Consider the following 55,543-nt stretch of genomic DNA (forward strand, 5'->3'; position numbering starts at 1 on the left):
CTGATCAACACTCAAGTGCAGGAAAAATGGTTCTGGGCCTGGGTACTGAACGGTTACACCACCAAGATTTCGGGTGATGTGATCAAGCTGAAAACCGCGCAGTAAATATAAAGTTGTCAGGGCGCTGCCCCTGGCAAGCGACGTATCATGGGTCAACCTTTCGAGGATGGCCCATGAACCTCAGCATCGTTTACGCACTCGCCGCCGCCGCCCTGTTCGGCGCCAGCACCCCGCTCGCCAAAAGCCTCGGCCTGAACCTTTCGCCCGTACTGCTCGCCGGCCTGCTCTACCTCGGCAGCGGTCTCGGCCTGGCCTGCGTGCGCCTTATCCGTGATCGCGGCTGGAAACCCAGCGGGCTGACCCGTGCTGAATGGCCCTGGCTGCTCGGCGCCATCGCCTTCGGTGGCATCCTCGGCCCGGTTGCCTTGATGTTCGGCCTCACGCGCACCGCCGGCGCGACCGCCTCCCTGATGCTCAACCTTGAATCGGTGCTGACTGCCGTGATCGCCTGGCTGGTGTTCAGAGAAAACGCCGACCGCCGCATCGTCCTCGGCATGCTCGCGATCGTGCTGGGCGGCGTGGTGTTGTCATGGTCCGACGGCGGCGGCGCCAGCCACGACTGGACCGGGCCGCTCGCCGTGGCGGTAGCTTGTTTGTGCTGGGGGATTGATAACAACCTGACGCGCAAGGTCTCGGCCTCGGACGCGCTGTTTATCGCCGGAGCCAAAGGGTTGATTGCCGGGCTGGTGAATAGCAGCCTGGCGCTTTACCTCGGCGCGCAGATACCGGGTGTGGCACAGCTGGCGCCGATCTTGTTGGTTGGGTTTTTGGGGTATGGCATCAGCCTCGTCATGTTTGTGCTGGCGTTACGCGGGTTGGGCAGTGCACGCACGGGCGCTTACTTCTCGACGGCGCCGTTCCTCGGCGCGGCTGTTGCCCTGCTGATGTTTGGGGAATCGGTAACGGTGGCGTTCTGGATTGCATCCGCGCTGATGGCCGTGGGCGTGTGGCTGCACCTGACGGAGCGGCATGCCCATGAGCATCTGCATGAAGCGACGGAACATGGGCATCGGCATGTGCATGATGAACATCATCAGCATGAGCACGGGTTTGAGTGGGACCCGGCGCAGCCGCATAGCCATGTGCACGTTCATAGTGTGATGCGGCATAGCCATGCGCATTTTCCGGATGTGCATCATCGGCATCGGCATTGAGGGCCGGCAGTTCACAAAATGTATTAGGGCGGCTCGATTGGCCGCCCTTTTAGCGAAATACGGTTACGTTCAGGCGTAGCGCCCCTTGTAACCTTTATGCTCGTACTCCCAGCCCTTGCACGCCAGCCCCACATGCTTGGGAATCAAAGCAGCGCCGCTGCTATAGGCGGTGATGGTCCTGCGAGAGAACCCCAACTCCACAGCCGCTGCGGAAAGGGACAGGTTGTTACTGAGCATCCACTGCCGGAAATCCTGTGTCAGCATCACCTCACCGGATTGCTCCAATGCTAGACGGTGCAGCGTAACAGCTGACAATTCGAGGTCGTTACCCCACGTCACATCAAACCCCCACTCACCGACTTGTACTTGGCCGAATCGAGCCAAATCCAGAAGAGGTTTGAGGATCGGAAAGGCATTTATATGATCGAGAAGATCAACGGTATGCCGCTTGCCGTTATTCCATTCGATCTGTAAGGCATGCTTGCCGGCAACTGGTTGCACAGCAGAGATGCGAAGCTTGCTGGTCATAAGTCAGTTCCTCCGGTTTTGTTCATCCCATACGCGCTTGAGATCCGCGATATGAGCTTTTGCCCAAAGCAGGGCGGCTTTCAAGGCCTTTGTTTCTGCCCCTGTACCGAGCACAACAAGCCCTTCTATCTGAGCCAGCGACTCGCCATCCGGCGTCTGCACGTGAAAATGCGGCGGCGCGTGGTCGTCGGGATAGATTTTTATTTCCAGCTTCGTTCACTGCGAAGGGTCGCCATGGAGACGGACGCTAGAGAAAAAATTTCCCTAGCACAATTGTAATTTCAAACGTTTACTCGATTTGCCACTCCCGAGGTTGCAGGGTTCGTAGGTAGGACTGCCCATGCCCAGCAATCCAGGCAACGTCCTACAAACCGTTCAGAAGCGTCGGCCTCGCACTTCAAAATCGTCGAGCCTATAGTCACTCGGTCGCCCACAGGGCGAACGGGTTTGGCGACTCGACTATTAAGACGGCAGAAGTCTCCCGGCAGATTTGCGGGATGCGCCTGCACGCAATAAGCTGCTCAACGGCTGCTGTGCGTGGGAGACCTTCGGGTCTGCCGGTCTTTGTCCGTTCTTATACCGGTTCGCCAACCTGCGTACAGCGGCCACCTTTTGTTTGGCGACAAATGCGTGGCTCATATTCCTCTAAGTGAACGGACTTAACGCATGAACCAATACATAGCCCTCACCAGCAACGACAGCGCCACCCCTGCCCTTTTTGTCGATACCACCGTCCCCCTGGAAATTCTCCTCGACGCCGCGAGTTTTCGGCTGCGTGCCGTCACCCAAGTCCTTGAGAACCTTGCACTGCGCAGCGAGATCAGTAGTGATGCCGTTGTTCTCAGTGATTTTGCCCTGCTGTGCTCAATCCCGTTACGCGACGGCTGCGATTTGCTGGACGTGATAGGCCGGCGCATGGATATGCCCGGCGCGTGATCTAGAAACGGCAGTTTTCAAACTCCAGAGATCACAAAACCCCTGGTTTCTCCCGAAATCAGGGGTTCGATTGCCTCGCACGGAGTGCGTGACGAGACTCAAATAAATCTGTCCTTTTCCTTTCTCAGACAGCGGCTTTAGCATCCACCTGGTAAAAATCCGCCATGTAATCCACAAACGCCCTGACCTTGGGCGCCAAGTGCCGGGATTGCGGGTACAGCGCGTAATAACGCCACTCGCCCATCGAGTAGTTGGGCAGGATGGGCACCAGTTGCCCTTGCGCCAGGTTGTTGCGCACCGTCGCATGCGTAAAGCAGCCGATGCCGGCGCCGGCCAGTGTGGCGGCGTGCAAGGCAGTGATGGTGCTGGTCTTGAATTGGCCTTTGGGCGTGACGCTCATGGTTGCACCACGGGCCGAGGTGAGTTGCCAGTCTGATGCCTCCCCGACAAACCTCAACAAGCGGTGCTCGTCGAGTTCCTGGGCGGTGCGCGGTAAACCGTGGGTGTGGATGTAGGCAGGCGACGCCACCAGCACGCGTTTTGAAACGGTGAGAGTGCGAGCGATCAGGGTGGTATCGCCCAGGGCGCTGGCGATGCGGATGGCGACATCAAAGCCCTCAGCCACCAGGTCAACGAATTTGTCGTCGCAGCACAGCTCAAGTTCGATATCGGGAAAACGCTTCTGAAACCCCGGCAGCCAGTGCGGCAAATCCAGCGTGCCCACCACCAGCGGCACACTGACCCGCAACAGGCCTTCGGGGCGCTGATGCCCCTGTGCCATGGCCTGGGTAGCTGCATCGAGGCGGTCAAGAATATCGACACAGGCTGCGAAGTACTGCTCCCCAGGGCCGGTCAGGCTGAAACGTCGGGTATTGCGGTTGATCAACTGAACGCCCAGTTCAAGTTCCAACTGCTGCAACTGCCGAGATATCGTCGAGTGGGTGGTGTCCAGCCGCTCTGCCGCAGCAGAGAAGCCCTTGGCCTCGACAATGCACCGAAAGGCGCGCATGGCAGATAGCTGGTTCATGAAGCGGGCGTTACTCCAATGAGTGATCAGGCTGATCAGTGAACCGGCAGGGCAACGATTTGTGCGGTGGTCAGCACTGAACCGAAAGTGTCTTCGATCTCGGCCAGCGCCGAATCATGCAGCTCGTCCTTGGTCACCGAACGCCCATTAGCGCGAGTGATGGCGCGGGTTGCCGTAGCGTCGGATGCTACCACAACGTCGTAGCCCAACGGCGTGGCGTCGCGGGCTGCAGCGGCGACACAGGCGTGAGTCATGAGGCCGGAAATGATCAGCGTCTTGATCCCGGCGTTCTTCAACTGGGCATCAATATCGGTGCTGGCAAACACGCTGACGGTGGTTTTCTGAATCACCTTATCTTGTGGGCGCTGCTTCATCAGCGGATGGAAATCCACGGTCTTCCCATCTTTGGCAAATACTGCGGCGCCATTTGGAACGATGTGCTGCACGTGGATCACCTGGATGTGTTCCTTGTCTGCGAATGCAATCAGGCGCTGGGTGTTTTCGAGGGCTTTCATGCCATCCGGGATCGGCATGCGGCCGGTGTAGTACTCATTCTGGAAGTCGATCACCAACAGTGCGGTGGTCTTGGCGTCCAGTTTGTCAGTTGGCTTGGCACCGAACATGGCGCGAATGGTTGGGTGTGGGTTAGCCGGTGCCTCGGCGGCGGCAGCAAACTGGCCGAGGCCCATCATCAAGCCCAGGCCGATGACGGCAGATTTGAACAGCTTGGGCAGAAGGCGGCTCGATGGAGTGGCGAATGTGCGAGTCATGATGCAGTCCTGTTTGACGAGTTGAATTAGGGTGCTGAAAGGCCGACCGTTAGCGCACAGACAAGCCGATGACTTGGGACGTGGTCAGCACGTCACCAAAGGTGTCTTCAATTTCAGCGAGTGCCGAGGCATGCAGTTGGTCCTGGGTCACCGACTCACCGTTGGCACGGGTGATTGCCCTGGTTGCCGAGGCATCGCTAGCAACCACAATGGCGTAGCCCAATGCCGCACCATCACGGGCCGCACCCGCGACACAGGCGTGAGTCATCAGGCCGCAGATGATCAGGGTACGGATGCCCTGGTGCTGAAGTTGGTTGTGCAGGTCAGTGCTGGCGAACACGCTGACGCTGGTCTTCTGCACCAGTGTGTCTTGAGCGCGCGGCTGCATCAGTGGGTGGAAATCGACGGTGTTGCCGTCCTGGGCAAACACTGCAGAACCGGCTGGCGCGAGGTGCTGGATGTGAATGACCGGGATCTTCTGCTGGTCGGCGAATTCGATCAGGCACTGGGCGTTATGTAACGCGGTGGCGCCGTCGGGGATCGGCATCTTGCCGTTGAAATATTCGTTCTGGAAATCGATGACCAACAGTGCGGTGGTGGCTGGATCAAGCTGGGTGACGGGTGTTGCGCCAGACATTGCGCGGATGGTCGGTTGAGAGGGGTTGGTCATTTGTGCGTTTCCTTAAACCGTGACGGGGTGAGTGGCGTCGAGTTTAAGGGGGGCTTTCATGTTTGAAATACACACAGGAATGAACAATATCTGTGCAAAAACTGCACATTTATTGCGAAATAAACCGGTCGTGTCCAGCTAATATCAGGCAGTTAAGAGGTCACTTTATTGTGGCGAGCAGGCCACCCCTGTGTTGATCCACGAAGCGGTGTAAGCACTTTCTTACTGGCCCACCAAGAGAAGTGAGCGATTGAATAAATCCGTCCCGTTTTTCAGTGTTAGCCAGTTGAGGTGGGATTGGTATACCAGCCATACCGGATCTGGTATCCACGCTCACAAAAAAGCCCCCCACACTTGGCTTCGATGTGGGGGGCCTGTTTTATATAAGTGGCGTTATTCGAATTTCGCTTTCAATCTAACTTTCGTGAACCGTCGCAATCGGCCAATCGAAACCGACCGATCGCTTCTAGAAACCCGGGCTATTTACCTATATCTGGGTGTGGGTGTGAGCCTGTAACGAATCCGGCACACCAGTGCGAATTAACCCACCTTCCTCAATCCACGTTTGGGTCGACTGGTAAGCGCGCTTTAGGAGCTGATCTGTTTGGCTGAAATCGAATACCGAAGCATTTAATGGGCACAAGGGCGCAACAACGTGAATAGACGCCCGCGGAGCGTACAACTCAATATCACGTACCAGTTGACGCATGCTCATTAAATTGAGTGTGTGCAAGGCTAATGCAACGAGCCCGATCGGCGGATTAGGGCAGGCACAACCGAAACCAGTTGGTACCACAACAACACGAGTGGCCCCTAGTGAGATTGCACTGGCAATAGGTGTGTTGCTAGCCACGCCACCGTCAATTAAGAGTTTGTTACTTATTCGGACGGGTGGAAACACCAGCGGGATTGCTGCACTGGCGAGTAAGGCCTGTTCAGCACTGCCACTGGAAAGTAACTCTTCAGCACCGCTGAGCAGATTGGTGGTGACGATATACAAAGGCAACTCAGTATCTTCGATCAATTTCACCGGCAGCGACCGGCGCACCAGGTGTTGTAACGCTGAAGCGCGTAGAAGATATCCACGACGTCGCAATATTGCCGTCAGGGTGTCGATTACAGAAAATGGAAACACATCCGCCTTTCGCAAACCCCGCCAGAAGTCAGCGAGCTCAGCGATCCCCTGCGCATTCGGCCTGGCTGCGAAATACGCACCATTGATGGCCCCGACAGATGCGCCGACCACCAGATCGAATCTAATGCCGTCTTCCACAAGAGCTTGCAACATTCCAACCTGAACCGCACCGAGGCTACCGCCACCTGCGAGAACGAGTGCAGTTTTTACAGTCGCCATGGCAGACCTCCAGTGGAAATCTCAGTACCATTTTTCGAGTGCCAACATCCAGGCAGTTGGGAAATCACCATGATGCTCACATATCAAAAACAGACTGGTACTCCGCAATTGCCGAAAAAACCTTTAAACGCGCTCGGTGCAAAAGCACTCTTACGTTAGTCAGCGATATTCCGAGGAGCGTAGAAATTTCATCCAGCTCCAATCCAGAGCGCTCTCTCAGTATCAACACGCTTCTTTGCAGATCCGGTAGCGCCTCAAGAGCAACGTTAATTCGAGTATATAGCTCGGATTCGCTCAGAAGTGCTTCGGGGCTATCTTCATGCAACGCCCCAGGCGAAGTGTAGGAAAGATCATCTACAAATAAAACGCTTCTTCCTTCAACCCAAGAGGTACATGGGATACAGTTCGATTCACTGCGCCGAGCTTTGTATCTACATTTCGCCGTATTCGACGTGATCCTTAGCATCCAGGTTTTTAAGCTGGATCGTCTCTGAAATTTCCCCATGCCTCTCACAATCGCAAGCCATGCATCTTGCACTACATCGTCCGCATGGCGCGGCCCCACGATTCCATAAGCTATGGCCCTCATTGCGCCCTGATGCGTGCACACCAAATCACGATATGCGTCTTGTTCTCCGCGCAATAGGCGGTCCAAAAAATGAGCGTCATCCGTGGCGTTCATGGCAGTACCTGACTGTGGTCCTATCATGATCGTAGCTGTCCTTGGCAGGAATGATGGTTCGGATCAAGAAATGCCTGAACCGCTCATCGCACTGCATCGCTTGATGATCTCGGATACTCATCGCACTCGAGCCCTCAAGAGGACATACGGATCAATCCCTCCGCTGGATGCACAGCACAGAGAATCAAATAAGGGAGGAGATTAGGTATGGCAATGAATCGCCTTTGCTTTGATTGACACCATTGAGTTGCAGCTACCTGCCAAAGTTAGCCAACCGCATACCCAATCAACGGCGCAGAGATGCAATGCATCTCGCGAACAAAAAACACACCAAAAATGCGCACTAGTCCCATGACGGCCCCATGGGGCTATTTTTTGGACGCCAAAAACCACAAACCCCCGACTTTCACTAGGAAAATCAGGGGTTTGTGTTTGTAGAATGTGGCGGTGAAGGAGAGATTCGAACTCTCGATACAATTTCTTGTATACACACTTTCCAGGCGTGCTCCTTAAGCCACTCGGACACTTCACCGTATCTCGTCAAACCAGTTCAGTCTGTCGAGGCGCGCTAATGTAGTCGAAAGCCTTTCTGATGGCAAAGGTTTTTTTCAGAATTTTCATGCGCTTAGACGGTTATGCCGTGACTCGCCCGGCGAGGGGTGGTGAATCTGCCATTCTTGGGCATCGGTTGCGGGCGTCTGGCGCGGCGGCTGTGCCCTGCTGCGGGCCGTCTACCCTTGGGAATGCGGGAAAAGTCTGACTGTGTAGTCAGTCACGGCGCTTTACCGGGGCGGGCGTGGTGGGTAACGTCTGCGCATGCGCTTCTATTAACAGCCTATCTATAACAATTCCTACAAGGAACCGCGTCATGAGTGACCTGATTGCCTACCACCTCGAAGACGGTATCGCGACCCTGACCTTGAGCAACGGCAAGGTAAACGCCATTTCTCCAGCAGTGGTTGCTGAGTTCAACGCTGCGCTGGATCAGGCCGAGAAGGATCGGGCGGTGGTGATCATCACCGGCACGCCGGGGATTCTGTCGGGTGGTTATGATTTGAAGGTGATGACGGCCGGGCCTAAAGAAGCCATTGGCCTGGTGACATCGGGTTCGACATTGGCGCGGCGCCTGTTGTCGCACCCGTTCCCGGTGATTGTGGCGTGCCCTGGGCATGCGGTGGCCAAGGGGGCGTTCCTGCTGTTGTCGGCGGACTACCGGATTGGTGTGGAAGGCCCGTTCAGCATTGGCCTGAACGAAGTGGCGATCGGCATGACCATGCACCACGCCGGTATCGAGTTGGCGCGGGATCGTCTGCGTAAATCGGCGTTTCATCGTTCGGTGATCAATGCCGAGATGTTTGATCCGCAGGGCGCGTTGGGCGCTGGCTTCCTGGATAAGGTGGTGGCGCCGGAGGAGTTGCACGCAGCGGCCCTGGAGGCTGCGCGGCAGTTGAAGAAGATCAATATGAACGCCCACAAACACACCAAGTTGAAGGTGCGTAAGGCACTGTTGGAAGCCTTGGATGATGCAATCATTCAGGATCAGGGCCACAACCTGGGCTAATGCCCTATAGCTGAGTAGCTAAAGGCAACATCTGTTCTGAGCGGGCTGTTGTGGCGAGCGGGCTTGCCCCGCGTTGGGCTGCGCAGCGGCCCCAGTAAAGGCACTGAGGTTTCGCCTGAAAGAACGCGGGGCCTGGTTTTGGGGCTGCTTCGCAGCCCAACGCGGGGCAAGCCCGCTCGCCACAGAATAGGTGGCCACCGTTAATAATTGTGAAGATACCTAAAGCTGATGTGCCAAAGCCCGACCTTGAGTCGGGCTTTTTCTTACAAATAAATCCGAAACGTCTTTAGCCGCTCTAGTCGGGCTATGTCGGCGTACGTTGAAACATGTGCTTAAACATCGCCCATCTCCTACGTCTGTAGGGGCAATTGCCGAATACAGTGCACATCCGTACACTGCGCCACCTTTTGTCCCGATGGGCTGTGTCGATGCTTTTTCTGTTACGTATGTTGTTGATGGGCCTGCACTTTATGGTCGCCGGGGTATTGGGCGTGCTGTTGGGTGTGTGCCGGCCGTTCAACCCGGACAACAGCCGCCTGTGTGCTCGTCTCTATGCGTTGCCTGCCATGCGTATCCTGGGCTTGCGCCTTAAGGCTGATGTCGACTCGCTGCGTAACAAGCCCGGCACCTGTGTGGTCATCGCCAACCATCAGTCCAACTATGACCTGTTTATATTCGGCAATGTGGTGCCCCATCGCACCGTGTGTATCGCCAAAAAGAGTCTGAAGTGGGTGCCGTTGTTCGGCCAGTTGTTCTGGCTGGCGGGCAATGTGTTGATTGACCGTGGCAATGCACACAAGGCGCGCCGGGCGATGCTTACGACCACACAGACCTTGCAGAATGAGGACACCTCGATTTGGGTGTTCGCCGAAGGCACACGCAACTTGGGTAACGGCTTGCTGCCGTTCAAGAAGGGCGCGTTCCATATGGCGATTGCGGCTGGCGTACCGATTGTGCAGGTGTGCGCCAGCACTTACGTCAAGCATATGCAGCTCAATCGCTGGAACAGCGGTGAGGTGCTCATACGCTCGTTGCCGCCGATTCCTACCGTCGGGCTGACTTCGGATGACATCCCGGCGTTGATGCAGACGTGTCAGGCGCAGATGGAGGCATGCATTGCCGAGATGGACCATGAGCTGCAAACCGCTTGGGCACCTGCGCCTTTGTGATTGCTGGGGGGCTTCGCCCCCAGCGCAAGCGAGCTTGCTCGCCACAAAAAGCTGACCTCTGCACCGCAACAAGGGAACGCCATTCAGGCTAAGCTGCCCAACACCTGTCCTCCTAATAAGAAGCGATCAGCACCATGGGTAGAGTTGTTGCGGCAGCCGTTTACAGCGCCGGTAAGAAAGTCACGGATATCACCCTCGACGAAGGCGCCGCCTGGGCCGCCAAACCCGACCATTTTGTGTGGATCGGCCTGGAAGAGCCCAGCGCCCAGGAGCTGGCCAACCTGCAACGCCAGTTCAACCTGCATGAACTGGCCATCGAAGACGCCCTGGAAAAACACAGCCGCCCCAAGCTTGAAACCTTCGGCGATGCGCTGTTTATCGTCACCTACTCACCGGTGCGCGAAAACGGCAAGCTGGAGTTTATCGAGACCCATATCTTCGCCGGCAACGGCTACATCATCACCGCCCGCAACGGCCACTCGGCGTCCTACGGTTTTGTGCGCCAGCGCTGTGAGGCGCGGCCATTGTTGCTGGAGCATGGGGAAGATTTCGTACTCTATGCGCTGCTGGATTTCGTCACCGAAAACTACCAGCCGGTGAGCGAAGCGATCCACGCCGAGATTGATGAGTTGGAGCGCAACGTGCTGTGCAGTTCCCTGAGCGAGCACGATATTCAAAACCTGCACGGCCTGCGCCGCGATGTGCTGCGGCTTAAACGTTATGTGGCGCCGATGGTGGAGATCAGCCAGGAGCTGCAGAAGCTCAGCTTCCCATTTATCGACAAGAATATGCGCCCGTATTTTCGCGATGTGCAGATCCACGTGACGCGGCAGATGGAGGACCTCACTACCCTGCGCGATATCGCCAGCCAGACCATCGAAATCGGTGTGTTACTGGAGGCTTCGCGGCAAAGCGTGGTGCAGCGCAAGTTCGCCGCCTGGGCGGCGATTCTGGCATTCCCCACGGCGGTGGCGGGGATATATGGGATGAACTTCCAGAACATGCCCGAGCTGCAATGGCACTACGGCTATTTTGCGGTGCTCGGGTTTATTGCGGTGGGCTGCACGAGTTTGTGGGCTAGCTTTAAACGCTCGGGCTGGCTTTAAGCCGCAGCCTCTGGCTTGTGGGCGACAAAGCGCATCATCCATTCAGCCACGGTGGCACCGTGGTGGTCACGCGCAAGGCTGGCCACGCCGTGGGTGTAGACCTTTTCGCCCAGGGTTGTCTGAAGAATCTCCAGTAACTCACGGGAATAGTCGTGGATAAACTCCGGGTGGCCCTGGAAGCACAGCACCTGGTCTTCGATGTGGTACGCGGCATACGGGCAAAAATCGCTGGAGGCGATCACCGTGGCGTTGTCCGGCAGCGCGGTGACCTGGTCCTGGTGGCTGATCAGCAAGGTCAATTCTTCCACCACCGGGCTCATCCACGGCGCCTTGGCGTTGAGCTTGTAGTCGTGGATGCCCATGCCCCAGCCTTGGCTGGCGCGTTCGGTCTTGCCGCCCAGCAGCAGCGCGAGTAACTGGTGACCGAAACACACGCCCAGCAACTTGTCGCCACGCTCGTAGCGCTCAAGCACGTAGGTTTTGAGGGTTTGGATCCACGGGTCGGTGCCGAAGGAATCGGCCTTGCTGCCGGTGATCAGGTAGGCGTCAAACACCTCGTCAGCAGGCGGGTATTCGCCCTGCACCACGTTGTAGATGACGAATTCGGCGGCAATCGGTTGCTTGGAGAACAGGCGCTTGAACATCTGCCCGTACCCTTGGTATTGATCGATCAAGCCTGGACGCAGGATATCGGTTTCCAGGATACAGACGCGTAGCGACATAAAAAATACCTGACACGGTGATGGGAATAATGCACAGCCCAGAGCCTGCCTTGAAACACCCCAGCAAAGCAAGTCCCGCCGCGTGACGACCTGTGGGAGCGGGCTTGCCCGCGATAGTGGTGTGTCAGCCACTGCAAATATCGGCTGATATGACGCTATCGCGGGCAAGCCCGCTCCCACAGGGGTTCTCCATCATTCAAAACAGGGCGGTTTGATCAGGCAAATAGTTCACCCCGTGCAGCCTTCTCAAGCAACAACGCTGGCGGTGAGAACCGCTCGCCATATTGCTCGGCCAGGTAACGCGCCCGGGCAATGAAGTCGTTCAGGCCATACTGGTTGATAAACTGCAGCGCACCGCCACTCCACGCGGCAAAGCCAATGCCGAAGATAGAGCCCACATTGGCATCCGCCGTGGACATCAACACGCCCTCCTCCACGCACCGCACGGTTTCAATCGCCTGAATAAACAGTAAACGGTCGCGCACATCCTGCGCTGAGATCTGTTTGCCGGGTTGTTCAAAGCGGGTTTTCAGCTCGGGCCACAGATGCTTGTGCCCGCCTGCGGGGTAGTCGTAAAAACCGCCGCCTGCCGCCTTGCCCGTGCGTTTGTATTCATTCACCAACAGATCGATCACAGCCGTCGCCGGGTGAGCCGGCACTTGCTTGCCTTCGGCTTGCAGATCCTTCGCCGTCTGCTGTCGGATATGGCTCATCAAGCTGAGGGACACTTCATCCGACACCGCCAACGGCCCCACCGGCATACCGGCCTTGCGCGCTTCGGTTTCGATCATCGGCGCTGCCACGCCTTCGCCGAGCATGGCGATGCCTTCGTTGGTGAAGGTGCCGAACACCCGCGAGGTGAAGAAGCCGCGGCTGTCGTTGACCACTATCGGGGTTTTCTTGATTTGCAGTACGAAATCAAAACCTCGGGCCAGGGTTTCGTCGCGGGTGTGTGCGCCCTTGATGATTTCTACCAGCGGCATCTTGTCGACGGGGCTGAAGAAATGCAGGCCAATGAATTGGCCTTGATCGGGCACCGCTGTTGCCAGGCCAGTGATGGGCAAGGTGGAGGTGTTGGAAGCGATCACGGCATCGCTGCCGACCACGCTTTGCGCCGCCGCCGTGACTTTGGCTTTGAGTTCACGGTCCTCATACACCGCTTCGATGATCAGGTCGCAGCCGGCCAGGTCGGCATCGGAGGCCGTAGGATGAATCCGCGCCAAGGTGCTTTCCCGCTGTTCGGCGGTCGATTGCCCACGACTGACTTTCTTGTCCAGCAGCGCGGCAGAATGCGCCTTGCCCTTCTCGGCCGCCGCCAGGTTGATGTCCTTGAGCACCACCTCAACGCCCGCACAGGCACTCACATACGCAATGCCCGCGCCCATCATCCCGGCGCCCAGCACGCCCACCTTACGCGTGACATAAGGGGCAAAACCTTTCGGCCGTGAGCTGCCGGCGTTGATCTCATTGAGCTGAAACCAGAAGGTGCCAATCATGTTTTTCGCCACTTGCCCGGTGACCAACTCGGTGAAGTAGCGGGTTTCGATCAGGTGCGCAGTGTCGAAATCCACTTGGGCGCCTTCTACAGCCGCACAGAGAATTTTCTCCGGCGCGGGGAAGCAGCCATTGGTTTTACTGCGCAAAATCGACGGCGCGATGGCCAGCATCTGCGCAACTTTTGGATTTGACGGCGTGCCGCCGGGGATCTGGTAGCCCTTGTTGTCCCACGGTTGTTTGGCCTCGGGATTGGCCAAAATCCAGGCGCGGGACTTGGCCAGCAGCTCATCGCGATCCGCCGCCAGCTCATTGATCAAACCCGCCTGCAACGCCTGCTGCGGCCGCACTTTTTTACCTTCCAGCAAATACGGCAAGGCCTTTTCCAGCCCCAGCATGCGCACCATGCGCACTACCCCGCCGCCGCCCGGTAATAGGCCCAGGGTGACTTCCGGCAGGCCAAGCTGGGTAGATTTGTCATCCAGCGCAACGCGGTAATGACACGCCAGGCAAATCTCCCAACCGCCGCCCAGCGCTGCGCCATTGATCGCGGCCACCACCGGTTTACCGAGAGTTTCCAGGCGCCGCAGTTGCGCCTTCAACACCAGCACGCTGTCGTAGAAAGCCTTGGCGTGGGCTTTGTCGACTTTGATCAGTTCATTGAGGTCGCCACCGGCGAAAAAAGTCTTCTTCGCCGAGGTGATAACCACGCCGGCGATGTTGGCCTTTTCCGCCTCAAGGCGTGTGACGATGGCCGCCATGGCCTCCCGGTACACGCCGTTCATGGTGTTGGCGCTCTGGCCGGGCATGTCGAGGGTCAGCACCACAATCTGGTCCTGGCCTTTTTCGTAACGAATGGCTTCGGTCATGACAAATTCCTTGGGCTCAGAGGCGTTCGATGATGGTGGCGATGCCCATGCCACCGCCGACACACAGGGTGGCCAGGCCGTAGCGCTGCTGACGCACCTCCAGCTCGTCGAGCAGGGTGCCGAGGATCGCGCAGCCGGTGGCGCCCAGCGGGTGGCCCATGGCGATGGAGCCGCCGTTGACGTTGACTCGGGCGGCGTCGATGCCCATGTCTTTGATGAACTTGAGAACCACAGAAGCAAACGCTTCGTTGACTTCGAACAGGTCGATGTCTTCAACGCGCAGACCGGCTTTGGCCAACGCCTTGCGCGTCGCCGGTGCGGGGCCGGTGAGCATGATGGTCGGGTCGGTGCTGGTCACCGCCGTAGCGACGATGCGCGCCCGTGGTTGCAGGCCCAATTCACGGCCCTTGGCCTCGGAGCCGATCAGCATCAACGCAGCGCCGTCGACAATGCCGGAGCTGTTGCCGGGCGTGTGTACATGGTGGATACGCTCCACATGGCTGTAGACCCGCAGCGCGGTGGCGTCGAACCCCATCTGCCCCATCATTTCGAAGCTTGGCTTGAGCTTGCCGAGGCCTTCGAGGGTGGAGTCACCACGGATAAATTCATCATGGTCCAACAGCACGATGCCGTTCTGATCCTGCACCGCAATCAGCGACTTGTTGAAGGAACCGTCTGCACGAGCCCTGGCCGCTTTCTGCTGGGACTGTAGGGCGAAGGTGTCGACGTCCTGGCGGGTGAAGCCTTCGAGTGTAGCGATCAGGTCCGCACCAATGCCTTGTGGCGTGAAGTGGCTGTGCAGATTGGTCTGCGGGTCGAGCACCCAGGCGCCGCCGTCGCTGCCCATAGGCACGCGGGACATGCACTCGACACCGCCGACCACCACCAGGTCTTCGAAGCCCGAGCGCACTTTCATTGCGCCAAGGTTCACCGCTTCGAGGCCCGAGGCGCAGAAGCGGTTGATCTGCACGCCAGCAACGCTGACGTCCCAGTCGGCCACCAGTGCAGCGGTCTTGGCAATGTCGGCGCCCTGGTCACCCACCGGGGTGACGCAGCCAAGGACGATGTCATCTACCTGGCGCGTGTCGAGGTCGCTGCGTTGCGCCAGCGCCGTCAGCAGGCCCGCCACCAGGTTGACCGGTTTGACGCTGTGCAGGGCACCATCGGCCTTGCCTTTGCCACGGGGCGTACGTATCGCATCAAAGATCAAAGCTTGGGTCATGACATCCTCGAGCAGCCAGTGCGTGTGTGCCTACCTTCAGGCCCGATTGACACGGTTTCAATGACCGATGCGCTCATTGCTTTTGACCCCCTCGCTCGGACGAACGGTAGGCAGCTATGGGAAACCGCTGATTAATCGTTTTAGCTGTCTAGCCCTAGGGCTGGCGCCAAGATGGCACTAAGCCTCATGCCGTTTTTAGCGCAAATACTGATTAGCTGATATGAAATGGATCTAAGCCGCGAAGAACGAGGGCTCTAAGGTTGAATCAGTAGGAAGCTGCTGCCGGGTTTTGCTGGGGCAGTTGTAAGAAAAGTGCAACGTCACATCGCGATACTGAAATTTATCGGCACGCATTTGACGCTCAGGAATAACAACAAAAGGCAGTCAGCCATGTTTAAACATTCGAAAGTACGTCAGGCGGGACTTATTCTGTTCGCCACCACACTGATTCTGATCCTGCCCAATTTAACCAAGGTTATCGGGTGACGATTCAGCCTCCAGATTCCGTGCACACACAGCACCAGGACTGCAGCTTTTGGCAGCACCTGCCAGGACATTGCGCATAGCGGTCCTGTTGCAGGGGCTGTCTTTTTGCGCGCAGCTTTCCGGTATTGTGGGCGCCACCGCCACCTAGAACCGGGCTCTCCCTTGAAACCGATCCTTGCCTTCCTCGCTTTGCTGTTGGCCCTGCCGGCAACGGCCGCGCAATTGACCATCGAACTCGACCACACCCGCAAGACCTGGCAGACCGCTGAGCTGCTCAAGCACCCGGATGCGCAGACGGTGCAGATCGTCGATGACGTTTCCTACAAGCGCACTATGACCTATCGCGCCGTGCCGCTGGCCTCTCTGCTACCGGGTCTCACGCCTGCGAACCATCTGCAAGCCGTGGCCCTGGATGGGTTCGCCGCAGAACTGACAGCCGCGCCGCTTCTGGAGAAACACGGTGCCCGCGCCTGGCTGGCAGTGGAAGACCCGGCCCAGCCGTGGCCTGCACTGGCAGACGGTAAACCGAGTGCCGGGCCGTTTTATCTGGTATGGACCGACCCGCAAGCCGGGCATATCAGCCCTGAACAGTGGCCGTTCCAGGTGTCCGAGATCAAGCAATTGAAGACGGTGGCTGAGCGTTTTCCGGCCTTGTTGCCTGACCCGAAGTTGGCGGCGAATGACCCGGTCAACCAGGGCTTTGCGCTGTTTCAGAAGAATTGCCTGGCGTGTCATCGGCTCAATGGCGCCGGCGATGCGCAGGTGGGGCCGGACTTGAATATTCCCTACAACCCCACCGAGTATTTCAGCGGGGATTTCCTCAAGCGTTACATCCGCGACCCGCAGAGCTTGCGGCATTGGCCACAGGCGAAGATGCCGGCGTTTAACGCCAGTGTGCTGCCCGATGGCGAGTTGGATTTGCTGGTGGGGTACTTGAAGCATATGGCGGGGCGTAAGCAACAACCCTAAGCCCATCACAAATCCAATGTGGGAGCTGGCTTGCCTGCGATAGCGGCCTGCCAGCCCGCACAGGTGTAGCTGACCCACTGCTATCGCAGGCAAGCCAGCTCCCACACTTAAAGTGCTGTGCCTATTGCTGCTGCACCGAAATCACCGGCGTCGGCGCCACGAACACCTTGGCATGCATTTGCTCATGCCCACCGCCTCTGCGCATACCGCGCACCGGGCAGGCGTCGAGGTAATCCAAACCTACGGCCAGCTTCAAATGCCGCTCCGGTCGGGCCAGTTGGTTGGTCACATCAAAGCTGTACCAGGCGTCATCCAGCCAGGCTTCGGCCCAGGCGTGGCTCGCCAGGTGCGTGCTGTCTTCGGTGTACAAATACCCCGACACATACCGCGCAGGTATCCCCAGGCTGCGCGCGCAGGCCAGGAACGCGTGGGTGTGGTCCTGACACACGCCTGCACGCCCGGCAAAGGCCTGGGCCGCGCAGGTGTCGACTTCGGTGGCGCCAGGCGTGTAGACCATTGATTGGTTGAGCGCGTGCATCAGGTCGATCAACGCGTTGCGATCGCGACGTTGCTGGCAGTGCTGTTGCGCAAAACCCAGCAATGCTTCATCGGGTTCTGTCAGGCGCGTGCTGCGCAGGAACGGAAACGCTGACTGGCTCTCGTGTTCCGCCTCGCGCAACTCGTCGATATCCACCTGGCCTCGGGCGCCAATGATGATCGCATCGTGGGGCTCATCCAGGGTCAACACGTGCAGGATATTGCCGAACGGGTCGACCTGCGCGCGCACCGGGCGCGGCAAATCCAGCTGCCAGCTGATCACATGCTGGCGCTCGCTGTCGTGGGGCGTAAGGCGCAGGTACTGAATGCTGGCGCGCACCTGGTCTTCGTAGTGGTAGGTGGTTTCGTGGCTGATGGAGAGTCTCATGCGGCCTCCAGGTAGGAACTGTAAATGGCGTCGCCCAACTGGCGCACCAAGGGGATGAAGTCGGTCAGCCAGGCGTGCAGGCCTTCCTCGATGATTTCGTCAATAGCGGTAAAGCGCAGGCGCGCGTCCATCTCGGCGGCCAGGCGCTGGGCCGGACGGCCGTTGATGCCGGGCAGGCTGGCGAGGATCTGGTCGATCTCTTCGCTGCACGCCCTTAATGAGCGCGGGACGTCGGCGCGTAGCAACAGTAATTCAGCCACTTGCCGGGCGCCGGGCGCGTCGCGGTAGATCTCGGTGTAGGCCTCGAACGACGACAAGGCGCGCAGCAGGGCGCTCCACTGATAGTAGGCGTGGGCCGTGCCGTCGGTGACGACGGCTGCTTGGTCACCGGCCATTTCGTAGCGAGCGTCAAGCAGCCGCAGGGTGTTGTCGGCGCGTTCGATAAAGGTGCCCAGGCGAATAAAGCGAAACGCATCGTTACGCATGATGGTGCCGTAGGTGGCGCCCCGGAACAGGTGCGAGCGCTCCTTGACCCATTCACAAAAACGGCTCATGCCATAACGGCTAAGCCCTTGCCGGGCGATATCGCGAATATCCAGCCAGGTGGTGTTGATGTTTTCCCACATGTCAGCGGTAATTCGCCCGCGCACCGCATGGGCGCTGGCCCGCGCGGCGCCGAGGCAGCTGTAGATGCTCGCCGGGTTGGCCGCGTCCAGTGCGAAAAAGTGCAGCAGGCGCTCGGCATGCAACTCACCGTGACGCGCGTGGTAATCATCGAGGGTGCCGGTGATCAGCAGCGGCATGGCCAGTTCGTGCAGGCCATCGCCGCGTCCATCCTGGGGCATCAGCGACAGCGAATAGCTGACATCAAGCATGCGCGCGAGGTTTTCCGCGCGCTCCAGGTAGCGAGACATCCAGTACAAATCCGAGGCAGTTCTACTCAACATGGTTCAATCCTCGACCACCCAGGTGTCTTTGGTGCCGCCGCCCTGGGACGAGTTGACCACCAGCGAACCTTCACGCAGCGCTACGCGGGTCAGGCCGCCGGGGACCACGCGGGTTTCCTTGCCGGACAAGACGAACGGGCGCAGGTCGATATGCCGTGGCGCGATGCCGTTTTCAACAAAGGTCGGGCAGGTGGATAAACACAGGGTCGGCTGGGCGATATAGGCGTGGGGTTTGGCCTTGATACGGGCGCGGAAGGCTTCGATTTCCGCCGCAGTGGAGGCTGGGCCGACCAGCATGCCGTAGCCGCCGGAGCCTTGGGTTTCCTTGACCACCAGCTCCGGCAAGTTGGCCAGCACGTGGGACAATTCATCAGGCTTGCGGCATTGAAAGGTCGGCACGTTCTGCAGAATAGGCTCTTCATCCAGGTAAAAACGGATCATCTCGGTGACAAACGGGTACACCGATTTGTCATCCGCCACCCCGGTGCCGATCGCATTGGCCAGCACTACATTGCCCGAGCGGTATGCGGCCAGCAGGCCGGGCACGCCGAGCATGGAGTCGGGGTTGAAGGCCAGCGGGTCGAGGAACGCATCGTCGAGGCGACGGTAGATCACGTCCACCGCCTTGGGACCGTCGGTGGTGCGCATGAACACACGGTCATCACGCACAAACAGGTCGGCGCCCTCCACCAGTTCCACGCCCATCTCACGAGCCAAAAAGGCATGCTCGAAAAACGCACTGTTGAAACGCCCCGGTGTCAGCACCACCACGCTTGGGTTATCCAGTGGGCTTGAGCTTTTCAGGGTGTCGAGCAGCAGGTTGGGATAGTGGTCGATGGGCGCAATGCGCTGGGCCGCAAACAGTTCCGGGAACAGGCGCATCATCATCTTGCGGTCTTCGAGCATGTAGCTCACACCGCTTGGCGTGCGCAAATTGTCTTCCAGCACGTAGTACGTGCCGTCACCGTCGCGCACGAGGTCGACGCCGGAGATGTGGGAATACAGATCACGGTGCAGGTTCAAGCCCTGCATGGCCAGTTGGTATTGGTCATTGGCCAGCACTTGTTCGGCGGGGATGATGCCGGCCTTGATGATGCGTTGCCCGTGGTACAGGTCGGCCAGGAACAGGTTCAGCGCCTTGACCCGTTGAATGCAGCCACGCTCGACCATCCGCCATTCACTGGCGGGAATGCTGCGTGGGATGGTGTCAAACGGGATCAGGCGCTCGGTGCCCTGCTCGTCCCCGTAAAGGGTGAAGGTGATGCCGGCACGGTGGAACAGCAAATCGGCTTCACGCCGACGTTGCGCGAGCAGTTCGGCGGGCGTATCAGCCAACCAGCGGGCGAACTCGCGGTAATGGGGCCGGACCTGCCCTGCCCCGTCGTACATTTCATCGTAATAAGTGCGGGTCATGCCGTACTCCTTGTCACTCGGACGCAAGCCGTGTTGCAAGGCCCGCGCCATCGGCATAAACACTTAAAAATCAGTGAGTTGAATAAATAACGGAATCCACTCGCACCTTCCTGGTGCGCAGAATGCCCGCCGTCACGCCCCGCGCTTCATCGTAATGCGGGTTTTGACTATCAACAGCATAGCCAGAGTTGATTTCACTGCCCGCCCACGCTTGCGGATAATCACCCCCATCGGCTGAACAGGACACGTCCTACAGTTTCAGCGAACCGCTCTTCCCTTTGGGCCACCCTGTTTGGGTGGCTTTTTTTTGGTGCAAGAAAAGTGAGGTGGCGGTTAGGAGATTTCATACAGCACACACAAAAACGGCCGACCCTAAGGTCAGCCGATACGCTGCTTTACTCATACAAATCGCACTACATGGGTAACCCACGCACCTCCTGCTTGACGCCCCATCCCTCGATGATGCCGCCCAGCGGTTCCACCACCGCCTCAAAGTCTTGCTCGAAGTCTCCTATGCCGTCGTAGGTTGCGAACATGATTTTGCTCAGTTCCAGGTACCAGGCGCCATCGTCGCGCGCGCTGACCTGGGCATTCAGGGATTCCCCGCGAAAGCGACCCGCAGCCCTGCGCGCACGTTCCTCATCCGGGAAAATGGCGTAGAACTCGATGGGGTGAAAACGCGAGAAGTCGAACCCGCCTTCTTTCATCCGGCGCAGTACGTTGGTGCTGATGTCTTCTTGATAGGCTGTGCTCATGAAACGTCCTCCTCAAACCGATGGATAGACTTTCCGTGCTTCCCGAAGCCCGCGCCCTACTGGCGCGGGAGCTACGACAAATACAACACCGTTGGAAAACAAGCCTGTAGCTGACAAGACCAGACCTTAGCGATTCATTCGCTGATCTCAATTGCAGAGTAGCGCGAAGCTATCACCTCCACCAGAGGGGTTTCGTGGTCCTACAGGAAATGTTCAGGCGGCGGGTGAGATGTCGAGGATTTGAATGCTGTTCTGATCTTTGAGGATCTTGACCGTCGGCTCGGGCTTGCGGCCCTCCAGGTCATTGAGATCAAGTTCGGCGGCCACGGGCACGAGCTTGTTGCGGATCATGTGTGCCGCATCTTCGAGGCTGGGCTTTTGCGCGCAGGCGAACTGCTCCACGGTCTTTACACCGTGATCATCTACGAAGGTAATCTGCCACGTTTGCATCGGTGCCTCCTCGATAAAGCCCATGTGTGGGCTCACATCTATCTGGACCTTGAGCGGTCGGCAAACGTTCCACTCAAGGCCTGAGGCACCGGATCAACTGCGCTTATTTTTCAGCGTGTTCTTTCAAGGCTTTCAAGGTGTTAAACGGTGCGTCCACCACGAACTTGTTGGCCAGCCACGATGGCACGCTGCCGCCTGGCTCGGTGTGCACCTGGTAAGTGACTTCGGTCTGGTTATCGCCCTTTGGCACCAGTTTCCAGTAACCGTCCACTTGGGCTACGCGCACGTAACCTTTGACTTCGGGCTGATAAGTCGGCACTTCCAGCAGTTTGCGGGTCACGGTGCCGTCGGCGGCCTTGGAAGTGGTGATCTCCAGGATCGAGTCGCGGTCGGTCACCGGAAACGGCGCCTTGAACTGGGTGTAGGTCCAGCTCTTGTCACCTTCGGTCTTGAGCAGTTTTTGCGATTTGCATTCGTGGATCCAGGCGCAGGCACCGGCCACGTCTTCCTGCAGGGCCTGGATCTTGGCGACGGGGGCTTTGATCAGGGTGACACCGCGATAAGCCTTGTACTTGGAGCCGGCAATTTCGCTCAAGGACACTTTGATACCGTCTTCGTCCTTGGCGACTTGCCAATCTTCAGCCTGGGCAGTGGCAGCAAACAACACCGTAAAACCGCACAACACAGCCAATCGTTTCAACGAACCCATTGTTGTATTCCTTATTTTTGAAGTTCCGATAGTAAAGCCCATCAAGCCGCCGTCATCTGCTCCCACCAGCCGATCAAACGGATCGCATCGGCCTGATCATTGCCGCACACCTCAAGGTCTGCCTTGAAATCACTGCACACCGCCGGCCGCTCCGGTTGCCCGAACAGCTGGCATAGCTGTTCGACCGACAGGTGCAGGCAACGTTCTCCCGCAGGTTTGCCATTGGGCATTCCCGGTAACGGTGAACTGATGGAGGGGGCAATGCAGCATGCGCCACAGCCTTCACGGCATTTCATGACCGGCAGGTCCTCGACGACTCAATATGGATGGCCGGGCTAGAGTACGCCCTTAAACAGCCGTTTTAAAATGGTCTAACAGGGGTTTTTCGCACAAAACAAAAGTGACCGACCAGTCTGCGACAGATGGTCGAGGGCGTGCGTCACCTAAGCGCGCAATTTTATTGCTTGAATTCGAAATCCAGCGCAGCGCCTTCAATGTCGCGGCGCTCTTCGTTACGCAGCTGCAACTGCATCTGGTTGCTCAGTAGGCGGCCATTGATCTGGAACGCGCTGTTGTCGGTGGGTTTTTCCGCAAACATCGGCGGCAACAGCGGCACACTCTTGGGCTTAGGCATAGTGCCGAGGGGCTGCAAGTGCCTGACCATTTCGGTTGGCAAGGACAGGTCCAACTGTGCCGGTGGCAGTTTGGTCTGGGCTACTTCGTGGGCAGATTTGGATTTACTCGCCACCGGTGCACGTTTTTTCACGACGCCGGTTTTTTTCTTGGCCGCCGGGGCTTTTTTAACCGGCGCCGGTTTCTTCGCCGAAGTCTTCTGCTGGGTATTGGCTGCGGGCTTGCTTTCAGTCACGGGGGCTGCCGCCAGGACGGTGCCGACGTTACACAGACTCAACAGGCCAATTACCACAACAGCACGAAAAATAGAGGTCATATTGCCTACAGCATTAACGGCAGAGGGCCATATGCTCGCTTGTTGAACGCGGCATGACAAGCCTGCTGATCAGTCGGTCAACATGAGTGTCCCCTTTACGCGCCTCAGCCCTGGTTCAAAACCCGGCCGCAGTTTCCTGGCACAACTGGCTGGCCAACATCCCCAGCGTCATCAGCGCCCGCTCTGCCTCACGGTTCCACGGCGTGCCGCAGTTAAGGCGAATACAGTGGTTAAACTGTTCCGTATTACTGAAGATGACTCCCGGTGCAATGCTGATGCCCTGCTGCAGCGCACGCACGTGCAGTTCCTGGGTATTGACCCTGCCGGGCAAACTGACCCACAGGATAAAGCCGCCGGTCGGCCGAGTCATCTGCGTGCCTTCGGGGAAATACTGCTGCACCGCCAGCTGGAATGCGCTGAGGTTCTTGCGGTATTCCTGGCGGATGTAGCGCAGGTGCCGGTCGTAGCCACCGTTCTCCAGGTACGCCGCCACACCCATCTGGGTGACGCTGCACGCCGAGTGGGTGCTGAACATTTGCAGCCGCTGGATTTCCTGCTGGTACTTGCCGGCAATCATCCAGCCGATGCGCACGCCGGGGGACAGGGTTTTGGAGAAACTCGAGCAATAGATCACCCGATCCAGGCGGTCATAGGCTTTGAGCGCCTTGGTGCGGCCCAGTTCGAACATCAGCTCGCCGTAGATATCGTCCTCGACGATCTGGATATCGAAATCCGAGGCCAGGCGCAGCAACTGTTTCTGCCGTTCCTCGGGCATGGTCGCGCCCAGCGGATTGCTCAGGCGCGTGGTCAGCACCAAGGCCTTGATCGACCATTGGTTGGCCGCCAGTTGCAGCGCCTCAAGGCTCATGCCCGTAGCCGGGTCGCTGGGGATCTCGATGACTTTGAGGCCCAGCAGGTCGGCCAGTTGCAGCAAGCCGTAATAGGTCGGTGATTCAGCCGCGATGAGGTCGCCCGGACGGGTCAGTACGCGCAACGACATCTGCAACGCATCAACGCACCCGTGGGTGATCACCACTTCGGAGGGGTCCACTACCACGCCAGCATCGCGCATGCGAATCGCCACCTGGCGGCGCAATGGTTCAAAACCCGGGCTGAACATGTAGCTGAAGGCCCGCGGGCTTTGGAAGCGCGTGACCTTGGCCAGTTGCTGGTGCAACGCGCGCACCGGCAAATAATCGACACTCGGCACGGCCGCACCCAGCGGAAATACGCCTTCGCGGCGCGACTCGACCAACACCTGCTGGATAATGCTGCTGCGGGTGACCAACCCCGGACGCTCAACCCGGGCGATATCCGGCGTCGGCGCCGTGAGCGCAGGCGTCTGGTGCACGTAATAACCCGACTGCGGCCGCGCGCGGATCAGCCCCTGGTCTTCCAGGTTCGCATACGCCTGCAACACCGTGGCGTGGCTGACGTTGAGCTGTGAGCTCATCTTGCGCACCGAAGGCACGCGCTCGCCGGGTTGATAGACACCGCGCCGGATGTCCTCAGCCAGTTGCTGGGCGATACGTTGGTAAAGCAACAGATTGGTCATGACGCAGCACTCGATTTCACGGGTATTTTATTTTTGTGTGAAACATACCGGCACAGTTTAGAAGTGTACGGGGACAGTTGCCACAATAGTCGAGCGCGGGCGGCAGTGATAGAGAAAACTGTAGAGGCAAGGTGCATAAAAAAACCGATCAATGATCGGTTCTGTGTGTACGCGGCAACCTGTGGGGAGCTGGCTTGCCTGCGATAGTATCGCCTCGGTTTGCCTGACATACCGAGGCGCCTGCATCGCAGGCAAGCCAGCTCCCACACTGATCGATGCAGGTTTTTAGCGAGCGGCGCCCAGCTGGCCTTTTTCGTCGGAGAACACAATTTCCACCCGGCGGTTCTGCGCGCGGCCGCGCTCTGAGGCGTTGGCCTCTACCGGGTACTGGTCACCGTAGCCCTCGACCTGGATACGTTTTTCATCAATCCCCAGGTCCATCAGCACATCAGCCACCGATTGCGCACGGTCGCGCGACAGCTTGAGGTTTTCCTGCTCGCCACCGGTGTTGTCGGTATAACCCTCGATGCGCACCACGCGCTTGGGGTTCAACTGCAAGAACTGCACAATTTTCAGCACGGTGCGGTTGGCCGAGTTTTGCAGCTCGGCGTCACCGGTGTCGAACAACACATCGCCCAACGTCATGACCAGGCCGCGATTGGTCTGGGTGGTGGTCAGGCTGGCGATTTGCTCTTCGAGCCACTTGCCTTGCTGCTGCACGCTCGCCAACTTGCTCTCACGCAGGGCCAATTGCAGGCGCTGGCGTTCCAGCTCCAGCTTGGTGCCGCGCTCGGCGTTGAGCCCCTGCTCGGTGTGTTCGCGGGCGATCTCACTGTAGCGCTGGCTCAGGTAGGCGTAATGCACCACGTCGGGGCCGCTGCCCCAGTAGCTGGACAAGCGATCGGCGCGGGCCAGGGATTCGCCGGCACGAATCACATCCTTGGGCGCAAAACGCAGCACATTCGCGTCTTCCTTGACCTTCTGGAAGTCGCTGCCAGCCTGCTGCAACGCCTGCTCGCTGTTGGGCTGGCTGGCGCAACCGCCCAACGCCGCGCTGCCCAGCAGCAACACACAACTCAAACCACGGATCAGCGGGCTCATTGGGCTTCTCCCAGCTGCAATTGTTTGCGCAGTCGGGCGATGCGAGTGTTGAGCACGTTCAGTTGTTCCTGGCTTTTACGCGTCAATACCCGCGCTTCAGCGAGGCGCGCATCCAGCTCGGCCTGTTCGGCCTGCATGCGCGCATCTTTGTAGGATTGGTCGGCCATGTCGGCCCGGGCCTTGGCGAACTTGTCTTCAGCCAGTTTCAGTTCAGGCGATTCATCGGTGCTGGCGCCCACGGCGTTGGCCTGTTCCAAGGCCTGCTGGGTGAGGCGTATTTGTTCGTTCGGCGCAGGATCAGCTGCACATCCCGCCAGAGCGACAACGGCGAGGGCCGCGAGAAGAGGTCGAAGAGTCACTGAAAATCCTTACTTTGCTGGGGTGCCGACGGGTTGCTGCAATTGCGCTTTCCAGCGTTCGAGGTTGCGCTGCAAAGCGGCTTGCGCGACACCAGACGCGGGTAATTCTGTCATCTTTTTCGCCAGCTGTCCGCGCAGCCACGGATCGTTGCAGGCGGAGTTGTGGGAAATCGCCAGGTACAGGCCGGGCTGGTCGACGGGTATTTCACGGGCGACAAGGTCGTTGCTCATGCCCAGCGTCTGGGCCATGGCCATGCCCGAGTAGCGCCCGGCCAGCACGTAGTCGACTTCACCCAGCAGCAGTTTCTGGAACGCCGGGGTCAAGTTGGGCAGGCGTTGCAAGCTGAGCTGCTGGCCGGCGAAGGTGTCGAAACCAGCGCTCAAGCGCGCACGCTCGGAGACCGCGCCTTTATGCCCGTGCAAGTCTTCAGCGCTGGTGTAGACCAGCGGCGAATCCTTGCGCGTCCACACCAGGTAGTCGATCTGCACCAGCGCCGGGTGGATGTAGTCGAGGGTTTCCAGCTCGCCGAGGTTCAGCGGCGCATCGGCGAGAATGTCCATGCGCCCGCTGCGCACTTCATCCAGGGCCAGGGAGCGTTTGCCGCCGTAAAGCAGGTCGATTTTAACGCCGAGGTCCTTGCCGACTTGTTGCAGTACATCGGCAGTGGCGCCGATCAGGTGCGTTGGGTCTTGAGGGTCGCGCCAGAGCAAAGGCGGCGCATCCGGGCTGCCGGTGATCACCAGGCGCTCACACTTGCCGGCAGCCAGCGCGAGGCCAGGCAGTAGCGCCAATCCAAGTGTCAGTGCCAGCAATACGGGACGCAGATCCATGGCGGTTTCTCCGATGTTCAAAAAAGCCGGGCAAAAAAAAGCCCGGTCACAAGACCGGGCTCTTTATAAGTGAAGCAACTGGATTAGACCAGCTTCGAAAGCTCTGGTACGGCTTCGAACAAGTCCGCAACCAGGCCGTAATCAGCCACTTGGAAGATTGGCGCTTCTTCGTCCTTGTTGATCGCAACGATCACCTTGGAGTCTTTCATACCGGCCAAGTGCTGGATCGCGCCGGAGATACCGACGGCGATGTACAGCTGTGGCGCAACGATTTTGCCGGTCTGGCCGACCTGCATGTCGTTGGGTACGAAACCTGCGTCGACGGCCGCGCGGGAAGCGCCGACCGCAGCGCCCAGCTTGTCGGCCAGGGCGTACAGGTGTTTGAAGTTGTCACCGTTCTGCATGCCGCGGCCGCCGGAAACAACGATTTTGGCAGCGGTCAGCTCAGGGCGATCCGACTTGGCCAGCTCTTCGCCAACAAAGCTGGAAGTGCCAGCGTCGTGGGCAGCAGCCACAGCTTCAATGGCAGCCGAACCACCTTCAGCGGCAACCGGGTCGAAACCGGTGGCACGCACGGTGATGACTTTGACCGAAGCGTTGGACTGTACGGTGGCGATAGCATTACCGGCGTAGATCGGGCGCTTGAAGGTGTCAGCGCTTTCTACCGAGATGATCTCGGAGATCTGGTCAACGTCCAGCTGCGCAGCAACGCGTGGCAGGATGTTTTTGCCGTTGGAGGTAGCAGCAGCCAGGATGTGGCTGTAGCCAGCGCCCAGCTCAGCTACCAGCGGAGCAACGTTTTCTGGCAACTGATGCGCGTAGGCGGCGTTATCAGCGTTCAGGACTTTGCTCACGCCCGCGATTTTCGCAGCGGCTTCAGCCACGGCGCCAGCGCCCTGACCTGCTACCAGCACGTGAATGTCGCCGCCGATTTTAGCGGCAGCGGCCACGGTGTTCAGCGTGGCCGGGGCCAGCACCTTGTTGTCGTGTTCGGCGATTACGAGGATAGCCATGATCAGATCACCTTCGCTTCGTTTTTCAGTTTCTCGACCAATTCAGCCACCGACTTGACCTTGATGCCCGCGCTGCGTGCAGCCGGTGCTTCAACCTTGACGGTCTTGTTGGTAGAGGCGGTGGAAACGCCCAAAGCTTCTGGAGTCACCGACTCAAGCGGCTTCTTCTTGGCTTTCATGATGTTTGGCAGGGACGCATAGCGCGGCTCGTTCAAACGCAGGTCGGTGGTGACGATGGCCGGCAGTTTCAACGAAACGGTCTGTGCGCCGCCGTCGATTTCACGGGTCACAGCGACGCTGTCGCCGCTCACTTCGACTTTGGAAGCGAAGGTGCCCTGGCCGTAACCGGTCAGCGCAGCCAGCATCTGGCCAGTCTGGTTGTTGTCGCTGTCGATGGCTTGTTTGCCGAGGATCACCAGCTGAGGCTGTTCCTTGTCGACAACGGCCTTGAGCAACTTGGCCACGGCCAGGGAGGTCAGGTCTTCAGCCGACTCAACCAGAATGGCGCGGTCGGCGCCCAGGGCCAGGGCGGTACGCAGCTGCTCTTGAGCAGTGGTAGGGCCGATGGAAACCACCACGATTTCAGTCGCCACGCCTTTCTCTTTCAGGCGTACAGCTTCTTCCACAGCGATTTCGCAGAAAGGGTTCATCGACATTTTGACGTTAGCAAGGTCGACGCCGGAATTGTCCGCCTTGACGCGAACTTTCACGTTGTAATCGACAACGCGTTTGACAGCTACAAGAACCTTCATGGATTCCTCGTTACTCTCCGGTGAAAAGAAAGTCGCCTAGGCGAACCTGGCGGTTGATGCTCATCGGCACACAAGGGCACCTCCAAAAACTTCGGCGGATGACTTAGCGATGGGGAAATGATGACCGTTCGTCAGGGGTGACTGAGAGGTCATTCTTTATCGCAGTGTGTAAACTGCGCACCATTGTTTAGGCACGCGTCACCTGTCTTGCTTTTGGACGTGCTCTTGAAACCTGCTGTCTGCCTACGGTAAGCGCAAAACCGACCGTATATTGACCGGAACGCCTATTCTGGTCAATACGCCAAAATAGCCAGTCATAAGCCGCGTTGCTTTGATTTACCTAGCCTGCGAGCAATTCAAACAAACGTTTGTATTGGACGCTGCCAGTGGTGTAGATATAATGCGCCACCTAGAGAGAAAGGTGGGTCTTGCCGTTGTTGCAAGACGACACCGAACCTCCATCCATTAGAAAAAAAAGCCTGTTGAGCCTTGAGTAGGAGATAGCCTGTGGAACGCGAATACATGGAATTCGACGTGGTCATCGTCGGCGCTGGCCCGGCAGGCCTGTCTGCCGCCTGCCGACTGAAGCAGAAGGCCGCCGAAGCCGGTAAAGAAATCAGCGTCTGCGTGGTCGAGAAAGGCTCCGAAGTCGGCGCTCACATCCTCTCCGGTGCCGTGTTCGAACCACGCGCCCTGAACGAACTGTTCCCGGACTGGAAGGAACTCGGCGCTCCGCTCAATACCCCGGTTGTGCGCGACGACATCTATGTACTGCGCAGCCCTGAAGCCTCCACCAAGGTGCCTGACTTCTTCGTGCCCAAGACCATGCACAACGAAGGCAACTACATTATCTCCCTGGGCAACCTGTGCCGCTGGCTGGCCCAGCAGGCCGAGAGCCTGGGCGTAGAAGTCTACCCAGGCTTCGCCGCCCAGGAAGCGCTGTTCGACGAGAACGGCGTGGTGCGCGGGATCATCACCGGCGACCTCGGCGTCGACCGCGAAGGCCATCCAAAAGAAGGCGTGTACACCCCAGGCATGGAGCTGCGTGGCAAGTACACGCTGTTCGCCGAAGGTTGCCGTGGCCACATCGGCAAGCAACTGATCCAGCGTTTTAACCTGGACAGCGACGCCGACGCCCAGCACTACGGCATCGGCCTCAAGGAAATCTGGGAAATCGACCCGGCCAAGCATCAGCCTGGCCTGGTGGTTCATACCGCCGGCTGGCCGCTGGACATCATGAGCAACGAGAACACCGGCGGCTCGTTCCTTTATCACCTGGAAAACAACCAGGTGGTTGTCGGCCTGATCGTCGACCTGTCTTACAGCAACACCTTCCTGTCGCCGTTCGATGAGTTCCAGCGCCTCAAGCACCACCCGGTGCTGGCGCAATACCTGGAAGGCGGCAAACGCGTCAGCTACGGCGCGCGTGCCCTGGCCAAAGGCGGCATCAACTCGTTGCCGAAGATGGTCTTCAAAGGCGGCGCCTTGATCGGCTGCGACCTCGGCACCATGAACGTGGCCAAGATCAAAGGCAGCCACACCGCGATGAAGTCCGGCATGCTCGCTGCCGACGCCGTGGCCGAGCGCCTGTTCGCGGACTCCGAAGGCGGTGACGAACTGACCAACTACGTCGACGGTTTCAAGGCCAGCTGGCTCTACGAAGAGCTGTTCGCCAGCCGCAACTTCGGCCCGGCGATGCACAAGTTCGGCCCGATCATCGGCGCCGGCTTCAACTGGTTTGACCAGAACATCCTCGGCGGCAAAATGCCGTTTACCTTGCACGACACCAAGCCGGATTACGCCTGCCTGAAGCTCGCCAAGGACAGCAAGAAGATCGACTACCCAAAACCCGACGGCAAACTGAGCTTCGACAAGCTGAGCTCGGTGTTCATCTCCGGTACCAACCACGAAGAAGAGCAGCCGTGCCACTTGAAGCTCAAAGACCCAAGCATCCCGATCGGCACCAACCTGCCGCTCTACGATGAACCGGCGCAGCGCTACTGCCCGGCTGGCGTGTATGAAGTGATCACCAAGGAAGACGGTGAGAAGCGCTTCCAGATCAACGCCCAGAACTGCGTGCACTGCAAGACCTGTGACATCAAGGACCCTTCGCAGAACATCACGTGGGTGACGCCGGAAGGCGCGGGTGGGCCAACTTACCCGAATATGTAAGGCAGTTGCTTGAACAAAAAAGGCTCCCAAACGGGAGCCTTTTTTATGCCCGGCACAGATCCAATGTGGGAGCTGGCTTGCCAGCTCCCACATTTAGAGAGTGTGTTGCCTGACCTACGCCGCCCGTTCTTCACCCGGGTTACGCAAGAAGTAACGCTTATATTCGCGACTGAACTGCGACGTACTCTGATACCCCACGTTATGCGCCGCCTGCGCCACGCCCAAGCCTTCCACCAGCAGCAACTGCTGAGCCTTCAACAACCGCAAGCGCTTCAAATACTGCACCGGCGACAACAGCGTGCAACGCTTGAAGTGCTCATGAAAGGTCGACGCACTCATATGCGCATACCCGGCCAACGTCTCAATGTTCAGCGGCTCGGCGTAATGGGCATGCAGGTGATTCAACGAGGTGGCAATACGTGAGAATTGCCCTTGTTGTTCCACCAAGGCACGCAGCACATCCGCCTGTGGCCCGCGCAATGCGGTAAACAACACTTCCCGGACCCGCGCCGGGCCCATGATCCGGCTTTCCAGCGGATCGTGCAGGCACTGCAATAGCCGTTCGACGCTGCCGCGCATTGCATCATCGAGCATCACCGAGCTCATGGATTCCAATGTCTGCGCCGTCGGCGGCGGCCCGGCCTGCATGCCCATGGCCATGACCAGTTCGCCGAGCACCACGCGATCAATCCCCACGGTAACCCCGTACAGCGGCGCGTCGGGCGCCATGGCAAAGGTTTCGCATTCGAACGGCACCGGCATCGCCTGGATCAGGTAGTGCCCGGCGCCATACTCCAGTGTGCGTGGGCCTAAATAGGCGACCTTGCTGCCTTGGGCCACAAACATCAGGCTCGGTTCGTAGATCTGCGGGCCGCGTGCCACGTCGCAACTGGCGCGCAATACCTTCACACCGGGCAGGTACGTCGGGGAGAAACCGTCGCAGGGCGTGAGGTCCTCAATCAAGGCAACCAGCGTGGCATTGGCATCGAGATGGCGGGTCAACAACATGGCAAAAAACTTCGTTAAAAAGGGATAAGAGCATCATCGCAGGTCTGAGCGCACATGAATCCAAACACAGGGCACTCCCGGACGAATAGGCATGAGGTTCGGAGCAATCGCCATGGCCGCATCCCGGCCCTGCGCGGAAAATACGCCGCCTCCCTAGTCAATCCTTTTGCGAGGTTTCTGTATGTACACCGCCATCGGTTATGCCGCCCAGTCGGCCACCACTCCCCTCGCCCCCATGTCCTTCGAACGCCGCAGCCCGCGCGCCGACGATGTAGCCATCGAGATTCTGTACTGCGGCGTATGCCACTCCGACATCCACCAGGCACGCAACGAGTGGGGCATCGCCGTGTACCCGCTGATGCCTGGCCATGAGATCGTCGGCAAAGTCACCGCCGTCGGCACCAGCGTGACCGCGCACAAAGTCGGCGATCTGGTCGGCGTGGGCTGCATGGTTGATTCGTGCCGCCACTGCGACGCTTGCCATGCGGACCTTGAGCAGTACTGCCTCGAAGGCCCGACCATGACCTACGCCACCCCGGACCGGGTGGATGGCAGCAACACCATGGGCGGCTACTCCGACAGCATCGTGGTCAGTGAGCACTTCGTGGTGAAGATCCCGGCCAAGCTCGACTTGGCCAGCGCCGCGCCGATTCTGTGCGCAGGCATCACCACCTACTCGCCACTCAAGCACTACGGCGTGAAGGCTGGCGACAAAGTCGGCGTGCTGGGCATGGGTGGCCTGGGCCACATGGGCATCAAGTTCGCCAAGGCGATGGGCGCAGAAGTGACGCTGTTCACCCGCTCCGCGAGCAAGGCTGAAGAAGGCCGTCGTCAGGGCGCCGACCACGTGATCGTGTCCACCGATGCCGAGCAGATGAAAGCCGCCGCTGGCAGCTTTGATTTCCTGCTGGACACCATTCCGGTGCAACACGACCTGAACCCCTACCTCGACGTGCTGCGCTTTGACGGCGTGCATATCCTGGTTGGCTTGATCGAACCGGTCGACCCACCGGTGAACGCTGCCAAGCTGGTGCTGGGCCGTAAAGTGCTGGCCGGTTCGTTGATCGGCGGCATTGCCGAAACCCAGGAAGTGCTGGATTTCTGCGCCGAGCACAACATCACCTGCGATATCGAAATGCTCGATATCCGCCAGATCAACGAGGCTTACACCCGCATGATCGCCGGCGATGTGAAGTACCGCTTTGTCATCGACATGGCGACCTTGAAGGCCTGATCAGGCCTTAGCGCCCAACTCCGCTGACAGCCGCGCTGCGACCTGTTTGATCACAGGGATCAGCTCGGCCATCTTTTCCAGCGGCATGTAGGGCACGGTACTGGCGATGCTGATGCCGGCGACGATTCGCCGGCTGGCATCGCGCACCGGTGCCGCCACACAACGGATCGACGGTTCGTTGTCTTCCAGGTCGAACGCATACCCACCCTCCACGTATTCGCGCATGCGCTGCTCGAACTGCGCCCAGGATTGCTCCGGGTGCGCTGGCCATTGCTGGCTCTTGCCCTCGGCGGGCAGGCTGGCTTCATACAGGCGCTGCCACTCCTGCACAGAGTCATCCAGCAACATTGCCTTGCCCACACCGGTGCGCGCCAGCGGCATGCGATGGCCGACTCGCGAGCGCATTTCCGGGCCGTAGCGGCCGGGGTTCTTGTGCAGGTAGAGCACGTCGTCGTACTCACGAATCGCCAAGTGGATGGTGTCGCCAGTCAACGCCGACAGTTCATCCAGGTACGGCACCGCCAGGGTCACCAGCGGCAGTTCGTCACGGGCCTGAAAACCCAGTTCGATCAGTTTCGGCCCGAGCAAATAACCTACTTGCGGCACCACACGCAGGTAACGCTCCTCAACCAGGCAACTGGCCAGCCGGTGAGTGGTACTGCGGGTGGTGCCGATGCGCCTGGCGATCTCTTTCAAGTCGCGCGCACCCGCCGCCACCGCTTGCACCACGCCCAGGCCACGCAGCAGGGTCTGGGTGCCGGTGGGGGCGGCGTCTTTGACGGGGATGTGGGCGTTTTCCTGCATATCGGGCCTATTGGGAAGTACGAAAACGGCGCCATTATGGCAAATGCAGCCCTGCTGAACAGAGGAGATCCATTGTGGGAGCTGGCTTGCCTGCGATGGCGGTGCATCAGCCTACAAATAATTAGCTGACCCACCGCTATCGCAGGCAAGCCAGCTCCCACATTTTGATCCTCATAAGGCCGGATTTCAGCGTTGCTTCATGCGGTCGATGATGACCGCCAAGAGCAGGATCGAGCCCCGGATCACATACTGGTAAAACGTGTCGATGTTCTTCAGGTTCATCGCGTTCTCGATGATCGCCAGAATCAACACCCCGGCAATCACATGGCGGATCATGCCGATACCGCCGCTCAACGACACACCGCCCAACACACACGCCGAGATTACCGTCAGCTCGAAGCCCTGGCCGATCATCGGCTGGCCCGAGGTCATGCGCGAGGCGAGGATCACCCCGGCCAATGCGCCGATCAAGCCGTGCACGGCAAAGATGATGATCTTGGTGCGGTCGACATTCACCCCGGCCAGCAACGCCGCTTCCTGGTTGCCGCCGATGGCCATGGTGTTGCGCCCGTAGGTGGTGTAGTTGAGCAGCCAGCCGAAGAACACAAAGCACAACACGGTGATGATGATCGGCACCGGCACGCCCATCAGTTGGCCGTTGCCGAACACAAAGAAGCGTTCGTCCATCACGCCGACCGCCTTGCCGTTGGAAAAGATATAGGCCAGGCCGCGCACGATCTGCATGGTCGCCAAGGTTGCGATCAACGCGTTGATGCGCAGCTTGGCGATCACGATGCCGTTGATCAGCCCCACTACCAGGCCCATGGCCAACGCAGCGGACACGCCGAGTACCACGCTGTCGGTGTCACGAATCACAATCCCCGCGACCACACCGGCACAGGCGATCACCGAGCCGACTGACAAGTCGAAATGCCCCGACGCCAGGCAGAACAGCATGGTGCACGCAGCGATGCCCACCGTCGAAATCGCCAGGCCCAGCCCGCGCATATTCAGCGGCGAGAGGAAGTTGTCGATAAACAGCGCGCTGAGCACAAAGATGCTCAATGCCGCGAGCAGCATCACCCAATCATCGAGAAATTTACGTTGGTTGAAACCCGGCCAAAAGCCCTTTGCAGTTTTTACCTGTGACATACCTATACCCTCGAATTCTTCAAGCCCGCGAACGCGGGAGAGCCAGTTGCAACAGCTTCGCTTCATCCGCCTGGTCGCGGGTCAACTCGCCAGTCAGCGCGCCTTCACTCATCACCAGGATGCGATCAGAGATGCCCATCACTTCCATCAGGTCGCTGGACACCACAATCACCGCAATGCCGCTGGCCGCAAGGTTATGAATGATCTGGTAGATCTCCGACTTGGCGCCGATATCGATGCCGCGTGTGGGCTCATCCAGCAGCAACACTTTCATCGGCATCGACAGCCAGCGGCCAAGAATGGCCTTTTGTTGATTGCCGCCGGACAGGTACATGATTTTCTGCTCGGCGTTCGGCGTTTTGACTTTCATCGCCTTGATCTGCTTGTCGGCGTTAACCTTCTCCCAGCCTTCACGCAACAGCCAGCCAAAGGTCGAATGCGCGCCACGCGCACTGATGTTGATGTTCTCGGCCACGCTGGACAGCGGGATGATGCCTTCCTTTTTGCGGTCCTCCGGGCACAGCAGCACACCGGCGGCGATGGCATCGCGTGGTGAATGTAATGGCAGGGCTTGCCCAAACAACTCCAACTGCCCGGCCGTTGCGCGTTCCAGGCCACTGAGCAAACGAAACAGCTCGGTACGCCCGGCGCCCACCAGCCCGAAAAGGCCGAGAATCTCGCCCTTGTGCACCTGCAGGCTGACCGCTTCGCGCAGGCCAGGCCCAAGCAAACCGTTAACCTTGAGCGCCACCTCACCGCGTTCGCGCGGGCGGTAATCGTAGATATCCTGGATATCGCGCCCGACCATGCAGGTCACCAACTGGTCGTGAGTCAGTGTGGCCATGTCGTCAAAAGTGCGCACATAACGGCCGTCCTTGAACACCGTCACCGCATCACAAATACGGAACACTTCTTCCATGCGATGCGACACATACAGCACCACTTTGCCCTCATCGCGCAGGCGCGTGATGATCGCCATCAAGCGGTCGATTTCCCGCGCCGACAGGCTGCTGGTGGGTTCGTCAAAAGCAATCACATGGGCACCACGGGACAACGCCTTGGCGATTTCCACCAGTTGGCGCTGGCCGAGGGACAAACGCCCAAGCTTCTCTTGCGGATCGATTTCATCGGCCAGGCCTTTAAGGCACGCCAACGCCTGCTTGCGCAGCTGGCCGCCATTGACCACGCCGAAACGCGACGGCAAATGCCCGAGAAACAGGTTCTCGGCCACGGTCATTTCCGGCACCAGATGCAGCTCCTGGTGAATCACCGCCACGCCGTTGGCGATGCTGTCGGCGGCGTTCTTGAACGCCATGACCTGCTCGCCGATCTGCACCGTGCCGCTGCTGGGCGTGTAGGCACCGCCGAGGATCTTGAGCAGCGTGGACTTGCCCGCGCCGTTCTCGCCCATCAGCGCATGCACCGAGTGCGGCCGCGCTTCAAAGCTGATCTGCGCCAGCGCCTTGACCCCGGGAAACTCCTTGCCGATGCCGTTGAAACGCAAGGCCGCGCCGGTCATTTCCACAGACCGATTTTGCTCAACTCTTCCTTGAAGTTGGCGCGGGTGATGAGGGTTACGTTATCCAGGGCGGTGAACTTGGCAGGCTCGGTGCCTTTAGTGACCCACTCGAACATCGCCGTGGCGGTTTTGTAGCCGGATGCATCGGGGCTGAGCAGCATTGAGCCGTAGAAGCCGGTGTCGGTTTTCTTCAACTCTTCAATCGCATCAGTGCCATTGATGCCCACGCCAATCACATTGGCCGCCTTGAAACCGGCGCTTTCGGTGGCGCGCACGCCGCCCAGCACGGTGCTGTCGTTCATGCCGCCGATGATCAGGTTTTTCGCGGTGCCCGGCAGCTTTACCAGCGCCGAGTTGGTGGAATCCATGCTGCCTGGCACGTCGAGGGTTTTCTGCGCGCTGAACAGGATGTGGTCAGCGGGCAAGCCGGCGGCCTTGAGGCCTTCGACCGAACCGTCGGTGCGTTTTTTGCCGGTTTCCAGCTCGTCAAAGGTGTTGATGACGGCGTAGGTGTCCTTCCAGTCCCAGTTACGATGCTTGGCTTCGGCGGCCATGGCCTCGCCTTGCTTCTGGCCGATCTTGTAGGCATCCAGGCCCACATAAGGCACGTCTTCCATGGGCTTGCCCTTGGCATCGACGAAGCGGTCATCCACCGCCAGCACTTTCAAGCCGTTGAGCTTGGCCTTGGCCATGATCGCAGGGCCGAGGGACACGTCTGGCGGGCAGATCACAAACCCCTTGGCGCCGTTGGCGGCGAGGGTGTCGATGGCGGACAAGGTTTTCTCGCCGTCGGGCACGGCGATCTTGATCACGGTGAAGCCCTGGTCCTTACCGGCCTTTTCGGCAAAGGCCCATTCGGTCTGGAACCAAGGCTCTTCGGCCTGCTTGACCAGGAAGCCGATCTTCACTTCTTCGGCCGCTGCAAAACCGCTGAAGGCCATCGCCAGCGCCACGGCGCCTAACGTCTTCTTGAACATGAACCACCTCTCTTGATTGTTGTTAGTCGTGGTACATCACGGAACGCCCGCCATCGATCATCAGGCAGGTTGCGTTGATAAAGGGCGCCTCGTCGGTGGCCAGAAACAGCGCCGTCATCGCCACCTCGACCGGTTGGCCGATGCGCTTGGGCGGGTGCAAATCGAAGGCGCGCTGGCGCTCGGCATGCGGGTCAGGGAAGCCGTTCCAGTAATCGACGTTGAGCTGGGTTTCGATGTAGCCCGGTGCGATGGCATTCACGCGGATGCCTTTGGGTGCGTATTCGATGCCGAGGGCGCGGGTGAGACCGAGCAGGCCATGCTTGGCTACCGGATAGGGAAAACAGCCGGGAATGATGTGGCTGGAATGGGTGGAAGCGATGTTGATGATGTTGCCGATGCCCTGCTCGATCATGTGCGGCAACACGGTGCGGCAGCCGAACCAGGCACCGTCGAGGTCGATGGCGAAGCAGCGGCGCCAATCGTCGTCGGTCATCTCCAGCGGGTCACGGAACACGTTGACGCCCGCGCAGTTGATCAACACATCCACACGGCCAAAGCGCTCGATGGCCACATTGACTAGCGCCTGCCATTGCTCTTTGGAGGTTATATCGACGGCCTGCGCGACAATCTCAGCGCCGCGTTCGCGCCAGTGGGCGGCGACTTGCTCAACCTTTTCGGCCTGGATATCCGCAATCACCAGCCGTGCCTGCTGGGCCTGGAAGCAGGCGACGATCGCCTCGCCTATCCCTTGAGCGGCACCGGTGATGATCACCACTTTGTTTTTCAGCCGCTCGCCATAGGTGGGTTCGGGCACGGCGGGTAATGACAACGGTTGGGGCTGCATCGCTTCACCTGTTTTATTTTTGGTAGTGAGTGCTGATGCCGCCGACTATAAACCCATCTTTTGAAATATCTCAATATATAAATTTGCATCCCATATAGTGAGACGTGACGCAAAAAAATGGGGGTGCCGATCTCTGTGGGAGCTGGCTTGCCTGCGATACGGACACCTCGGTATTTCAGTTACACCGAAGTGATGCTTTCGCAGGCAAGCCAGCTCCCACACAAGCCCGCCCCCACAGTGGGCCTTCAGTGTTTTTGAAAGAGGGTTTCAGCCCTGGGCAAAGTCGCGCAGTGCATTACCCTCCATGCGATAGCGCACCCACTCCTCCTGCGGCTGGGCGCCGATGGACTTGTAGAAGGCAATCGCCGGCTCGTTCCAGTCCAGCACGCTCCACTCGAAACGCCCGCAACCGTTGTCGCAGGCGATCTTGGCCAGGTGCCGCAAGAGCTTCTTGCCCGCCCCGCCGCCACGTTGCTCGGGGTTGATGTAGAGGTCTTCGAGGTACAGGCAGTTGCTGCCCAGCCAGGTGGAGTAACTGAAGAAGAACACCGCAAAGCCAATCGGCAGGCCATCCCGCGAACAGATCAGGCCATGGGCGGTGGCGCCCTCGCTGAACAGGCTGCGCTCGATATCCACCACACTGGCGATCACTTCGTGCCGGGCCTTTTCGTACTCGGCAAGTTCAGTGATGAAAGTCAGGATCTGCGCAGCATCGCTGGGCACGGCAGGGCGAATCTCGATGGTCATGGGCGGGCCTTGGGCAATGTCAAAGGCCACATACTAAGGCGCTTTGATGACTGATTGCAGTGCAATTTGTTTACTCCGGCCACGCGTAAAGCAAGTACCACCAACCACGCAACATTCGCCTTGCACAGGCATGGTAAACAGTCGGGCATAACGCTAATAACTGCATGCTGATAACTGCAAGGTCGCCCGATGCCTTCCACACCCGCCGTGAATACCAAACTGTTCGCCTTTTTCTGCCTCGCCAGCTTCCTGTTGTCACTGTCCTATGGCTCGACGTTTTTGCTGTCGCTGCTGATCCACTCGCGCGGCGGCAATGAACACGACGCCGGCAGCGTGATCTCCATGGCGATGCTCAGTACGTTCGTGGCAGTGCTGTTCTGCGGGCACTTGGCCGATGCGGTCGGTGCGGCGCGCGCGATTGCGGGCATGGGCGTATTGCTGGTGGTGGCGTGCCTGGGGTTTGCCCTGACACCCGGGTTTGGCCAGGGCTTGATGCTGTTCGGTCTGTCGCTTGGGTTGGGCTGGGGCGTGTTCTACACCTTGGGGCCGATCATCGTGACGCTGCTGGTGCAATCGGCGCAGCGGGCCAAATATTTTGCGCTGCTGTCGGGCAGTATGTTGAGCGGGATCGGCTCCGGCCCTTTGCTCGGCCGTGCCGCCGACGCGCTGGGCCTGCCGCTGACAGCGGCCTTCTACATTGCCGGTGTGGCCAGTCTGGTCGGCGTCCTGATGTTCTGGCGAATGGGCGCACAACTTAACCACCACGCGAATGCGCCCACCTCGAAGATTTCCTGGGCGTCCAGCCGCCGCGTGCTGTCATCCAAAGCCGCGTTTGCGATCCTGATGGTCGGCCTGGGCGGCTGTGTGTTTGGTGGGCTTTCATCGTTTCAAACCAGCTACGCGGCTGCGCAGGGGTTGGACTATTCGTTGTTCTTTGGCGGCTTCCTGAGCGCCGCCATTACCAGCCGGCTGTTGATCGCCGGCCACGTGGTCAAGCGCGATGCGTACTGGGCCGCCTGCGTGCTGTCCGGGATCATGCTCGGCTCGATCGCGCTGTTTGCGTTTGGCGTGAGTGGCAACCTCAGTTACCTGTTGGCAGCCGGCACGCTGGGCGTGGGTTACGGCCTGACGTACTCGGTGATCAATGGGCTGGTGGCCAATGAAGCACCGCCTGGTACGACGTCACAAGCCTTGCTGCTGTTCAGCCTGGCGTACTTTGTCGGGGTGTTCGGCTTTCCGCTGCTGGCGGGCAAAATCATTGTCGACTCTGGGCTGCCGACGCTGCTGGCGAGTGTGTTGGCCGTGGCCTTGTTCAACTGGTTGATCACGGTGGCGCGACTGATCTGGCGCCAGCGTTCGGCTAACAAAATCTTACAGGTGAATTAGCACCGTTCGTCGCCATCAAGGCACGAACCGCAAACTGGGGCGGACCAATAAGGGGTAAGGACATTAATCATATGGAGACACCCCTCATGAAGAATTCCAAATTTGCTGCCCTCGCCCTCATCGGCCTGCTGTCCGCCGCCTCATTGAGTGCCGTTGCCGCCACCTCATCCACCGGCACCACCAACCCTGCTACCAAGGAGTCTCAGGATTCGATGGGCACAGGGATGGAAACCAACGGTGGCGCGATTATCGATAACGGCGCAGACCCTCGCACCAAAGGCGCCGATACCCAACGTCAGGCACCGGCTGCAGTCGGTAACGGCAAAATGGGCCCTGGTGTCAATAAAGAGCCCACCATCAACAAGGGCGATGACAGCAACATCCCGGGCGCGCCAAAACAACCTGCGCCTTGATGCATCGATAGCAACACCGACACCCGATCATTTCCCAGTGAAGAGGTACGCATGAACGTCGATAGAAACCTTGAAAAAGAAGTCCTCACCCGCCTGCTGCACGCCCACCCCAACGGTCTGGGCAAGGAGGTGCTGGATAACTACCGCGGCGAAAAGGTGGTGGCCAGTGTGCTGGCATTTCTGCAAGACCGCGGGTTTATCAAGGATGGGCATGTGACCACCGACGACGCCGGTGAATATTCGTTGAACCTGCCGATCAAGCTGACCGCCTCGGGCGTTGATGAGGCGCGCAAGCTGGAAGGCGAAGGCACCGTGTGAACTAGACGAAGATCAAATGTGGGAGCGGGCTTGCCCGCGATGGCGGTGTGTCAGCAGAAGATGTACTAGCTGGCGCACCGCCATCGCAGGCAAGCCAGCTCCCACATTTTTATTTGTGTTTAGTCAGTCAGCAATGCGTCGACTTCGGCACTGCCAGGCGACGTCGCCGGTCCCCAGCGTGTAACAGCCAGCGCCGCCGCCGCATTGGCTCGACGCGCCGCCACTGAAGGGGTTAAACCCTTGGCCAACCCGGCCAGAAACACACCGGCATGGGCATCGCCCGCGCCGTTGCTGTCCACGGCCTGCACCTTGAAACCCGGCACATGCTCGGCCTTGCCGTGGCGACTCACCCAGCAGCCATTCGGCCCGTCGCGCACCACCAGCAGCGCTTCGGCGGGCAAGTGACGGTTGAGTTCGCGCAGCGCTTCGGCCAGCGTACTGGCGCCGCTAAACGCCAGGGCTTCCGGGCCATTGCTGGTCCAGATATCAATGCGCGGCAGCAAGGCAACCATCAAGGCCGAGTCCGGCGCCTTGACCAACGGCCCCGGGTCGAACACCACGGTGATTTCACGCGGCAGCACCAGCAGCCAATCGAGCAATGCCTGGGCCTTGCCTTCGAGCAACAGGCTGTAGCCGCTGACGTACACATAGTCGTCCGCGCGCGGCACCACGCCCGCCAGGTCCTCTGCGCGCAAATCCCCTTCAGCGCCGATATGCGAAATGAACGTGCGCTCGGTGCTGGCCTCGGTCAGCGACACGCACAACCCGGTGTCCTTGCCCTCGCTGGCCGGCTGGGCCATTTCCACGCCCTCGGCCTGCATCGCGGCGCGCGCCAGGTCACCGAAGCGCCCGTGGCCATGGCGGCCGAGGTAAACCACCGGCAAACCATTGCGCCGGGCGGCAGCCATCACGTTGAAGCCGCCGCCGGCTTCGAAACTGGCCGATTGCGCCAGCACATCGCCGCCGGTTGCAGGCAGTGTGTCGAGGGCCATGACCAGGTCGACGATGACCTGGCCGGTGTGCAGCAATCTAGACATTAGCGCGCTCTACCAAAGCCGGGCGACGGTCAGCTGCGCCGCCCAGTACTGCATAAATCCCACCGGCCACCAGGAAGGTGACGATCCAGCCCAGGCCGTTGTGGCCCAGCCAGGAGTCGGACAAAGGCCCGGCGAACCAGATATTTTCGGCGGTGGTGCCGATGGTGGTGAAGCTGAAACCCAGCACAATCGCCACAGCCCAGGCGCCGAATGCACGCCATTCCACGCCGCCGCGATACCAGTAGGCGCTGCTTGGGCTTACGTCCAGCAGGTCTTTGGGGCTGTAGTAGTGACGGTGAATCAGGTCGACCACAAAGATCCCGACCCAGGCGGTGATGGGCACGGCCAGCAGCGAGATGAAGGTGATGAACGGGCCATAGAAACTGTCGGCGATCAGCATGAAGTAAATGGAGCCGGCGAAGATCGCCACGATATCGACGATCACCGCGTGCACGCGCTTGACCTTAAGACCCAAGGTCAAGGTGGTGAGACCGGCCGAGTACACCGAGAGGTTATTGGAGAGCAACAGCCCGCCGAACGCGGTGATCAAGTACGGCACGGCCATCCAGGTCGGCAGCATGTCGCGGATCGCGATGATCGGGTCGGTGGCCGACGCCAGGTCGTTGTTGCCCACCGACAGCAGGCCGCCGAGGGTGATCAACAGCACCAGCGGAATGCCCGCACCAAATGCGGCAGACGCCACCAGACGCACGGCCTTGACGCTGCGGTGCTGGTAGCGCGACATGTCGGCACCGGCGTTGGCCCAGCCGATACCGGTACCGGCGGCCATGGTGCCGACGCCAATGATCATGGCGCTCAGCGGCGCCGGGGTGGCGTTGAACACCGCGCTCCAGTCGATAGTGGCGCAGAGGAAGCCGCCCACCAGGATATTCAACGCGCCGAACACGTAGGTGGCCCACTTCTGGATCACCAGCAAGGTGGCGTGGCCGAGGCCGGACACGGACAAGGTCAGCAGCACGAAAATCGCGATAAAGATCAGCGTGAGCACCGGCGCGCTTTTGGCTTCGACCGGCGAGCCGAACAGGATCGAACACAACGACAGCAGCACAAAGGCGGCCGTGGTGGTGTTGACGGTTTCCCAACCCAGGCGCGACATCAGCGAGACCAGCGTGGGACCGATATTGCCGCGCACACCGAAGATGGCGCGCGACAGCGTCAGGCTCGGCGCGCGGCCGCGACGGCCGGCAATCGAGATGATGCCCACCACGGCAAAGGAGCCGGCGGCGCCGAGAATCGCCACAATGATCGCCTGCCAGATCGCCAGGCCACGAAACGCCACCAGGGTCGCGCCGAGCGGCAAGCCGAGGATGCTGATGTTAGCCGCGAACCACACCCAGAACAGTTGCAGCGGATGGCCATTGCACTCGCCTTCGGGGACCGGTTCGATGCCGCGTGTTTCCAATTGCCCGGCACTTTGGCCGGAAGAAGTGCTGCTCATGAGGGGTGCTCCTGGTGCCTGTATTGTTGTGGTTGTGGCAGATAGTCAAAGCTTTAAGCGGTCGTCCTGACTCAAACACGATTTAAGGTGGGGGCTGGCTTGCCTGCGATAGCGGTCTTTCAGTGAGTGCATCAGTGGCTGGCACACCGTTATCGCAGGCAAGCCAGCTCCCACATTTTTTGATCGGTGGTGATCAGCGCAATTGCAGCAGCCCCTGCACCAGTGGCTGCAAATCCAGACCATTGACCTGCTTGACCTGCTCAATCATCGCCTCAGGCCAGCACTGCATCCCAAGACACGCGCCCAACATCGCGCCCAACATGGCGGCAATGGTGTCGGTATCGCCGCCAAGGCTGGCCGCTAGGCACAGCGCTTCGACGGCATTCATGTCGCCCACCGCCACTTGCTGCGCGAGGGCAAACGACACCACCACCGATTCCTGGGAAGCGACCGAGGTGCCGATCAGTTCGTAAAGCAGATCGGCAAACAGGGCTTTGTCGCCGCTGCCGACGCTCAAGGTGCGTGCCCAACTGATGCGCGTGGAAATCCGCCCACCGGCGATCCAGTGGCCATGGCCTTCGGCCTGCTGCGCGAGCTGGGTGCCAATGTTCAGGGCTTCACCCAAATCCACACCGTTGATACCTGCCGAAACCACTGCCGCCACCGCCGCCGCGCTGGAAATGCCCAGGTTGGTGTTATGGGTGACCTGGCAGGCCTGGATCACCGCCTGGATAAACTGCGCCGGGTCGCTGACGTCGGCGGCAATGCCGACCGGCGTGATGCGCATCGCGGCGCCATTGGTGGTGCCGTAGCGCCCGGATTCTTCCGGGGTGTGCCCGGCGAGGATCATGTCGATGGCGCGTTTGGTCGATGGCCCCAGCAAGTCCTGGGAGCCTTTGGCGCGCATCGCCGCTTCCCACTCGATCAGGCGCTGGGCGAGTACCGTGGGTTCGATTTTGCCCTGCCCTTGCACCAGCAACTCACCGACCAGGATCGCCTGCTCGGTGTCGTCGGTGATGGAGCCTGCCGGCATGTTCGGCGCGATGGGTTGGTCGGCACCAGCATCTTGCAGAGCGGTGATGGCCCCGAAGCGCTGCTGCACCTGCTCGCGGCTCAACGACTGGGTGGGCATGCCCAATGCATCGCCCAGGGCCAGGCCGTAGAAGGCACCGAGGGCGCGATTTTGCGCGGTCATTTCGAAGCTCCAAACTGCAGGTGCAGGCGAAAGTGCAAAGGGTCGAGCAAGCTTTCGACATACTCCATGAGACGCTCGCGGCGGTCGTAGGTAGTGCGCGAGGCTTTGAGAAACACCGTACCGGCTGGGCGGCCGAGCAACTCGGCGTCTTCATCGCTCAAGGGCTCGGCACCGATCCACTGGTCCCCTTCGGCGCCCACGTAGCCGTAAGCGGCCAGCGTGATGGTGAGGGAGTTGTCGATCAGGCCGACACGGGGCAGGCTTTCCAGGCCACCGGTAGCAGGCATCAACGAACGCTCCAGAGAAACGGCGGTGCCATCGGTGGTGCGCCGACGGCGGTCGAGGGCGATAAATTGGTCGCTGCCAAAACGGCTGAGCAGGTCCGGTCGAGTCACGGCTTCCAGCCGCAGGATGTCGGTGGTGACCAGTGCGCCGGTATCGGCCAGCGCCTGTGCCCAGCCACTGCGTTGGTCGAGCACCATGCCATCAAAGGTGACGATGGAGCCGACGCCGCTTTGCGTGGCGATGTAGTTGCGCCGTTTGAGCTCAGCCAGGGCTTCGCGCAAGGTGCCACGGCTGACCGCAAACTCCTCGGCCAGTTGATGCTCGCCCGGCAGCAGGAAACCGTCGGCCATTACTCCACCTTCGATACGGCGGATGAGTTCGTCGACGACGCGTTTTTTCTTATCAAATCGGACATGTCTAATCATGTACAAATTGATAACCGAAAGCGCCCGACAACAGCAAGCGAATTATTTCAGGGTGATGAAAAAGCCAGTCTCAGGGTTCGAGGCCAATGCGGAAAAATTCCCCGCCGCTCCAGACACCAAGCCAGTTCTGACCGTTGATCGGACGGCTGACCGCCAGTTCGACCAACTGGTAAAACACGTTGCGATGCACAAGGGCTTCAAGGTTGGTGCGCACTCGCAGGTAGGGCGCGGGTTCTTGGGTGATCGGGTCGATTACCACGCGCAAGGGGTGTTCAAGGCCCGCTTCAATGTCCTCGTCGACATTGGTGGTGAAGCGCAGCACCTGGCTTTCGCCCTGCCCTTCGACTTCCAGCGTTACCGCGACAAAGGGCGCATCATCGACGCTGATACCGACCTTTTCCACGGGAGTGACCAGGAAATACTCATCGCCATCGCGGCGAATGATGTTGGAGAACAACTTGACCATCGGCTTACGCCCGATCGGCGTGCCTTGGTAAAACCAAGTGCCGTCACGGGCGATGCGCATGTCGATGTTGCCGCAAAAATCCGGGTTCCACAGGTGTACCGGCGCCGGCCCCTTGCCCTTGGGCAGTTGGGCCAATAGATCATTGGCCTTGGCGGAATCGGTCATAGGGTTCTCCTCTGGATTTTTATTGATCACCCATCCCCAACAGGCCACGGGCGTATTGGGCCAGCGGGCGGGCAATCAAGTCTTCTGGCTTGTTGTCGTGGAACGTCAGTAAACCGCCACGACTGCGAATGCGTGCAGTATCAATCAAATACTGGGTGCTGGTCTCGATCAACATGATCTGGATCACGCCGCTGTCCAGGCCGACACGGTCCAACGCTTGCTGGTCGGTCCACTCATCGGCATTGCCAATACGGTCATCGGCTGCCGCAAAGCGGCAATAGAGCAGGTAGTGAGCGCCTGCCGCACGGGCTTCGGCCATGGCTTGTTCGAGGCCTTCCGGCTTGCGGGCGCGGCGCACCATCGGGAAATATTCGACGAAGCCGTTGAAGGCTTCTTCGGCCACCACGTTAGGTCGCGGATAGGCACTGCCCGGCGGTACAAAAGCGCCTTGGGCAATAAACACAAAGGAGTCCGGCTGTATGCGCACCGACGCGGTACGGCGGGTATCACTGTGGTCCAGCAGCCCGGCGTCGCTCATTTGATAGCGGGTGCCTTCGGCCATATCGCTGACGGTCATGCAGCCACTCAGCGCCACTGACGCCAGCAACAAAACCAGACTACGCATCCTAATCCTCCAGAAGCCGGTGACGGAAAACCGGCGAATGGGCACTTAATGCAGAATCCGCGCCATTCAAGAACGATGCATAACCAAATGTGGGAGCTGGCTTGCCTGCGATGCAGACACCCAGGTACATCAAGTACACCGAGGTGATGCAATCGCAGGCAAGCCAGCTCCCACAAAAAGCCTGCTCCTACATTCGATTGTGTGCGGTGTTAGCCGCCGATGATCTTCATGACCGTGGCGCCGCCAGAGAAGGCCACTTCCTGCTTGTCACCCAGGGCCTTCATCAATAAACCTTGCAAGGCCGGCAGCGCCTGATGACGTGGCTGGTCCAGCAGGTCGCCCACGTAATGGCGGTTACTCGACGACAAACAGCCATGCAACCAACCGGTAGACGACAAGCGCAAGCGCGAGCAGGTGCGGCAGAACGGCACGCTTTCATTTGCGATCACGCCAAAGAAGCCCTTGCCCGGCACTTCATAGCGCACCGCCGTGGCATCAATCGGCGCGTTGGCTTGCAGGTATTCGTGATGTTCGCCGATCAGGCTGAGCAGTTGCTGCAAGCTGACGAACTGCTGCAGGAACGCATTGGAATCCTTGGCCAGGTGGCCCATGCGCATCAATTCGATAAAGCGCAGCTCGTAGCCGCGCTCCAGGCAGTAGTCGAGCAGCGGCATCACCTGGTCCAGGTTCTGCCCGCGCAACGGCACCATATTGACCTTGATCTTGATGCCGGCGGCGCGGGCCTGGTCCATGCCATCGAGCACGGTGGCCAGGTCGCCGCCACGGGCGATGCTGCGGAAAGCGTCAGCATCCAGGGTATCGAGGGACACGTTGATGCGCCGAATACCGGCGTCGACCAGCAGTGGCAACTTGCGCGCCAGCAGTTGGCCGTTAGTGGTCAGGCTGATATCACTGAGGCCCATGCCGCCCACGGCGCCCATGAAGGCTTCCAGCTTGGGGCTGACCAGCGGTTCACCGCCGGTGATGCGCAAACGCTCGATGCCGGCAGCTTCGATCAGATAGGCAACGCCACGCGCCATGGCCTCCGCCGAGAGTTCGTCCTGGGCAGCCACCAGCCGCTTGCCGTTTGGCACGCAGTAGGTACACGCGTAATTGCAGGCTGAGGTCAGGCTGATCCGCAAATTGCGAAATCGCCTGCCTTGACGATCAACGATCATGGAACACTCCGGCAGAGGATGGTTCAGGCGCGCTAAAAGCTGACTGAAAAATCAGCTTTTAGCAAGCGTCCTTGCCTGAGTATATTCCTGGGGTACTGCAAGCGGCAGCAAATCATTGCGCCATCACTGTCGGGAATAGCTTAAACAGCGGGAGCGTCGCCGCTCTTGGGCTCAGCGCTCGGCAGCTCAGTGCTGTGCTTGCGCTTGTTGCCCATGCGTACGCCAATGTCCATCAGGAACTGGAAGAAACCTTCCTGATCTTCCAGCACATTGCTCCAGAACGGCGAGTGGTACAGCGCAACGGCGCCATGTACCAATGCCCAGGCGGCACAGTAGTGGAAATACGGCGGTACGTCTTCCAGCTTGCCTTCGCTGATGCGGCCCTTGATCAGCAGGGTGAGGCGCTCGAAGTTCGAGGCGCGGATCTTGTGCAGCTCCTCGACCATTTCCGGCACCTGATGCCCCTTGACCACCTTTTCTTCCAGGCGGTCAAACAGGCGGTAGCGCTGCGGGTCACGCATGCGGAACTCGAAATAGGCGCGTGACAGCGCCTCCTTGTCCTTGTCCACATCAGCCGAATGCAACAGCTCGTTCAAATCGCGCTCGTAGTCGAGCATCAGCCGCAGGTAGATCTCGGCCTTGGATTTGAAGTGTTTGTAGATCGTGCCTTTGCCGATACCCACGGCATCCGCAATCATCTCGACGGTGACGCTGTCTTCACCTTGTTCGAGGAACAACTTGAGCGCGGTGTCGAGAATTTCCTGCTCACGGCGGCGAAACTCACGGACCTTACGGGGTTCTTTGTGCATGAGGAAGAGGTCTGCAGAGGTCGGAATTAGGGAGGGTTACGCAGGGCCACGGATACGTGGCGATACGATTTACCCGATGCAAGGGATTATCCCGACTGAACGGTCGTTGGGCAACGCCTATGTGAACCCACCGCGCACTTTAGTTTCAGCGCGCCAACGAATGGCCGGGTATCAGTCAGAAATAATACGCAACAACTACAGCCGTGCATCCGCTCAATGAGAACTCAAGCGAAGCGCGCGTATTCCAAATCTGTTTAAAAAACGACCAATCGCGACTGGACTGAATCGGATACTGATCAATACTTGAACTGTCGGCGTGACATCTCCCCCAAGTGACGCGTCGACCTGGGTACCGACGGACTGTGTGCCCTTGTTTTACTCCTAATGGTCTTAGCCCGGATTCACCCCCCAGAACCCGGGTTTTTTTTGCCTGCGATTTGGTCGCCTCAACCGGCCACGTGCGCCAGCGGAAACAGACGCTTGAAGTTCTCGGTGGTCTGCTCGGCAAAGCGCTCAACGGATTCGCCGCGCAGCATCGCCAGGTAATCGGCTACATCACGCACGTATTCCGGCAGGTTTGGCTTGCCGCGATGGGGAATCGGCGCAAGATAAGGCGAATCCGTTTCCACCAGCAGGCGGTCGGCCGGCACCTGACGCGCCACGTCACGCAAGGCGTCGGCGTTGCGGAAGGTGACGATGCCCGACAGGGAGATATAGAAACCCAGGTCCAGCGCGGCCTTGGCCATGTCCCAGTCTTCGGTAAAGCAATGCAGCACGCCGGCCTGGGGCAAGGCAGCTTCGCGCAACAGCGTGAGGGTGTCAGCGCGAGCGCCTCGGGTGTGAACGATCACGGGTTTGCCAGTCTGCCGGGCCGCTTGCAGGTGCAGGCGGAAGGAGGCTTGCTGCAGCTCGGCGGCTTCAGGCTCGTAGTGGTAATCCAGGCCGGTTTCGCCAATCGCCACCACGCGTGGGTGGTTGAGCTCGCTCAAGAGCCAATCCAGGGCCGGCGCTTCACCCGGCTTGAGGTCCAGCGGGTGGATACCGACCGAACAATCGACATCAGCATATCGATCAGCCAAGGCTTTGACGTCGGCGGCATTCTCCGCGCTCACGCCGATGCACAGGAAGTGCCCTACCCCACGCTGGCGTGCCGCTTCCAGGGCAGCGTCGAGGGAGCCGCCGTGCTGGGCGAGGTCGAGGCGATCAAGGTGGCAGTGGGAATCTACGAGCATAGGAAAGTACGACTTAATTCATGGAAAGTGTCTGGCCAACGATACACCCGTCGGCCACGGAAATTAACGCCGGCCGAGCAAACCCACCCACTGCACCAGCAGTGCTTCGAGCAACAGCACGCGGTTGAGGTTGGCTTTGCCGAGGACTTTCTGGCGCTGGGCCAAAATCCAGTCCTGGATGTTCAGCACCTTGTCCTGCGCACTTTTTTGCGCCAGGTACTGCACCACTTTGCGCATGTCCGGCAGGCCGAGGCCATTTTCGTCCTGGGTTAACTGGTAGCGCAGGATCAGGCTCGACCAGTCACAGAACCAGTCGAACAGCAGCAGCAACGGGATATCCTTCCAGGCGCCTTCGGCCAGTTGCGTGGCGGACTGTTCCTGCTTGAGCAGCTTCTTGACGCCATCCACCACCAGTGCGCGTTGCTCACGCACGCCTTGGGCCTGCAGCTTAACCGCCGCCAAGGGTGAACCGGCAGCCAGGGTCAGCAACTCGACACGCTCGTCGGCAGAGCATTCCGGCAGCGCCTGCGCCAGCCATTGCAAACTCATGGCCTCGCTCGGCAGCGGGCAGGCCTGCTGCACGCAACGGCTGCGGATGGTTGGCAACAAGCGGCTGGACTGGTGGCTCACCAGCAGCAGCACAGTGTCGCCCGACGGCTCTTCCAGGCTCTTGAGCAAGGCGTTGGCGGCGTTGATGTTCATCGCCTCCACCGGTTCGATCAGTACTACTTTGCGCCCGCCCATTTGTGCGGTCTGCACCACAAAGCTGACAAGGTCACGCACCTGGTCGACCTTGATCGCCTTATCGGCCTCTTCAGGTTCGAGCAGGTAGTTGTCGGGGTGGCTACCGGCCTTGAGCAACAGACAGGATTTGCACTCGCCGCAGGCTTCCAGGTTGATCGGTTGCTTGCACAGCAGGCTGGCCATCAGGCGCTCGGCCAGGGCGCGCTTGCCAATACCGATGGGGCCGTGCAGCAAATAGGCATGGGCATGCTGGGCGCGCCCGGCCAATTGCTGCCAGAGGCTGTCCTGCCACGGGTAGGCTTCAGCCACGGGCGCGCTCCAGAAGTTCGGGCAGCAGAGCATCGATGGCCTGCTGTACCTGCGCCAGTGGCTGGGCTGCGTCCAGTAAGGAGTAACGCGCAGGCTCAGCCTTGGCGCGCTGCAGGAACGCGCTACGGACCGCATTGAAGAATGTCGAACCTTCCAGCTCGAACCGATCCAAGCGCCCACGGGCACTGGCGCGAGCCATGCCGACTTCGATCGGCAGGTCGAACAGCAGGGTCAGGTCGGGGCGCAAGTCGCCTTGGACGAAAGCCTCCAGACTGGCGATGCGCTCAAGGGACAAGCCGCGCCCGCCGCCCTGGTAAGCATAAGTGGAGTCGGTAAAACGGTCGCAAATCACCACAGCACCCCGCGCCAGGGCCGGGCGAATCACTTCGGCCAAATGCTGGGCGCGGGCGGCAAACACCAACAGCAGCTCAGTGTCCGGGTTCATCTGTTCTTCACCCGTTGCCAGCAACACTTCACGAATGCGCTCGGCCAGCGGCGTACCGCCGGGCTCACGGGTCAACAGCACCTCGATGCCTTCAGCGCGCAAACGCTCGGCCAGGTAATCGCGGTTGGTGCTTTTGCCGGCGCCTTCCGGGCCTTCCAGGGTAATAAACAAGCCAGTCACAGGCAGTCCTTAGTCAGAGTCATTGCGGGCTTTGCGGCGCAGCGGCGTCCGGCGCTGGCTCGGCGGTTTTTTCAACCGGCGCGGCATCGGCCGGTGGTGTCGCGTCTTCCGGCGGTTTTACCGCCGGTGCCGGGCTGGAGCGATAATCGGCGCGGCGCTTGAGCTGGAACTCACGCACGGCGGCATTATGCGCATCCAGGTCATCGGAGAAAATATGGCTGCCATCGCCCCGGGCCACGAAGTACAGGCTGCTGCCGGCCACCGGGTTCAAGGCGGCATGGATCGCCTCGCGGCCGACCATGGCGATCGGCGTCGGCGGCAGGCCGGCAATCATGTAGGTGTTATAGGGGTTGGCTTCCTTGAGGTGCGCGCGGGTCAGCTTGCCGGTGTAGCGCTCGCCCAGGCCGTAGATCACCGTAGGGTCGGTCTGCAGCAGCATGCCGATTTTCAGGCGGCGCACGAACACCCCGGCGATCTGGCCGCGCTCTTGCGGCACACCGGTTTCCTTTTCTACCAGGGAGGCCATGATCAGCGCCTGGTAAGGGTCGGTATACGGTGCATCAGCGGCGCGTTGGCTCCATTCCTGGGCCAGTACATCATCCAGGCGGTTGTAGGCTTTTTTCAGGAATTCGACATCGGTCATGCCGCGCACGAAGCGGTAGGTGTCAGGAAAGAATCGCCCTTCGGGAAACACGCCAGGGTGGCCGAGCTTGTCCATCACTTCGTTGTCGCTCAGCCCCGACAGGGTCTGCACGATCTTTTCGTGTTTGGCCAGCGCTGAACGCACCTGGCGGAAGTTCCAGCCTTCCACCAATGTCAGGCTGTATTGCACCACTTCACCACGCTGCCACAAGCCGATCAGGCCTTCGGCAGTCAGGCCTGGGGTCATGCGGTATTCGCCGCTGTGCAGCGGCTGGCCTTCGAGGTTGAAGCGCCAGTACAGGCGCAACCAGAAGGCGCCATCCAGCACACCTTCGGTTTCAAGGCGATTGAAGGTGCCCGTCGGGGTTGCCCCGGCGGGTACATCCAGCAATTGTTCCTGGGTCAGATTCAGGGGCTGCTTCAGCGCAGAGTCGAGCTTCCAGGCCGAGAAGCCCAGCAGCAAGCCTGCCGAGACCAGGCTGATCTGCAGCAGTAAAACCAGTTTTCGTATCAACTCAAATTTCCAATAGCGCGCGAACAATGCCCTGCAGTTTACGGGTGAGCGGCCCAACCGACCAGCTCATCCCGGCGCAACCACGTACGGGCCAAATGCCATAAACGCTGTTGCACACGAAAACTTCGTCGGCCTGTTGCAACTGGTCCATGCTGATGTCGGCCACGGCCACCGGGATGCCCAGGGTTTGCGCCTGGGCCAGAATCTCGGCACGCATGACGCCGGCAACCCCGCAACGATTCAGATCAGCGGTTAGTAACAAGCCATTGCGCACCAGGAACAGGTTGCTGAACACGCCTTCGATGACGCGGCCGGACATATCCAGCATCAAACCCTCGGCATGTTCGGCGTCCTGCCATTCGGCGCGGGCGATCACCTGTTCAAGACGATTAAGGTGCTTGAGACCGGCCAGCAACGGCTGCTCGGCCAAGCGAGTGGCGCACGCAAACAGGCGGATGCCATCGGCTGCATGGGCCAGAGGATAAGCAGCGGGCGGATTGCCCTGCAAGATACGGCGCACGGGGACGCCAGGGTTGATGCCATAGCCGCGCAGGCTGTCGCCACGGGTGAGGATCAATTTGAGTACACCATTGCCCAAGGCTGCAGCATAGGCCAGCACTTCGCTGCGGATCAGCGTGTGGTCCGCAACCAGGGCCAGGCGCCTGCAACCCGCCTCCAGGCGTTGCAGGTGGCGGTCGAGCAGCACCGGCTGCCCGGCCTTGACGGCGATGGTCTCAAACAGGCCATCGCCGTACGCCAGGCCACGATCTTTCAGGGGCACGCTGTCCGCTGGCTGACCGTCGACCCAGCTGTGCATCACTCGGCGAACCGGCGGAACACCAGGGAACCGTTGGTGCCACCGAAACCGAACGAGTTGGAGATCACCACATCGATCGGCATCGGTTGCGCTTCGTGAGGCACGAAGTTGAGGTCGCAGCCTTCGTCCGGCTCATCAAGGTTGATGGTCGGCGGAGCGACCTGATCCTTGATGGCCATGACGCTGAAGATCGCCTCGACCGCGCCCGCCGCACCCAACAGGTGGCCGGTCATGGACTTGGTGGAGCTGACCGCCAGCTTGTAGGCGTGCTCACCGAACACCGACTTGATGGCTTCGGCTTCCGCCAGGTCGCCCGTCGGGGTCGAAGTGCCGTGGGCATTGATGTACTGCACCTGGTTGGCGTTGACCTTCGCATCGCGCAAGGCGTTGGTGATGCAACGTGCAGCACCGGCACCGTCGGACGGCGGCGAGGTCATGTGGTAGGCGTCACCGCTCATGCCGAAGCCAATCAACTCGGCGTAAATGGTGGCACCGCGCGCCTTGGCGTGCTCCAGCTCTTCGAGTACCAGCGCACCGGCACCGTCGGACAGTACGAAGCCATCACGGCCCTTGTCCCACGGACGGCTGGCGCGAGTCGGCTCGTCATTGCGCGTCGACAGCGCACGGGACGCGCCGAAGCCACCCATGCCGAGGCCGCAGGCAGCCATTTCGGCGCCACCGGCGATCATCACGTCGGCTTCGTCATAGGCAATGTTACGCGCCGCCATGCCGATGCAGTGCGTGCCGGTGGTGCACGCCGTGGCAATGGCGTAGTTAGGTCCCTGGGCACCCAAGTGGATGGACAGGAAACCGGAAATCATATTAATGATCGAGCCCGGCACGAAGAACGGTGAAATTCGACGGGGGCCGGAATCGTGCAGCGTGCGGCTGGTTTCTTCGATATTGGTCAAACCGCCAATACCCGAACCCATGGCCACGCCGATGCGCTCACGGTTGGCGTCGGTGACTTCCAGGCCGGCATTACGCACCGCCTGAAAACCGGCTGCCAGGCCGTATTGAATGAACAGGTCGAGCTTGCGGGATTCTTTGATCGAGAGATATTCCTCGACATTGAAGCCCTTTACCGAGCCGCCAAAACGGGTGGAATAGGCTGAAAGGTCCGTGTGTTCGATCAGACCGATACCACTGTGGCCAGCCAGAATGCCCTGCCAACTGCTCGGCACATCCGTACCCAGTGGCGACAACATACCCATACCGGTGACTACGACGCGTCTACGCGACACAGCACTCTCCTTTTTCTAATGACGACACTTTGCTTCGCAGCTTACTTTTCATCACCGCTTAAAGAAAAAACCGCACGCCGTTACAGCAGTGCGGTTTTTCCCTGACAGCAAGCGACGACTACAAACTATTACGCCTGGTGGGCAGTAACGTAGTCGATAGCAGCTTGAACAGTAGTGATTTTTTCAGCTTCTTCGTCCGGGATTTCGGTCTCGAATTCCTCTTCCAGAGCCATCACCAGCTCAACGGTGTCAAGGGAATCGGCACCCAGGTCTTCAACGAAGGAAGCGGAGTTGGTCACTTCTTCTTCTTTAACGCCCAGTTGCTCGGCAACGATTTTCTTGACGCGCTCTTCGATGGTGCTCATACCTTGTTTAACTCCTAATGGACAAATTCAGGCAGCTGGCCAGTGGGTAAGTGTATAGAAAGCCTTTTCAGCTTTTCAACTGAAAGCTTCACCCTCGTACCCGACCGACCACCTGCCTATAAATTAAGTTGCAGCTTTATAACGGATTTTAGACAGCTCGTATGACATTTTTTTGAAGCGATCCGTCACAATTTAACTCATGTACATCCCGCCGTTCACCGGGATTGTAGCCCCAGTCACGTATGCCGCACCGTCGGATGCCAGGAAAGTGACCACATTTGCGATCTCTTGAGCC

The 55,543-nt window shown here is 59.5% G+C and carries 59 protein-coding genes and 1 tRNA gene (2 of these 60 only partly in view); 12 read left to right on the forward strand and 48 right to left on the reverse strand.

Going from position 1 to position 55,543, the window contains the following annotated elements; translation table 11 throughout:
• Positions 1–105 carry the end of a hypothetical protein gene (locus HBO41_RS02255; RefSeq protein WP_017138311.1) on the forward strand. Its footprint begins 231 nt before the window's first position, so 105 of the gene's 336 nt are visible here — the last part of the coding sequence; its start codon lies off the left edge, out of view; it ends in the stop codon at positions 103–105.
• Positions 106–173: 68 nt separating this feature from the next.
• A complete protein-coding gene (locus HBO41_RS02260) occupies positions 174–1,214 on the forward strand; it encodes a DMT family transporter (protein ID WP_169985004.1) in 1,041 nt (346 codons plus the stop codon).
• Between the two features lie 69 nt (positions 1,215–1,283).
• Here HBO41_RS02260 and HBO41_RS02265 read toward each other — a convergent pair whose 3' ends face one another.
• Positions 1,284–1,742, reverse strand: coding sequence for a DUF2442 domain-containing protein (locus HBO41_RS02265; RefSeq protein ID WP_017138313.1), 459 nt, complete (start codon positions 1,740–1,742; stop codon positions 1,284–1,286).
• Between the two features lie 3 nt (positions 1,743–1,745).
• Positions 1,746–1,952: a DUF4160 domain-containing protein gene (locus HBO41_RS29740; protein ID WP_080593788.1), complete on the reverse strand. Its 207-nt coding sequence runs from the start codon at positions 1,950–1,952 to the stop codon at positions 1,746–1,748.
• A gap of 456 nt (positions 1,953–2,408) precedes the next feature.
• On the opposite strand from HBO41_RS29740, the gene HBO41_RS02275 reads away from it, so the two are divergent.
• Positions 2,409–2,678, forward strand: a complete 270-nt coding sequence (locus tag HBO41_RS02275; RefSeq protein ID WP_017138315.1) for a hypothetical protein — start codon at positions 2,409–2,411, stop codon at positions 2,676–2,678.
• 124 nt (positions 2,679–2,802) lie between these two features.
• Here HBO41_RS02275 and HBO41_RS02280 read toward each other — a convergent pair whose 3' ends face one another.
• The 6 genes from HBO41_RS02280 to HBO41_RS02305 form a co-directional block, all read right to left on the reverse strand.
• Positions 2,803–3,705 carry a LysR family transcriptional regulator gene (locus HBO41_RS02280; protein WP_222933961.1) on the reverse strand — a complete coding sequence of 301 codons (903 nt, stop codon included), beginning with the start codon at positions 3,703–3,705 and terminating at the stop codon, positions 2,803–2,805.
• Between the two features lie 35 nt (positions 3,706–3,740).
• Entirely contained in the window at positions 3,741–4,475 is a 735-nt protein-coding gene (locus HBO41_RS02285; RefSeq protein WP_169985006.1) for a cysteine hydrolase family protein, read from the reverse strand.
• A gap of 49 nt (positions 4,476–4,524) precedes the next feature.
• Positions 4,525–5,145, reverse strand: a complete 621-nt coding sequence (locus tag HBO41_RS02290; protein ID WP_169985008.1) for a cysteine hydrolase family protein — start codon at positions 5,143–5,145, stop codon at positions 4,525–4,527.
• A gap of 487 nt (positions 5,146–5,632) precedes the next feature.
• A complete protein-coding gene (locus HBO41_RS02295; protein ID WP_169985010.1) occupies positions 5,633–6,499 on the reverse strand; it encodes a patatin-like phospholipase family protein in 867 nt (288 codons plus the stop codon).
• A gap of 76 nt (positions 6,500–6,575) precedes the next feature.
• Positions 6,576–7,181 carry an RNA polymerase sigma factor gene (locus HBO41_RS02300; RefSeq protein ID WP_169985012.1) on the reverse strand — a complete coding sequence of 202 codons (606 nt, stop codon included), beginning with the start codon at positions 7,179–7,181 and terminating at the stop codon, positions 6,576–6,578.
• Between the two features lie 442 nt (positions 7,182–7,623).
• A tRNA-Ser gene (locus HBO41_RS02305) sits at positions 7,624–7,713 on the reverse strand.
• Between the two features lie 336 nt (positions 7,714–8,049).
• On the opposite strand from HBO41_RS02305, the gene HBO41_RS02310 reads away from it, so the two are divergent.
• From HBO41_RS02310 to HBO41_RS02320, 3 genes are all read left to right on the forward strand, one after another.
• Entirely contained in the window at positions 8,050–8,742 is a 693-nt protein-coding gene (locus HBO41_RS02310) for a crotonase/enoyl-CoA hydratase family protein (RefSeq protein ID WP_169985014.1), read from the forward strand.
• Between the two features lie 428 nt (positions 8,743–9,170).
• Positions 9,171–9,911 (forward strand): 1-acyl-sn-glycerol-3-phosphate acyltransferase, encoded by a 741-nt coding sequence (locus tag HBO41_RS02315; protein WP_169985016.1) that lies wholly within the window; start codon positions 9,171–9,173, stop codon positions 9,909–9,911.
• A 134-nt stretch (positions 9,912–10,045) separates the two neighbouring features.
• Positions 10,046–11,017: a magnesium and cobalt transport protein CorA gene (locus HBO41_RS02320; RefSeq protein ID WP_099548771.1), complete on the forward strand. Its 972-nt coding sequence runs from the start codon at positions 10,046–10,048 to the stop codon at positions 11,015–11,017.
• On the opposite strand, the gene HBO41_RS02325 is transcribed toward HBO41_RS02320, so the two are convergent.
• The 3 genes from HBO41_RS02325 to HBO41_RS02335 form a co-directional block, all read right to left on the reverse strand.
• The gene (locus HBO41_RS02325) at positions 11,014–11,739 is read right to left on the reverse strand and encodes an amidotransferase (RefSeq protein ID WP_017138323.1); all 726 of its coding nucleotides are present in this window, start codon (positions 11,737–11,739) and stop codon (positions 11,014–11,016) included. The two genes, HBO41_RS02320 and HBO41_RS02325, sit on opposite strands and share 4 nt — an antisense overlap.
• A 215-nt stretch (positions 11,740–11,954) precedes the next feature.
• The gene (locus HBO41_RS02330; protein WP_169985018.1) at positions 11,955–14,102 is read right to left on the reverse strand and encodes a 3-hydroxyacyl-CoA dehydrogenase NAD-binding domain-containing protein; all 2,148 of its coding nucleotides are present in this window, start codon (positions 14,100–14,102) and stop codon (positions 11,955–11,957) included.
• A gap of 16 nt (positions 14,103–14,118) precedes the next feature.
• A complete protein-coding gene (locus HBO41_RS02335) occupies positions 14,119–15,324 on the reverse strand; it encodes an acetyl-CoA C-acetyltransferase (RefSeq protein WP_169985020.1) in 1,206 nt (401 codons plus the stop codon).
• 648 nt (positions 15,325–15,972) lie between these two features.
• Here HBO41_RS02335 and HBO41_RS02340 point away from each other — a divergent pair.
• Positions 15,973–16,779 carry a cytochrome c gene (locus tag HBO41_RS02340; protein ID WP_017138326.1) on the forward strand — a complete coding sequence of 269 codons (807 nt, stop codon included), beginning with the start codon at positions 15,973–15,975 and terminating at the stop codon, positions 16,777–16,779.
• 121 nt (positions 16,780–16,900) lie between these two features.
• On the opposite strand, the gene HBO41_RS02345 is transcribed toward HBO41_RS02340, so the two are convergent.
• The 14 genes from HBO41_RS02345 to HBO41_RS02410 form a co-directional block, all read right to left on the reverse strand.
• Positions 16,901–17,704, reverse strand: coding sequence for a transglutaminase family protein (locus HBO41_RS02345; RefSeq protein ID WP_017138327.1), 804 nt, complete (start codon positions 17,702–17,704; stop codon positions 16,901–16,903).
• Positions 17,701–18,651 carry an alpha-E domain-containing protein gene (locus HBO41_RS02350; protein WP_017138328.1) on the reverse strand — a complete coding sequence of 317 codons (951 nt, stop codon included), beginning with the start codon at positions 18,649–18,651 and terminating at the stop codon, positions 17,701–17,703. Before HBO41_RS02350 ends, HBO41_RS02345 begins: the two co-directional genes overlap by 4 nt.
• Before the next feature lie 3 nt (positions 18,652–18,654).
• Positions 18,655–20,064, reverse strand: coding sequence for a circularly permuted type 2 ATP-grasp protein (locus HBO41_RS02355; protein WP_169985022.1), 1,410 nt, complete (start codon positions 20,062–20,064; stop codon positions 18,655–18,657).
• A 413-nt stretch (positions 20,065–20,477) separates the two neighbouring features.
• Complete coding sequence (locus HBO41_RS02360) at positions 20,478–20,819, reverse strand: ribonuclease E inhibitor RraB (RefSeq protein ID WP_003193463.1); 342 nt, start codon at positions 20,817–20,819, stop codon at positions 20,478–20,480.
• Positions 20,820–21,032: 213 nt separating this feature from the next.
• On the reverse strand, positions 21,033–21,269 hold the full coding sequence (locus HBO41_RS02365; RefSeq protein WP_026013791.1) for a hypothetical protein: 237 nt from the start codon (positions 21,267–21,269) through the stop codon (positions 21,033–21,035).
• 103 nt (positions 21,270–21,372) lie between these two features.
• A complete protein-coding gene (locus HBO41_RS02370; RefSeq protein ID WP_017138332.1) occupies positions 21,373–21,978 on the reverse strand; it encodes an START domain-containing protein in 606 nt (201 codons plus the stop codon).
• A 41-nt stretch (positions 21,979–22,019) separates the two neighbouring features.
• Positions 22,020–22,274 carry a YkgJ family cysteine cluster protein gene (locus tag HBO41_RS02375; RefSeq protein WP_017138333.1) on the reverse strand — a complete coding sequence of 85 codons (255 nt, stop codon included), beginning with the start codon at positions 22,272–22,274 and terminating at the stop codon, positions 22,020–22,022.
• Between the two features lie 161 nt (positions 22,275–22,435).
• Positions 22,436–22,927 (reverse strand): hypothetical protein, encoded by a 492-nt coding sequence (locus HBO41_RS02380; RefSeq protein WP_017138334.1) that lies wholly within the window; start codon positions 22,925–22,927, stop codon positions 22,436–22,438.
• Positions 22,928–23,042: 115 nt separating this feature from the next.
• Positions 23,043–24,482 (reverse strand): PLP-dependent aminotransferase family protein, encoded by a 1,440-nt coding sequence (locus tag HBO41_RS02385; RefSeq protein WP_017138335.1) that lies wholly within the window; start codon positions 24,480–24,482, stop codon positions 23,043–23,045.
• Positions 24,483–24,767: 285 nt separating this feature from the next.
• Positions 24,768–25,583, reverse strand: coding sequence for an OmpA family protein (locus HBO41_RS02390; RefSeq protein WP_017138336.1), 816 nt, complete (start codon positions 25,581–25,583; stop codon positions 24,768–24,770).
• Positions 25,580–25,942, reverse strand: coding sequence for a DUF4398 domain-containing protein (locus HBO41_RS02395; protein ID WP_099548765.1), 363 nt, complete (start codon positions 25,940–25,942; stop codon positions 25,580–25,582). The genes HBO41_RS02390 and HBO41_RS02395 overlap by 4 nt, the downstream gene beginning before the upstream one ends.
• A gap of 9 nt (positions 25,943–25,951) precedes the next feature.
• Positions 25,952–26,773: an ABC transporter substrate-binding protein gene (locus HBO41_RS02400; protein ID WP_099548764.1), complete on the reverse strand. Its 822-nt coding sequence runs from the start codon at positions 26,771–26,773 to the stop codon at positions 25,952–25,954.
• A gap of 83 nt (positions 26,774–26,856) precedes the next feature.
• The gene (locus tag HBO41_RS02405; RefSeq protein ID WP_099548763.1) at positions 26,857–27,786 is read right to left on the reverse strand and encodes an electron transfer flavoprotein subunit alpha/FixB family protein; all 930 of its coding nucleotides are present in this window, start codon (positions 27,784–27,786) and stop codon (positions 26,857–26,859) included.
• Between the two features lie 2 nt (positions 27,787–27,788).
• Positions 27,789–28,538: an electron transfer flavoprotein subunit beta/FixA family protein gene (locus tag HBO41_RS02410; protein ID WP_017138339.1), complete on the reverse strand. Its 750-nt coding sequence runs from the start codon at positions 28,536–28,538 to the stop codon at positions 27,789–27,791.
• 507 nt (positions 28,539–29,045) lie between these two features.
• Here HBO41_RS02410 and HBO41_RS02415 point away from each other — a divergent pair.
• Positions 29,046–30,710, forward strand: a complete 1,665-nt coding sequence (locus HBO41_RS02415; protein ID WP_169985024.1) for an electron transfer flavoprotein-ubiquinone oxidoreductase — start codon at positions 29,046–29,048, stop codon at positions 30,708–30,710.
• Between the two features lie 114 nt (positions 30,711–30,824).
• Here HBO41_RS02415 and HBO41_RS02420 read toward each other — a convergent pair whose 3' ends face one another.
• Entirely contained in the window at positions 30,825–31,718 is an 894-nt protein-coding gene (locus HBO41_RS02420) for an AraC family transcriptional regulator (protein ID WP_017138341.1), read from the reverse strand.
• A 181-nt stretch (positions 31,719–31,899) separates the two neighbouring features.
• On the opposite strand from HBO41_RS02420, the gene HBO41_RS02425 reads away from it, so the two are divergent.
• On the forward strand, positions 31,900–32,952 hold the full coding sequence (locus HBO41_RS02425; RefSeq protein WP_099548762.1) for an NAD(P)-dependent alcohol dehydrogenase: 1,053 nt from the start codon (positions 31,900–31,902) through the stop codon (positions 32,950–32,952).
• Here the strand turns inward: HBO41_RS02425 and HBO41_RS02430 are convergent, their stop codons facing one another.
• From HBO41_RS02430 to HBO41_RS02455, 6 genes are all read right to left on the reverse strand, one after another.
• The gene (locus HBO41_RS02430; protein WP_017138343.1) at positions 32,953–33,756 is read right to left on the reverse strand and encodes an IclR family transcriptional regulator; all 804 of its coding nucleotides are present in this window, start codon (positions 33,754–33,756) and stop codon (positions 32,953–32,955) included.
• Between the two features lie 186 nt (positions 33,757–33,942).
• Positions 33,943–34,908, reverse strand: a complete 966-nt coding sequence (araH, locus tag HBO41_RS02435) for an L-arabinose ABC transporter permease AraH (protein ID WP_017138344.1) — start codon at positions 34,906–34,908, stop codon at positions 33,943–33,945.
• A 19-nt stretch (positions 34,909–34,927) separates the two neighbouring features.
• Positions 34,928–36,427 (reverse strand): L-arabinose ABC transporter ATP-binding protein AraG, encoded by a 1,500-nt coding sequence (gene araG, locus HBO41_RS02440; protein ID WP_169985026.1) that lies wholly within the window; start codon positions 36,425–36,427, stop codon positions 34,928–34,930.
• A complete protein-coding gene (locus HBO41_RS02445) occupies positions 36,424–37,404 on the reverse strand; it encodes a substrate-binding domain-containing protein (protein ID WP_017138346.1) in 981 nt (326 codons plus the stop codon). Before HBO41_RS02445 ends, araG begins: the two co-directional genes overlap by 4 nt.
• Positions 37,405–37,426: 22 nt before the next feature.
• Positions 37,427–38,248, reverse strand: a complete 822-nt coding sequence (locus HBO41_RS02450; protein WP_017138347.1) for an SDR family oxidoreductase — start codon at positions 38,246–38,248, stop codon at positions 37,427–37,429.
• 267 nt (positions 38,249–38,515) lie between these two features.
• Positions 38,516–38,995: a GNAT family N-acetyltransferase gene (locus HBO41_RS02455; protein WP_026013792.1), complete on the reverse strand. Its 480-nt coding sequence runs from the start codon at positions 38,993–38,995 to the stop codon at positions 38,516–38,518.
• A gap of 189 nt (positions 38,996–39,184) precedes the next feature.
• Between HBO41_RS02455 and HBO41_RS02460 the strand changes: the two genes are divergently transcribed.
• From HBO41_RS02460 to HBO41_RS02470, 3 genes are all read left to right on the forward strand, one after another.
• On the forward strand, positions 39,185–40,381 hold the full coding sequence (locus HBO41_RS02460) for an MFS transporter (protein WP_169985028.1): 1,197 nt from the start codon (positions 39,185–39,187) through the stop codon (positions 40,379–40,381).
• Positions 40,382–40,467: 86 nt separating this feature from the next.
• Positions 40,468–40,794 (forward strand): hypothetical protein, encoded by a 327-nt coding sequence (locus HBO41_RS02465; protein WP_169985030.1) that lies wholly within the window; start codon positions 40,468–40,470, stop codon positions 40,792–40,794.
• A gap of 51 nt (positions 40,795–40,845) precedes the next feature.
• Positions 40,846–41,112, forward strand: coding sequence for a hypothetical protein (locus tag HBO41_RS02470; RefSeq protein ID WP_138449110.1), 267 nt, complete (start codon positions 40,846–40,848; stop codon positions 41,110–41,112).
• A 119-nt stretch (positions 41,113–41,231) separates the two neighbouring features.
• Here HBO41_RS02470 and HBO41_RS02475 read toward each other — a convergent pair whose 3' ends face one another.
• The 16 genes from HBO41_RS02475 to fabG all read right to left on the reverse strand — a co-directional run.
• The gene (locus tag HBO41_RS02475) at positions 41,232–42,149 is read right to left on the reverse strand and encodes a PfkB family carbohydrate kinase (protein ID WP_169985032.1); all 918 of its coding nucleotides are present in this window, start codon (positions 42,147–42,149) and stop codon (positions 41,232–41,234) included.
• The gene (locus tag HBO41_RS02480; protein WP_017138354.1) at positions 42,142–43,608 is read right to left on the reverse strand and encodes a cytosine permease; all 1,467 of its coding nucleotides are present in this window, start codon (positions 43,606–43,608) and stop codon (positions 42,142–42,144) included. Before HBO41_RS02480 ends, HBO41_RS02475 begins: the two co-directional genes overlap by 8 nt.
• Before the next feature lie 193 nt (positions 43,609–43,801).
• Positions 43,802–44,803 carry an ADP-ribosylglycohydrolase family protein gene (locus HBO41_RS02485; protein WP_099548160.1) on the reverse strand — a complete coding sequence of 334 codons (1,002 nt, stop codon included), beginning with the start codon at positions 44,801–44,803 and terminating at the stop codon, positions 43,802–43,804.
• The gene (locus tag HBO41_RS02490) at positions 44,800–45,513 is read right to left on the reverse strand and encodes a GntR family transcriptional regulator (protein ID WP_017138356.1); all 714 of its coding nucleotides are present in this window, start codon (positions 45,511–45,513) and stop codon (positions 44,800–44,802) included. The genes HBO41_RS02485 and HBO41_RS02490 overlap by 4 nt, the downstream gene beginning before the upstream one ends.
• Positions 45,514–45,583: 70 nt before the next feature.
• Positions 45,584–46,144: a DUF1285 domain-containing protein gene (locus HBO41_RS02495; protein WP_017138357.1), complete on the reverse strand. Its 561-nt coding sequence runs from the start codon at positions 46,142–46,144 to the stop codon at positions 45,584–45,586.
• A gap of 19 nt (positions 46,145–46,163) precedes the next feature.
• On the reverse strand, positions 46,164–46,769 hold the full coding sequence (locus tag HBO41_RS02500; protein ID WP_017138358.1) for a DUF4823 domain-containing protein: 606 nt from the start codon (positions 46,767–46,769) through the stop codon (positions 46,164–46,166).
• 209 nt (positions 46,770–46,978) lie between these two features.
• Positions 46,979–47,947 carry a GTP 3',8-cyclase MoaA gene (locus HBO41_RS02505; protein ID WP_017138359.1) on the reverse strand — a complete coding sequence of 323 codons (969 nt, stop codon included), beginning with the start codon at positions 47,945–47,947 and terminating at the stop codon, positions 46,979–46,981.
• A 140-nt stretch (positions 47,948–48,087) separates the two neighbouring features.
• The gene (locus HBO41_RS02510; RefSeq protein WP_017138360.1) at positions 48,088–48,756 is read right to left on the reverse strand and encodes a TetR/AcrR family transcriptional regulator; all 669 of its coding nucleotides are present in this window, start codon (positions 48,754–48,756) and stop codon (positions 48,088–48,090) included.
• Between the two features lie 446 nt (positions 48,757–49,202).
• On the reverse strand, positions 49,203–49,988 hold the full coding sequence (locus tag HBO41_RS02515; RefSeq protein WP_017138361.1) for a TatD family hydrolase: 786 nt from the start codon (positions 49,986–49,988) through the stop codon (positions 49,203–49,205).
• Positions 49,989–50,051: 63 nt separating this feature from the next.
• A complete protein-coding gene (locus tag HBO41_RS02520) occupies positions 50,052–51,041 on the reverse strand; it encodes a DNA polymerase III subunit delta' (RefSeq protein ID WP_099548162.1) in 990 nt (329 codons plus the stop codon).
• Complete coding sequence (gene tmk, locus HBO41_RS02525; protein WP_017138363.1) at positions 51,034–51,666, reverse strand: dTMP kinase; 633 nt, start codon at positions 51,664–51,666, stop codon at positions 51,034–51,036. The genes HBO41_RS02520 and tmk overlap by 8 nt, the downstream gene beginning before the upstream one ends.
• A 19-nt stretch (positions 51,667–51,685) precedes the next feature.
• Positions 51,686–52,822, reverse strand: a complete 1,137-nt coding sequence (gene mltG / locus HBO41_RS02530; protein WP_099548163.1) for an endolytic transglycosylase MltG — start codon at positions 52,820–52,822, stop codon at positions 51,686–51,688.
• 1 nt (position 52,823) lies between these two features.
• Positions 52,824–53,639, reverse strand: coding sequence for an aminodeoxychorismate lyase (gene pabC / locus HBO41_RS02535; protein ID WP_099548164.1), 816 nt, complete (start codon positions 53,637–53,639; stop codon positions 52,824–52,826).
• Positions 53,639–54,883, reverse strand: coding sequence for a beta-ketoacyl-ACP synthase II (gene fabF / locus HBO41_RS02540; protein ID WP_017138365.1), 1,245 nt, complete (start codon positions 54,881–54,883; stop codon positions 53,639–53,641). Before fabF ends, pabC begins: the two co-directional genes overlap by 1 nt.
• 128 nt (positions 54,884–55,011) lie before the next feature.
• Complete coding sequence (acpP, locus tag HBO41_RS02545; protein WP_016973676.1) at positions 55,012–55,248, reverse strand: acyl carrier protein; 237 nt, start codon at positions 55,246–55,248, stop codon at positions 55,012–55,014.
• Between the two features lie 192 nt (positions 55,249–55,440).
• On the reverse strand, positions 55,441–55,543 hold the final stretch of the coding sequence (gene fabG / locus HBO41_RS02550) for a 3-oxoacyl-ACP reductase FabG (RefSeq protein ID WP_015885432.1). It continues 641 nt past the right edge of the window; 103 of the gene's 744 nt are visible here — the last part of the coding sequence; its start codon lies off the right edge, out of view; the stop codon is at positions 55,441–55,443.

Origin of the sequence: Pseudomonas sp. WS 5146 (assembly GCF_012985495.1) — a bacterium.
Taxonomy (GTDB): domain Bacteria; phylum Pseudomonadota; class Gammaproteobacteria; order Pseudomonadales; family Pseudomonadaceae; genus Aquipseudomonas; species Aquipseudomonas edaphica.

Excerpts from the sequence above, each read along its gene's own strand:
- HBO41_RS02500 (WP_017138358.1), bottom strand. The coding sequence starts at position 46,769 with ATGCGTAGTCTGGTTTTGTTGCTGGCGTCAGTGGCGCTGAGTGGCTGC.
- HBO41_RS02345 (WP_017138327.1), bottom strand. The coding sequence starts at position 17,704 with ATGAGACTCTCCATCAGCCACGAAACCACCTACCACTACGAAGACCAG.
- HBO41_RS02485 (WP_099548160.1), bottom strand. The coding sequence starts at position 44,803 with ATGACCGCGCAAAATCGCGCCCTCGGTGCCTTCTACGGCCTGGCCCTG.
- HBO41_RS02505 (WP_017138359.1), bottom strand. The coding sequence starts at position 47,947 with ATGATCGTTGATCGTCAAGGCAGGCGATTTCGCAATTTGCGGATCAGC.
- HBO41_RS02325 (WP_017138323.1), bottom strand. The coding sequence starts at position 11,739 with ATGTCGCTACGCGTCTGTATCCTGGAAACCGATATCCTGCGTCCAGGC.
- HBO41_RS02320 (WP_099548771.1), top strand. The coding sequence starts at position 10,046 with ATGGGTAGAGTTGTTGCGGCAGCCGTTTACAGCGCCGGTAAGAAAGTC.
- HBO41_RS02510 (WP_017138360.1), bottom strand. The coding sequence starts at position 48,756 with ATGCACAAAGAACCCCGTAAGGTCCGTGAGTTTCGCCGCCGTGAGCAG.
- HBO41_RS02300 (WP_169985012.1), bottom strand. The coding sequence starts at position 7,181 with ATGAACGCCACGGATGACGCTCATTTTTTGGACCGCCTATTGCGCGGA.
- HBO41_RS02310 (WP_169985014.1), top strand. The coding sequence starts at position 8,050 with ATGAGTGACCTGATTGCCTACCACCTCGAAGACGGTATCGCGACCCTG.
- HBO41_RS02410 (WP_017138339.1), bottom strand. The coding sequence starts at position 28,538 with ATGAAGGTTCTTGTAGCTGTCAAACGCGTTGTCGATTACAACGTGAAA.
- HBO41_RS02495 (WP_017138357.1), bottom strand. The coding sequence starts at position 46,144 with ATGACCGATTCCGCCAAGGCCAATGATCTATTGGCCCAACTGCCCAAG.
- pabC (WP_099548164.1), bottom strand. The coding sequence starts at position 53,639 with ATGCACAGCTGGGTCGACGGTCAGCCAGCGGACAGCGTGCCCCTGAAA.
- HBO41_RS02460 (WP_169985028.1), top strand. The coding sequence starts at position 39,185 with ATGCCTTCCACACCCGCCGTGAATACCAAACTGTTCGCCTTTTTCTGC.
- HBO41_RS02515 (WP_017138361.1), bottom strand. The coding sequence starts at position 49,988 with ATGCTCGTAGATTCCCACTGCCACCTTGATCGCCTCGACCTCGCCCAG.
- HBO41_RS02275 (WP_017138315.1), top strand. The coding sequence starts at position 2,409 with ATGAACCAATACATAGCCCTCACCAGCAACGACAGCGCCACCCCTGCC.
- HBO41_RS02390 (WP_017138336.1), bottom strand. The coding sequence starts at position 25,583 with ATGAGCCCGCTGATCCGTGGTTTGAGTTGTGTGTTGCTGCTGGGCAGC.
- HBO41_RS02430 (WP_017138343.1), bottom strand. The coding sequence starts at position 33,756 with ATGCAGGAAAACGCCCACATCCCCGTCAAAGACGCCGCCCCCACCGGC.
- HBO41_RS02380 (WP_017138334.1), bottom strand. The coding sequence starts at position 22,927 with ATGACCTCTATTTTTCGTGCTGTTGTGGTAATTGGCCTGTTGAGTCTG.
- HBO41_RS02315 (WP_169985016.1), top strand. The coding sequence starts at position 9,171 with ATGCTTTTTCTGTTACGTATGTTGTTGATGGGCCTGCACTTTATGGTC.
- HBO41_RS02355 (WP_169985022.1), bottom strand. The coding sequence starts at position 20,064 with ATGACCCGCACTTATTACGATGAAATGTACGACGGGGCAGGGCAGGTC.
- araH (WP_017138344.1), bottom strand. The coding sequence starts at position 34,908 with ATGTCACAGGTAAAAACTGCAAAGGGCTTTTGGCCGGGTTTCAACCAA.
- HBO41_RS02370 (WP_017138332.1), bottom strand. The coding sequence starts at position 21,978 with ATGGGTTCGTTGAAACGATTGGCTGTGTTGTGCGGTTTTACGGTGTTG.
- HBO41_RS02375 (WP_017138333.1), bottom strand. The coding sequence starts at position 22,274 with ATGAAATGCCGTGAAGGCTGTGGCGCATGCTGCATTGCCCCCTCCATC.
- HBO41_RS02290 (WP_169985008.1), bottom strand. The coding sequence starts at position 5,145 with ATGACCAACCCCTCTCAACCGACCATCCGCGCAATGTCTGGCGCAACA.
- HBO41_RS02330 (WP_169985018.1), bottom strand. The coding sequence starts at position 14,102 with ATGACCGAAGCCATTCGTTACGAAAAAGGCCAGGACCAGATTGTGGTG.
- acpP (WP_016973676.1), bottom strand. The coding sequence starts at position 55,248 with ATGAGCACCATCGAAGAGCGCGTCAAGAAAATCGTTGCCGAGCAACTG.
- HBO41_RS02455 (WP_026013792.1), bottom strand. The coding sequence starts at position 38,995 with ATGACCATCGAGATTCGCCCTGCCGTGCCCAGCGATGCTGCGCAGATC.
- araG (WP_169985026.1), bottom strand. The coding sequence starts at position 36,427 with ATGACCGGCGCGGCCTTGCGTTTCAACGGCATCGGCAAGGAGTTTCCC.
- HBO41_RS02470 (WP_138449110.1), top strand. The coding sequence starts at position 40,846 with ATGAACGTCGATAGAAACCTTGAAAAAGAAGTCCTCACCCGCCTGCTG.
- HBO41_RS02360 (WP_003193463.1), bottom strand. The coding sequence starts at position 20,819 with ATGAGCACAGCCTATCAAGAAGACATCAGCACCAACGTACTGCGCCGG.
- HBO41_RS02425 (WP_099548762.1), top strand. The coding sequence starts at position 31,900 with ATGTACACCGCCATCGGTTATGCCGCCCAGTCGGCCACCACTCCCCTC.
- HBO41_RS02350 (WP_017138328.1), bottom strand. The coding sequence starts at position 18,651 with ATGTTGAGTAGAACTGCCTCGGATTTGTACTGGATGTCTCGCTACCTG.
- HBO41_RS02295 (WP_169985010.1), bottom strand. The coding sequence starts at position 6,499 with ATGGCGACTGTAAAAACTGCACTCGTTCTCGCAGGTGGCGGTAGCCTC.
- HBO41_RS02465 (WP_169985030.1), top strand. The coding sequence starts at position 40,468 with ATGAAGAATTCCAAATTTGCTGCCCTCGCCCTCATCGGCCTGCTGTCC.
- HBO41_RS02400 (WP_099548764.1), bottom strand. The coding sequence starts at position 26,773 with ATGGATCTGCGTCCCGTATTGCTGGCACTGACACTTGGATTGGCGCTA.
- HBO41_RS02480 (WP_017138354.1), bottom strand. The coding sequence starts at position 43,608 with ATGAGCAGCACTTCTTCCGGCCAAAGTGCCGGGCAATTGGAAACACGC.
- HBO41_RS02445 (WP_017138346.1), bottom strand. The coding sequence starts at position 37,404 with ATGTTCAAGAAGACGTTAGGCGCCGTGGCGCTGGCGATGGCCTTCAGC.
- HBO41_RS02285 (WP_169985006.1), bottom strand. The coding sequence starts at position 4,475 with ATGACTCGCACATTCGCCACTCCATCGAGCCGCCTTCTGCCCAAGCTG.
- HBO41_RS02335 (WP_169985020.1), bottom strand. The coding sequence starts at position 15,324 with ATGACCCAAGCTTTGATCTTTGATGCGATACGTACGCCCCGTGGCAAA.
- HBO41_RS02405 (WP_099548763.1), bottom strand. The coding sequence starts at position 27,786 with ATGGCTATCCTCGTAATCGCCGAACACGACAACAAGGTGCTGGCCCCG.
- HBO41_RS02385 (WP_017138335.1), bottom strand. The coding sequence starts at position 24,482 with ATGACCAATCTGTTGCTTTACCAACGTATCGCCCAGCAACTGGCTGAG.
- HBO41_RS02280 (WP_222933961.1), bottom strand. The coding sequence starts at position 3,705 with ATGAACCAGCTATCTGCCATGCGCGCCTTTCGGTGCATTGTCGAGGCC.
- HBO41_RS02450 (WP_017138347.1), bottom strand. The coding sequence starts at position 38,248 with ATGCAGCCCCAACCGTTGTCATTACCCGCCGTGCCCGAACCCACCTAT.
- HBO41_RS02420 (WP_017138341.1), bottom strand. The coding sequence starts at position 31,718 with ATGTTGTTGACCCGCCATCTCGATGCCAATGCCACGCTGGTTGCCTTG.
- HBO41_RS02475 (WP_169985032.1), bottom strand. The coding sequence starts at position 42,149 with ATGTCTAGATTGCTGCACACCGGCCAGGTCATCGTCGACCTGGTCATG.
- HBO41_RS02260 (WP_169985004.1), top strand. The coding sequence starts at position 174 with ATGAACCTCAGCATCGTTTACGCACTCGCCGCCGCCGCCCTGTTCGGC.
- HBO41_RS02265 (WP_017138313.1), bottom strand. The coding sequence starts at position 1,742 with ATGACCAGCAAGCTTCGCATCTCTGCTGTGCAACCAGTTGCCGGCAAG.
- HBO41_RS02365 (WP_026013791.1), bottom strand. The coding sequence starts at position 21,269 with ATGCAAACGTGGCAGATTACCTTCGTAGATGATCACGGTGTAAAGACC.
- HBO41_RS02490 (WP_017138356.1), bottom strand. The coding sequence starts at position 45,513 with ATGATTAGACATGTCCGATTTGATAAGAAAAAACGCGTCGTCGACGAA.